General features: G+C 58.4%; 53 protein-coding genes and 1 pseudogene (1 of these 54 only partly in view). 24 read left to right on the top strand and 30 right to left on the bottom strand.

The features are described from left to right. Positions 1-69 precede the first annotated feature (69 nt). From QSV77_RS16795 to QSV77_RS16785, 3 genes are read left to right on the top strand one after another with little or no spacing between them, the layout of a single operon-like run. Positions 70-1,179, top strand: coding sequence for a 2Fe-2S iron-sulfur cluster-binding protein (locus tag QSV77_RS16795; protein WP_302734359.1), 1,110 nt, complete (start codon positions 70-72; stop codon positions 1,177-1,179). Between the two features lie 42 nt (positions 1,180-1,221). Then, the gene (gene hisC / locus QSV77_RS16790; protein ID WP_302734358.1) at positions 1,222-2,343 is read left to right on the top strand and encodes a histidinol-phosphate transaminase; all 1,122 of its coding nucleotides are present in this window, start codon (positions 1,222-1,224) and stop codon (positions 2,341-2,343) included. Continuing rightward, positions 2,340-3,761: an FAD-binding oxidoreductase gene (locus QSV77_RS16785; protein ID WP_302734357.1), complete on the top strand. Its 1,422-nt coding sequence runs from the start codon at positions 2,340-2,342 to the stop codon at positions 3,759-3,761. The genes hisC and QSV77_RS16785 overlap by 4 nt, the downstream gene beginning before the upstream one ends. A 91-nt stretch (positions 3,762-3,852) precedes the next feature. Here the strand turns inward: QSV77_RS16785 and gfa are convergent, their stop codons facing one another. The 7 genes from gfa to QSV77_RS16750 form a co-directional block, all read right to left on the bottom strand. Continuing rightward, on the bottom strand, positions 3,853-4,392 hold the full coding sequence (gene gfa, locus QSV77_RS16780; RefSeq protein WP_302734356.1) for an S-(hydroxymethyl)glutathione synthase: 540 nt from the start codon (positions 4,390-4,392) through the stop codon (positions 3,853-3,855). Positions 4,393-4,456: 64 nt separating this feature from the next. Next, a complete protein-coding gene (locus tag QSV77_RS16775; protein ID WP_302734355.1) occupies positions 4,457-5,584 on the bottom strand; it encodes an S-(hydroxymethyl)glutathione dehydrogenase/class III alcohol dehydrogenase in 1,128 nt (375 codons plus the stop codon). 135 nt (positions 5,585-5,719) lie between these two features. Beyond that, positions 5,720-6,406, bottom strand: coding sequence for an ABC transporter permease (locus tag QSV77_RS16770; protein WP_269699360.1), 687 nt, complete (start codon positions 6,404-6,406; stop codon positions 5,720-5,722). Positions 6,407-6,410: 4 nt separating this feature from the next. After that, positions 6,411-7,118, bottom strand: a complete 708-nt coding sequence (locus QSV77_RS16765) for an ABC transporter permease (RefSeq protein ID WP_269699359.1) — start codon at positions 7,116-7,118, stop codon at positions 6,411-6,413. A 138-nt stretch (positions 7,119-7,256) separates the two neighbouring features. After that, positions 7,257-8,051, bottom strand: a complete 795-nt coding sequence (locus QSV77_RS16760) for a transporter substrate-binding domain-containing protein (protein WP_302734354.1) — start codon at positions 8,049-8,051, stop codon at positions 7,257-7,259. 74 nt (positions 8,052-8,125) lie between these two features. After that, positions 8,126-10,099 (bottom strand): DUF2817 domain-containing protein, encoded by a 1,974-nt coding sequence (locus QSV77_RS16755; RefSeq protein ID WP_302734353.1) that lies wholly within the window; start codon positions 10,097-10,099, stop codon positions 8,126-8,128. 136 nt (positions 10,100-10,235) lie between these two features. After that, positions 10,236-11,276 (bottom strand): aromatic ring-hydroxylating dioxygenase subunit alpha, encoded by a 1,041-nt coding sequence (locus QSV77_RS16750; RefSeq protein ID WP_302734352.1) that lies wholly within the window; start codon positions 11,274-11,276, stop codon positions 10,236-10,238. A gap of 132 nt (positions 11,277-11,408) precedes the next feature. Here QSV77_RS16750 and QSV77_RS16745 point away from each other — a divergent pair, with 132 nt between their 5' ends. After that, a complete protein-coding gene (locus tag QSV77_RS16745) occupies positions 11,409-12,329 on the top strand; it encodes a LysR family transcriptional regulator (RefSeq protein WP_302735263.1) in 921 nt (306 codons plus the stop codon). A gap of 27 nt (positions 12,330-12,356) precedes the next feature. Here the strand turns inward: QSV77_RS16745 and QSV77_RS16740 are convergent, their stop codons facing one another. From QSV77_RS16740 to QSV77_RS16720, 5 genes are all read right to left on the bottom strand, one after another. Continuing rightward, a complete protein-coding gene (locus QSV77_RS16740) occupies positions 12,357-13,286 on the bottom strand; it encodes a homocysteine S-methyltransferase family protein (RefSeq protein ID WP_302734351.1) in 930 nt (309 codons plus the stop codon). 78 nt (positions 13,287-13,364) lie between these two features. Further along, positions 13,365-14,054, bottom strand: a complete 690-nt coding sequence (locus QSV77_RS16735; protein ID WP_302734350.1) for an ABC transporter permease — start codon at positions 14,052-14,054, stop codon at positions 13,365-13,367. A gap of 12 nt (positions 14,055-14,066) precedes the next feature. Continuing rightward, positions 14,067-14,792: an ABC transporter permease gene (locus QSV77_RS16730; protein WP_302734349.1), complete on the bottom strand. Its 726-nt coding sequence runs from the start codon at positions 14,790-14,792 to the stop codon at positions 14,067-14,069. An 11-nt stretch (positions 14,793-14,803) separates the two neighbouring features. After that, complete coding sequence (locus tag QSV77_RS16725) at positions 14,804-15,577, bottom strand: transporter substrate-binding domain-containing protein (protein WP_302734348.1); 774 nt, start codon at positions 15,575-15,577, stop codon at positions 14,804-14,806. A gap of 48 nt (positions 15,578-15,625) precedes the next feature. Further along, positions 15,626-16,405 carry an ABC transporter ATP-binding protein gene (locus QSV77_RS16720; protein WP_302734347.1) on the bottom strand — a complete coding sequence of 260 codons (780 nt, stop codon included), beginning with the start codon at positions 16,403-16,405 and terminating at the stop codon, positions 15,626-15,628. A gap of 167 nt (positions 16,406-16,572) precedes the next feature. Here QSV77_RS16720 and QSV77_RS16715 point away from each other — a divergent pair, with 167 nt between their 5' ends. Further along, positions 16,573-17,037, top strand: coding sequence for an Lrp/AsnC family transcriptional regulator (locus QSV77_RS16715; RefSeq protein ID WP_269699353.1), 465 nt, complete (start codon positions 16,573-16,575; stop codon positions 17,035-17,037). Between the two features lie 74 nt (positions 17,038-17,111). On the opposite strand, the gene QSV77_RS16710 is transcribed toward QSV77_RS16715, so the two are convergent. Beyond that, positions 17,112-17,474, bottom strand: coding sequence for a MerR family transcriptional regulator (locus QSV77_RS16710; RefSeq protein WP_142843555.1), 363 nt, complete (start codon positions 17,472-17,474; stop codon positions 17,112-17,114). Between the two features lie 78 nt (positions 17,475-17,552). Here QSV77_RS16710 and QSV77_RS16705 point away from each other — a divergent pair, with 78 nt between their 5' ends. After that, positions 17,553-18,365: an aminotransferase class IV family protein gene (locus tag QSV77_RS16705; protein WP_302734346.1), complete on the top strand. Its 813-nt coding sequence runs from the start codon at positions 17,553-17,555 to the stop codon at positions 18,363-18,365. Between the two features lie 152 nt (positions 18,366-18,517). On the opposite strand, the gene QSV77_RS16700 is transcribed toward QSV77_RS16705, so the two are convergent. Genes QSV77_RS16700 through QSV77_RS16690 form a run of 3 tightly spaced genes read right to left on the bottom strand, consistent with a single transcriptional unit; the run spans position 18,518 to position 21,448 of the window. Further along, positions 18,518-19,555 (bottom strand): sensor histidine kinase, encoded by a 1,038-nt coding sequence (locus QSV77_RS16700; protein WP_271361527.1) that lies wholly within the window; start codon positions 19,553-19,555, stop codon positions 18,518-18,520. Between the two features lie 4 nt (positions 19,556-19,559). Further along, the gene (locus QSV77_RS16695; RefSeq protein ID WP_142843558.1) at positions 19,560-19,997 is read right to left on the bottom strand and encodes a response regulator; all 438 of its coding nucleotides are present in this window, start codon (positions 19,995-19,997) and stop codon (positions 19,560-19,562) included. Next, a complete protein-coding gene (locus QSV77_RS16690; RefSeq protein ID WP_271361528.1) occupies positions 19,994-21,448 on the bottom strand; it encodes a CHASE3 domain-containing protein in 1,455 nt (484 codons plus the stop codon). The genes QSV77_RS16695 and QSV77_RS16690 overlap by 4 nt, the downstream gene beginning before the upstream one ends. Positions 21,449-21,659: 211 nt before the next feature. Here QSV77_RS16690 and QSV77_RS16685 point away from each other — a divergent pair, with 211 nt between their 5' ends. Further along, positions 21,660-22,034 carry a response regulator gene (locus QSV77_RS16685; protein ID WP_269699347.1) on the top strand — a complete coding sequence of 125 codons (375 nt, stop codon included), beginning with the start codon at positions 21,660-21,662 and terminating at the stop codon, positions 22,032-22,034. Between the two features lie 57 nt (positions 22,035-22,091). On the opposite strand, the gene QSV77_RS16680 is transcribed toward QSV77_RS16685, so the two are convergent. The 5 genes from QSV77_RS16680 to QSV77_RS16660 form a co-directional block, all read right to left on the bottom strand. Continuing rightward, positions 22,092-23,108: a sensor histidine kinase gene (locus QSV77_RS16680; protein WP_302734345.1), complete on the bottom strand. Its 1,017-nt coding sequence runs from the start codon at positions 23,106-23,108 to the stop codon at positions 22,092-22,094. Next, positions 23,098-23,553, bottom strand: a complete 456-nt coding sequence (locus QSV77_RS16675) for a response regulator (protein WP_142843561.1) — start codon at positions 23,551-23,553, stop codon at positions 23,098-23,100. The genes QSV77_RS16680 and QSV77_RS16675 overlap by 11 nt, the downstream gene beginning before the upstream one ends. Further along, a complete protein-coding gene (locus tag QSV77_RS16670) occupies positions 23,546-25,756 on the bottom strand; it encodes an ATP-binding protein (protein WP_302734344.1) in 2,211 nt (736 codons plus the stop codon). The genes QSV77_RS16675 and QSV77_RS16670 overlap by 8 nt, the downstream gene beginning before the upstream one ends. A 150-nt stretch (positions 25,757-25,906) precedes the next feature. Further along, complete coding sequence (locus tag QSV77_RS16665; protein WP_302734343.1) at positions 25,907-26,938, bottom strand: cyclopropane-fatty-acyl-phospholipid synthase family protein; 1,032 nt, start codon at positions 26,936-26,938, stop codon at positions 25,907-25,909. Beyond that, entirely contained in the window at positions 26,935-27,723 is a 789-nt protein-coding gene (locus QSV77_RS16660) for a DUF1295 domain-containing protein (RefSeq protein WP_302734342.1), read from the bottom strand. Before QSV77_RS16660 ends, QSV77_RS16665 begins: the two co-directional genes overlap by 4 nt. A 191-nt stretch (positions 27,724-27,914) precedes the next feature. Between QSV77_RS16660 and QSV77_RS16655 the strand changes: the two genes are divergently transcribed. The 7 genes from QSV77_RS16655 (at position 27,915) to QSV77_RS16625 (ending at position 33,632) form a co-directional block, all read left to right on the top strand. Next, complete coding sequence (locus tag QSV77_RS16655; RefSeq protein ID WP_302734341.1) at positions 27,915-29,288, top strand: NAD(P)/FAD-dependent oxidoreductase; 1,374 nt, start codon at positions 27,915-27,917, stop codon at positions 29,286-29,288. After that, on the top strand, positions 29,285-30,106 hold the full coding sequence (locus tag QSV77_RS16650) for a DUF1365 domain-containing protein (protein WP_302734339.1): 822 nt from the start codon (positions 29,285-29,287) through the stop codon (positions 30,104-30,106). Before QSV77_RS16655 ends, QSV77_RS16650 begins: the two co-directional genes overlap by 4 nt. Then, entirely contained in the window at positions 30,093-31,325 is a 1,233-nt protein-coding gene (locus QSV77_RS16645; protein WP_302734337.1) for a cyclopropane-fatty-acyl-phospholipid synthase family protein, read from the top strand. Before QSV77_RS16650 ends, QSV77_RS16645 begins: the two co-directional genes overlap by 14 nt. A 27-nt stretch (positions 31,326-31,352) precedes the next feature. Next, positions 31,353-31,730, top strand: a complete 378-nt coding sequence (locus QSV77_RS16640; protein ID WP_302734336.1) for a DUF2147 domain-containing protein — start codon at positions 31,353-31,355, stop codon at positions 31,728-31,730. Positions 31,731-31,819: 89 nt separating this feature from the next. Next, positions 31,820-32,251, top strand: coding sequence for a DUF2177 family protein (locus QSV77_RS16635; RefSeq protein WP_302734335.1), 432 nt, complete (start codon positions 31,820-31,822; stop codon positions 32,249-32,251). A 131-nt stretch (positions 32,252-32,382) separates the two neighbouring features. Further along, the gene (locus tag QSV77_RS16630; protein WP_269699331.1) at positions 32,383-32,925 is read left to right on the top strand and encodes a sigma-70 family RNA polymerase sigma factor; all 543 of its coding nucleotides are present in this window, start codon (positions 32,383-32,385) and stop codon (positions 32,923-32,925) included. Then, the gene (locus tag QSV77_RS16625) at positions 32,922-33,632 is read left to right on the top strand and encodes an anti-sigma factor (RefSeq protein ID WP_302734334.1); all 711 of its coding nucleotides are present in this window, start codon (positions 32,922-32,924) and stop codon (positions 33,630-33,632) included. Before QSV77_RS16630 ends, QSV77_RS16625 begins: the two co-directional genes overlap by 4 nt. 88 nt (positions 33,633-33,720) lie before the next feature. Here the strand turns inward: QSV77_RS16625 and QSV77_RS16620 are convergent, their stop codons facing one another. Then, on the bottom strand, positions 33,721-34,494 hold the full coding sequence (locus QSV77_RS16620; RefSeq protein WP_302734333.1) for an SDR family oxidoreductase: 774 nt from the start codon (positions 34,492-34,494) through the stop codon (positions 33,721-33,723). 88 nt (positions 34,495-34,582) lie between these two features. Between QSV77_RS16620 and QSV77_RS16615 the strand changes: the two genes are divergently transcribed. Next, positions 34,583-35,227, top strand: a complete 645-nt coding sequence (locus QSV77_RS16615; protein ID WP_302734332.1) for a TetR/AcrR family transcriptional regulator — start codon at positions 34,583-34,585, stop codon at positions 35,225-35,227. A gap of 85 nt (positions 35,228-35,312) precedes the next feature. Here QSV77_RS16615 and QSV77_RS16610 read toward each other — a convergent pair whose 3' ends face one another. After that, positions 35,313-36,803: a PLP-dependent aminotransferase family protein gene (locus QSV77_RS16610; RefSeq protein WP_302734330.1), complete on the bottom strand. Its 1,491-nt coding sequence runs from the start codon at positions 36,801-36,803 to the stop codon at positions 35,313-35,315. Between the two features lie 110 nt (positions 36,804-36,913). On the opposite strand from QSV77_RS16610, the gene QSV77_RS16605 reads away from it, so the two are divergent. After that, positions 36,914-38,146: a benzoate/H(+) symporter BenE family transporter gene (locus QSV77_RS16605; protein WP_302735262.1), complete on the top strand. Its 1,233-nt coding sequence runs from the start codon at positions 36,914-36,916 to the stop codon at positions 38,144-38,146. A gap of 167 nt (positions 38,147-38,313) precedes the next feature. Here the strand turns inward: QSV77_RS16605 and uxuA are convergent, their stop codons facing one another. Beyond that, the gene (gene uxuA, locus QSV77_RS16600) at positions 38,314-39,504 is read right to left on the bottom strand and encodes a mannonate dehydratase (RefSeq protein ID WP_302735261.1); all 1,191 of its coding nucleotides are present in this window, start codon (positions 39,502-39,504) and stop codon (positions 38,314-38,316) included. A gap of 201 nt (positions 39,505-39,705) precedes the next feature. On the opposite strand from uxuA, the gene QSV77_RS16595 reads away from it, so the two are divergent. The 8 genes from QSV77_RS16595 to QSV77_RS16560 all read left to right on the top strand — a co-directional run bounded on the left by QSV77_RS16595 (position 39,706) and on the right by QSV77_RS16560 (position 48,071). After that, positions 39,706-40,446, top strand: coding sequence for a FadR/GntR family transcriptional regulator (locus tag QSV77_RS16595; RefSeq protein ID WP_271361546.1), 741 nt, complete (start codon positions 39,706-39,708; stop codon positions 40,444-40,446). A 120-nt stretch (positions 40,447-40,566) separates the two neighbouring features. Next, complete coding sequence (locus QSV77_RS16590) at positions 40,567-41,526, top strand: substrate-binding domain-containing protein (RefSeq protein WP_269699323.1); 960 nt, start codon at positions 40,567-40,569, stop codon at positions 41,524-41,526. Positions 41,527-41,594: 68 nt separating this feature from the next. Then, complete coding sequence (locus QSV77_RS16585) at positions 41,595-43,139, top strand: sugar ABC transporter ATP-binding protein (protein WP_302734329.1); 1,545 nt, start codon at positions 41,595-41,597, stop codon at positions 43,137-43,139. Continuing rightward, entirely contained in the window at positions 43,136-44,128 is a 993-nt protein-coding gene (locus tag QSV77_RS16580; protein ID WP_302734328.1) for an ABC transporter permease, read from the top strand. Before QSV77_RS16585 ends, QSV77_RS16580 begins: the two co-directional genes overlap by 4 nt. A gap of 100 nt (positions 44,129-44,228) precedes the next feature. Continuing rightward, positions 44,229-45,014, top strand: a complete 786-nt coding sequence (locus tag QSV77_RS16575; protein ID WP_302734326.1) for an SDR family NAD(P)-dependent oxidoreductase — start codon at positions 44,229-44,231, stop codon at positions 45,012-45,014. A 19-nt stretch (positions 45,015-45,033) separates the two neighbouring features. Next, a complete protein-coding gene (locus QSV77_RS16570) occupies positions 45,034-46,146 on the top strand; it encodes a mannonate dehydratase (protein WP_302734325.1) in 1,113 nt (370 codons plus the stop codon). Between the two features lie 9 nt (positions 46,147-46,155). After that, positions 46,156-47,049 (top strand): SMP-30/gluconolactonase/LRE family protein, encoded by an 894-nt coding sequence (locus QSV77_RS16565; RefSeq protein WP_302734324.1) that lies wholly within the window; start codon positions 46,156-46,158, stop codon positions 47,047-47,049. Then, positions 47,046-48,071, top strand: a complete 1,026-nt coding sequence (locus QSV77_RS16560) for a hypothetical protein (RefSeq protein ID WP_302734323.1) — start codon at positions 47,046-47,048, stop codon at positions 48,069-48,071. Before QSV77_RS16565 ends, QSV77_RS16560 begins: the two co-directional genes overlap by 4 nt. Before the next feature lie 249 nt (positions 48,072-48,320). Here the strand turns inward: QSV77_RS16560 and QSV77_RS16555 are convergent, their stop codons facing one another. From QSV77_RS16555 to QSV77_RS16530, 6 genes and pseudogenes are all read right to left on the bottom strand, one after another. Then, a complete protein-coding gene (locus QSV77_RS16555; RefSeq protein ID WP_302734322.1) occupies positions 48,321-49,016 on the bottom strand; it encodes a superoxide dismutase in 696 nt (231 codons plus the stop codon). 183 nt (positions 49,017-49,199) lie between these two features. Continuing rightward, on the bottom strand, positions 49,200-51,212 hold the full coding sequence (locus QSV77_RS16550; RefSeq protein WP_302735260.1) for a PAS domain-containing sensor histidine kinase: 2,013 nt from the start codon (positions 51,210-51,212) through the stop codon (positions 49,200-49,202). Further along, positions 51,205-52,560, bottom strand: a pseudogene (locus QSV77_RS16545) (ATPase domain-containing protein); the annotation flags it as partial. The gene QSV77_RS16550 and the pseudogene QSV77_RS16545, both read right to left, overlap by 8 nt. 530 nt (positions 52,561-53,090) lie before the next feature. Further along, positions 53,091-53,624 carry an invasion associated locus B family protein gene (locus tag QSV77_RS16540; protein ID WP_302734321.1) on the bottom strand — a complete coding sequence of 178 codons (534 nt, stop codon included), beginning with the start codon at positions 53,622-53,624 and terminating at the stop codon, positions 53,091-53,093. Between the two features lie 81 nt (positions 53,625-53,705). Continuing rightward, positions 53,706-54,275 carry an invasion associated locus B family protein gene (locus QSV77_RS16535; protein ID WP_302734320.1) on the bottom strand — a complete coding sequence of 190 codons (570 nt, stop codon included), beginning with the start codon at positions 54,273-54,275 and terminating at the stop codon, positions 53,706-53,708. Between the two features lie 11 nt (positions 54,276-54,286). Continuing rightward, a protein-coding gene (locus QSV77_RS16530) for a YadA-like family protein (protein WP_302734319.1) crosses the window boundary here: on the bottom strand, positions 54,287-56,983 show its 3' portion. 2,544 nt of this gene lie beyond the right edge of the window; the window shows 2,697 of its 5,241 coding nt (coding positions 2,545-5,241); its start codon lies beyond the right edge, outside the window — the gene reads right to left on this strand; its stop codon occupies positions 54,287-54,289.

Here is a 56,983-nt window from a genome sequence, read left to right as displayed (position 1 = left end):
GTCTCGTGGGCAGTCCCCAGGGTGACGCCTGCGGATCGCCGACACGGCAATCATGAGGACAAGCACATTATGGCGAATACCCTAGATACGCGCTTTCGGCCGTTCAAGGTAAAGATGAAAAAGCAAGAGAGCACCACGATCTCGTCTTTTTACCTCGCACCCGTCAACCCCGAGGATTGGCGTCCTTTCGAAGCGGGCCAGTTTCTCACGATCCAGATACCCAATCCCGAAGGTGGTGAACCGCTTATCCGGAACTACACCGTGTCGTCGGGACCGGGTGACGTCGGGATTTATCGCATCACCGTCAAACGGGAGGCGGCCCTGACGCCGGATATGGCCGATGGTATCGCGTCGTGCTGGCTGCATGACACGGTCGAAGAAGGCATGGTGGTGCATATCGACAGGCCACGCGGCGCCTTCAAGCTCGACAGGGCCAGTCGGCGTCCGGTCATTCTGCTATCCGGTGGCGTCGGGCTGACGCCGACCGTTTCGATGTTGAAGGTACTGGTTGCGGAAAGCGACCGGCCCGTCTGGTTCGTGCATGCCTGCGACGGGGCCGCCACCCACGCGCTACGCGATGAAATACGGGCGCTCGCCGAACAGCGCGACAATGTTCATGTGCACACCTGTTATCGCTTTGCGACCGATGAAGACGCGAAGGCGGGGCTGTTCCATTCCACCGGCTTCATCACACGTCAGACCTTGCAGTCTTTTCTGCCGCTGGACGACTATGAGGTCTATATGTGCGGCCCGCCGCCTTTCATGCAGGCGATGTACGATCTGCTTCTTTCCCTCGGGTTGGAAAAAAGCAGGATCGCCTATGAGTTTTTCGGGCCTGCATCGTTGCTTTCGCCATCGCCGCCGAAGACGGATGCAAATCCCAGCCCAAATAGCGCTGCCGCTCCGCAAGCAGCCAAAAGCACTGGCATCGAGATCGTCCTTGGAAAGTCAAATGCCAGGTTCGAGTGGGATGCAGCCTCGGAATCCATCCTGAGTTTTCTGGAAAATCAGGGTGTCGAACCTGCATTTTCATGCAGGGCTGGCGTTTGTGGAAGCTGCGTTCAGGGCCTCGTTTCCGGCGACGTGGAATATGTGGAAGAGCCGCTGGATGACGTGCCGGCCGGCCAGGTTCTCCTCTGTTGTACCAAACCCGTCAATTCGGTCGTGCTCGACCTCTGAAAGCCAGTTTCCAGCATCCATCCAAAATCAGCGAGACAAGCCATGGTCGAACCACTCAGACTCAATCCGTACGTTGCGGAACTCCCGCCCTATAATGCCGGGATGAACATTGCGGTGGCGCGCAGCAAGACGGGTTTGACCGATATTGCAGCGCTTGCCAGCAACGAGAACCCCTATGGCTGTTCGCCAAAGGTGGCCGCGGCGCTGGCCGACCTTGATCCATCCCGTTATGCGGACCCCGCCTGTGTGATCCTGCGGGACGCGCTGAGTAAAAAGCTTGGTGTTGACGGCGACCGAATTGTCATCGGAAACGGCTCCGAAGAGATGATCGCCGCGGTTTGCCGCGCGGTTCTGCGTCCGTTTGCCACCGTGGTGGCAATGACGCCGGGCTTCGGTCTCCATGAAATCGAGCCCCGAGCAAACGGCGCGCAAATCGTCAGGATACCGATGACGAAAGATCTGCGGTTCGATCTTGAGGCGATGACGATTGCCCTGCGAGACAAACCGTCAATATTCTTCATCTCTTCGCCTTCAAACCCGGTCGGGCCGGCGCTGGAGCGGGATCAGCTCTCACGCCTCATCGCGGCTGTTCCGAAGAAGACATTGCTTGTTTTTGATGAGGCGTATTTCGAATTCTGTGACGAGAATATGCCCGACGGGCTCGAGCTCCTGGCGAAGAGCGCGATTTCCTATGTCGTGCTGCGAACATTTTCCAAGGCCTACGGGCTGGCTGGATTGCGCGTGGGCTACGCCGTCGCCTCCGATGCACGGCTGGCGCAGGCCATGTCATCGGCAAAGACACCGTTCAACGTCAATGCCGCCGCACAATTGGCGGCGGTTGCCGCCCTTGAAGACGAGGGCTGGATGCGCGGTTCGGTGGCGAAGGTTATTGGGGAACGCAGACGCATGGCTGAAGCAATGACATCGCTTGGCCTGTTCGTTCCGCAATCCCGGACCAATTTTCTGTTCATCGACATTGGGTGTGACAGCACGATCGCTTTCGATCATTTTCTGTCGCATGGCGTTATCGTCAAGCCCTGGAAAGAACCGGGATTTACAAGCTTTATCCGTGTGACCGTTGGACTGCCTGCACAAAACGATCGTTTTCTCGACGCATTGCGCTTGCTGAAAGAAAAGCTGCTTGAGGCGGACGTCCCGTCATGATCGAGCAAAATGCCCATGCGACAGGGGATTTGCCCGTGGCCTTCCTCAGGGATATAGAAGCGGTCATCGGCCTTTCCCACCTGAAACAGGGGGATGCCATCGCCAATCTCGATTATGGCATAACCCCCGCAAATTTCGGCGCGGACGCCGTGGCTTTCCCCTCATCGACACAGGAGGTCGCCTCCATCATCAGAAGCGCCGCTGCGCATGGCGTTCCCGTTGTGCCGCAGGGCGGTCGAACCGGGCTTGTCGGCGGCGGTGTTTCCAGTCCCGGTCAGATCGTCGTCTCCACCACCCGGCTCAATCGGATCGTTGAGATTTATCCCGATGAGCGGGTTGCTGTCGTTGAAGCGGGCGTGACGCTACAAGCATTGCAGGCGGCCGCGTCGGAATATCAGCTGGAGCCGGGCATCGACCTGCCGTCGCGTGGTTCCGCCACGATCGGCGGCATGGTTTCGACGAATGCCGGCGGGATTTCGGCTTTTCGTTATGGGGTGATGCGCCATCGCGTCCTCGGTCTGGAGGCCGTCCTGCCGGATGGCTCGATTTATTCCGACCTGACACGGGTGGTGAAAAACGCTGCCGGCTACGATCTCAAGCATCTCTTCATCGGGGCTGAGGGAACGCTTGGCATCGTCACCAGGGCGGCGATCAAGCTGGAACCCGTTCCCGCAGCGACGGCCACGGCGCTTTTCGGGCTCCCCTCGGTGGAAGCGGCTCTTCAGGCCACCAAACTCGGATTAAGCGTCGAGTACGGCCATATGCGTGCGGCAGAAGCCATCTGGAACTCGTTTTTTTCCCTGACATCGGGCGAGCATCTCTGGTCAGCGACCGACTACTCCCCCGACTATCCCGTCAATCTCATCATGTCACTTGGCGGAGGTGATGAGGAACAGCTGCAGACGCAGCTTGGCCGGATATATGAGGAATTGTATGAGGCCTATCCCGAGATGTCTGCCGTCGTTGCAACATCGCAGGCGCAGGAAGCGGAGTTGTGGCGTCTCAGGGAAGATACGGACCTCATCTATCGCAGATATCCGGCCGCGCCGTCTTTTGACGTCTCCGTCCCACTGTCGCGCATCGAAGCGTATGTGACCCGTTGCATACCGGAACTCCGGTCAATCGATCCAACCTTCGATCCCTACCTTTTCGGGCATATTGCCGACGGCAATCTTCATATCGTCCTGAACGCGGCAGGTGCGGATCTGACGCCTGAAAAGGCCGCCGCCGTCGAAGCTGTTCTCTACCGTGACCTGACGCAATCGGGCGGTTCGTTCTCGGCAGAACACGGCATCGGCTCCAAACGCGTTCATGCGCTGCGTGCGACAGCCGACCCCGTAAAATTTGCCCTGATGACCCGGATCAAGGCCGCCATGGACGCAGGACACACCCTGAACCCCGGCAAGGTCACCGGCTGACATGGCAACGCCGCGCTTTCTGGAAGCGCGGCGCCGAGAAATGTGGACCGATTACGTGTCAGTTCGCCAGAACGCCGTTCTTTTTGGCCGTCTAGGTCGCGATGTAGTCCATCAGGGCGGGAGACAGGCAGTCGTAGGGTTCAAGGCCGCTATCCTTCAGCTTGGCCCGTACTCCGGGCATCTTGTCTGGTGAAAAACCCGCCTCAATGATGGATGACACGAAGGCGGCGAAGCCCGGTGCTGCCCAACCCTTTTCCTCAAACCGCTCAGGGTGAATGAATGCCAGTCCCTTGAAGGGATGATCACGCTCCACAGGGCCGTACATGTGGACGCCGCATTGAGTGCATGCATGCCGCTGGATCAGCGCGGATGGATCGACAACAGCCAGTTTGTCGCCGTTTTCCAACACCTCCACACTCTCGGTCGGGGCAACCGCGACCACGGAGAACAGCGATCCCTCCGGTTTCCAGCATTTGGTGCAACCACAGGCGTGGTTGTGGGCAATGTCACCTTTAACCCGGAGTTTGACCGGCCGGGATGTACATGCACACACCAGTGTTCCGCCTGAGAAGGCTGTATCGGTTGCCCGATAGCCCGAGTCGACGGTCGGATGAATGGCAATCATCGTCATGATAAGGTTCCTCCCTTTTTCGCCGGCGCGGAGTGCGCCGGCTATCTTGCATGGGGCATCACGCCTAGTAGACCACAACACCACGAATGCTTTCGCCCCTGTGCATCAGGTCGAAGCCCTTGTTGATGTCTTCGAGCGGCATCACGTGTGTGATCATCGGGTCGATCTGGATCTTGCCTTCCATGTACCAGTCGACGATCTTCGGCACGTCGGTGCGGCCGCGCGCGCCGCCAAAGGCGGTGCCCATCCAGTTGCGGCCGGTGACCAACTGGAACGGACGGGTCGAGATTTCCTGGCCGGCGCCGGCAACGCCGATGATGACCGACTTGCCCCAGCCGCGATGCGAGGCCTCCAGCGCCTGACGCATGACCTTCGTGTTGCCGGTGCAGTCGAAGGTGTAGTCAGCGCCGCCGATCAGGTCGCCATTGCGCTTCGTCATGTTGACGAGATAGGGCACGATGTCGTCACCGACGTCCTTCGGATTGACGAAGTGGGTCATGCCGAACTTCTCGCCCCAGGCCTTGCGGTCGTTATTGATATCGACGCCGATGATCATGTCGGCGCCGGCAAGGCGCAGGCCCTGCAGCACGTTGAGGCCGATGCCGCCGAGACCGAAGACGATGGCGGTCGCGCCAATCTCGACCTTGGCGGTGTTGATGACCGCACCGATGCCGGTGGTGACGCCGCAGCCGATGTAACAGACCTTGTCGAAGGGCGCGTCGGGATTGATCTTGGCAAGCGCGATTTCCGGCAGGACGGTGTAGTTCGAGAAGGTCGAGCAGCCCATGTAGTGGTGGATCTTGTCCTTGCCGATCGAGAAGCGCGAGGTACCGTCAGGCATCACGCCCTGACCCTGGGTGGCGCGGATGGAGGTGCACAGATTGGTCTTGCGCGAGGTGCAGGAATAACACTCGCGGCATTCCGGCGTGTAGAGCGGAATGACATGGTCACCCTTTTTGACCGAGGTGACGCCGGGGCCGACATCAACGACGATACCGGCACCCTCATGGCCGAGGATGGCCGGAAACAGACCTTCCGGATCGGCACCGGAAAGCGTGAAATCATCGGTGTGGCAGATGCCGGTCGCCTTGACCTCAACAAGCACTTCGCCGGCGCGCGGACCTTCCAGCTGAACGGTCATGACCTCAAGCGGTTTTCCTGCCTGAATGGCAACAGCGGCGCGTACGTCCATCTCAATTTCCTTTTCATGTTTGTTCGAGGTTCGGCAATCAAGCGACAGGGTTCGCCTGGCAATTCCGGCGAAACACCATGGTCAGCTTATCGGCAATCAGACGATGCATGCCGTTGTCTCTCCGGCATCATACTCTCAGCGCGCCGCATGCCGCATCATATGTCGCTCGGCCACGCGAATGAGCATCACAAGGGTGAGATTGATGACGAGGTAGATCGCGCCAGCCAGGGCGAAGACTTCAAAAATCGCGAAGGTCTGGCTCATCAGACGTTTTGCATATCCAGTGATCTCGAGAACCGTGATTGTCGAGGCAAGGCTTGTCCCCTTGACGACGAGGATAAGCTCATTGCCGTAAGCTGGCAGCGCCTGACGAATGGCGAGCGGGAATTCGATCCGGCGGAAGCGCAGAAATGGTGACATTCCGGTGGCTTTGGCCGCTTCCTTGAGACCCACGGGAACGGAGAGCAACCCGCCACGCAGAATTTCGGATGTGTAGGCCGCCGTGTTCAGAGCCATGGCCATGACCGCACAGCGCGTGCCGTCACTGACGATCCACCAGGTGATCGCATTGTTTTTGATGAAGCCGAGCTGGCCGAGCCCGTAATAAAACAGGAACAGCTGCACCAGAAGCGGCGTCCCACGAAAAACCATGCTGTAATATTTCGCAAACCCCGAAACGAAGCGGTTTTCGGACAGTCTCATCAAGGCAAGGCCAAGACCGAGGTTGAAACCGATCGCGACGGATATCACGGTTATCGCCGCCGTTGTCGAAAGACCTCTTAAAAGGAACGGCAACGATGTTTCCCAAAATTCGATATCCATCGCGTTATGTCCTTGCCCTAAGTCTCACCATACGCTCCACCCTGTCAAAGCCGGCCTGGCTGATCAGGGTGATCGCGAAGTACACGGAAGCTGCGATAAGGAAAAAAATCAGCGGATTGCGTGTGCTGCCAGCACCAACGGAGGCGGTACGCATCAATTCCTGCAATCCGACGACCGAGACCAGCGCCGTGTCCTTGATGGTTGTTTGCCAGACATTATTCATGCCGGGAATGGCGATGCGCAGCATTTGCGGCAGGATGATGCGCCTGAAGATGCGGCGTCCGGGAATTCCCAAGGCCCGCGCCGCCTCGATATGTCCTGCCGGGATGGAGGCCAGTGCGCCCCTGATGACCTCGGTCGAATAGGCGCCCGAGATCGTTCCGACGGCAACCACGGCGATGATGAAGGCGTATCCGCTGTCGGCAAGAGCCGCATATCCGAACGCCGTGGCAACCTGCGTGACGAATTCCACCGAGGAAAAGAACAGCAGATAGATGATCAGCAGTTCAGGCACGCCGCGCACGAGCGAAGTATAGGCGTCCACCACAAGTGTCAGCGGAAATATCCGCGCCCACTTGATAACCCCGCACAAGGTCCCGATCAGCGCACCGACAACGATGCTCACCGTGCCGACGGCAATGGTTATCGCCGCGCCCTGCAGAATGGCCCTTATCCACCCACCCTGCCAAACCAGCATCAGACTAGACTCCATGAGACCTGCCCCCAAGTTTTGCTGGCTCTTCCAGCACCTTGCCGGCACCGGACATCTTCAGCATTTTCGACCGTGCAAACCCTTAGAGCTTGCGATGGAACGATCGCCCCGCTCTCCGGTGGAGAGCGGGGCAGACACTTAGTTGCAAGGGCGCGAGATATCCATTTTGAACCATTTCTGGCTCGACTTTCCAATCGATCCATCAGCAACGAGGTCGCAGAGGGCCTTGTCGATCTTTGTTTTCAGTTCAACGTTATCTTTGGCGATGCCGACACCGATGCCTTCCCCAAGGGTGGAATCGAATTTGCTCTGAACCTTCACGTCGACAAACTGAAAGTCCTTGCCTTCAGGCTTGGCCAGAAAATCCTGCAGCGCGGAGGCATCGGCAAATGCCGCCTCGATGCGGCCGCTTGCGAGATCGATCTGCATGTTGTCGAGCGTGTCGTAAGTCTTGAGATTGGCTCCGGGGATCCGCTTTTCGACAAAGTGGGCGTGTGTCGTGCCAGTCTGAACCCCGATGGTTTTCCCATCGAGCCCCTTCAGCAAGGCATCGATGTCCTTGATGCCGGCGAGATCCGAGGTCTTGGGGACCAGGAACATGTTCGCCAGTTCGGCATAGCCGACCGAAAAATTGATTTCCTTTTTCCGATCCTGGGTAATCGACATCCCGGAAATGATGATGTCGAAGCGTTTCGCCTTGAGGGCCGGTATCAGCCCATCGAAGGCCTGCACGACGAACCGACATTTCATGGCGAGTTTCGTGCATAGCAGATTGCCGACATCCGCATCAAAACCGGTCACCTTGCCGGCGGAATCGGCCATGCTCCACGGCGGATAGGCGCCTTCGGTGCCGATCGACAGTTCACCTTCCGCGGCATGGGCCGTGCTGACGCCGGCAAGAAGCAGGGCAAGTGACAAAACTTTCAAATTCATAACGCGAGTTCCCCTATTGGTTATTTGTTGCGTTTTAGGTGCCGGACGCCGTCCGACAGAAAATCGGCGGCAGCTCATAAAGTCCGCGACAGGAACTGACGCAGTCGTTCCGATCGCGGATTGCTGAACAATTCCGCAGGCGTACTCTCTTCCTCCACCTTTCCCTGGTGCAGGAACAGAATCTTGTGCGATACCTCGCGCGCAAACTGCATTTCATGCGTGACGAGGATCATGGTGTTGCCCTCTTCCGCCAGCTGGCGGATCACCCGCAGGACTTCGCCCACGAGTTCCGGGTCGAGAGCCGAGGTCGGCTCATCGCAGAGGATGACTTTCGGCCGCATGGCAAGCGTTCTGGCAATGGCGGCGCGTTGCTGCTGGCCGCCGGAGAGCTGACCGGGATACTGGGCATGTTTTTCCGAAAGCCCGACCTTCTTCAGCAACTGATGGGCGTGTTCAATCGCATCCTGACGACGTTCACCCAGCACATGCACGGGCGCCTCGATGATGTTTTCAAGCACGGACATATGGGGCCAGAGATTGAAGTTCTGAAACACCATACCGACGCGGGCGCGAATACGCTCGACCTGGCGCATGTCGGCCGGATGAGAGCGGCCGTTCCCTGCGCTCTTCATCCGTATTTCCTCACCATCAATGACGATCGTGCCGCTGCTGGGCTGCTCCAGCAGGTTTATGCAGCGCAAAAACGTGCTCTTGCCGGAGCCGGACGATCCGATCATCGAGACGACTTCGCCGGGGTCGGCGCTCAGCCCCACACCTGACAGCACCTCGTGCGTGCCGAAGCTTTTATGCAGATCGCGAACTTCAACGGCTGGTCGGTCATGACGCTTGATGTTGACCGGGATCGCCGGTGGCCAGTTGATGACGGACGCAGGAGCGGCCGCTGTTGTGATTTCTCTCTCCCTATCCGGCCCGGCGACCGAGGCGAGCGCCGTCAGTGCGCGGTCGAAATATCGCAGGCTTGTCCCAAGACAGTTCTGCTGCCATTCGGGATCAACCGGAATGAAGGCTGTGCGCAGCGTCGTCTTGATTTTCCGGCCAAGCGGAGATTCGATATTTCCGAACAGATGCAGCCAGTTATCCGCCTGCACGGCATCCATCACAACAGGGCCTTCAAGGGTTCCGCATTCGATCACGAGCGGCAGCACACGGCTGTTCGGCAGGGATTTGCGCACAGCTGCCGAGACATAACCCGTGGCGGTCGCGGCAATGCCGGTATCTGTCGTTGCACCCTTGCCGGTCATCACGACCGCCAGCGCATGCCCATAGGTTTTCCTGCCCCATTCCAGCCCGTCATGGTCCTCTTCGGCGACGCTGAGCAAAGCGGGATATCCGTAAGGTCCGGCACCGGTATGCAGATCGAAGACGATGACATCGGACGCACCGCTGACGAAGGTATTCAAAACATCCCTGAGAGTGTGGTTCGACCATGTCGGACCGCTGCCGCCGTAAAACAGCCCGTCCGGACAGTCATATTGGCCTGCTTCAACGATTGCGGCGATGCCGGCATGACCACCGGCTGCGGCTTTGGCGTCTTTCAGTCTTTGATCGGCACGGTCACGATCAGGCCCATCCCACTCGGCGCAGACAAAGGCCTCGTGAAGCGCCACATATCGCTCGTTTCGCGGAACGGCGGCTTCCCAGTCAATAAAATTGCGGTTGAGATCGACATTGTCTTCGTTGACCCGACGGCTCCATGCCGTCCCCCAGGGATTGATCAGGTGAATGATCACGACAGCCGTATCGGCGGCGAGGGGCAAAGGATTGTTCGCAGAGAGCCATTCGGCCTGGCATGCCGATCCGAATTGCCCCTCCACCCCGTGGGTGCCGGACAGGATGACAAGCTTTTTCGACGCATCGCGTTCACCAAGATAGGCGACATCGGTGAAAAGAGGCTCACCACCAGGGCCATGCAATGGATGCTTATATTCGAACAGGGCAGCGCCGGACCGGCGTGCCGCGGAGAGAAAACGCTGTCGCAGCACAGTATAGTCCACAGAATAAAGTTCAGGCTGCCTGATGTGGCGCATCAAGGATACTCCCGATTGATTGCAGAGGTCGGCTTTTGCCGTTCACCCGCTATGTTCCCGATTATTTTTTGTGATCTTCGCCTGGCTCCACGGGCCAAGCGAAGAACGTGTTGCTAAAGCATGCCGGCGCTGGCGATTATTCTGCGGCAGCGACCATGCTCACAGTCTCGCTTTCGATCATCTGCGAAAGTTTACGCCGGAACCGCAGGGGGCCAACGTCGATCTTCAGATCAAGGTTGGGGGTCTGCTTGTTGGCAATACCGTGATGAACCGCTTCCAGCACGATACGGTCCTCTTCAAACGCACCGCGAACGGAGGTTGCAAAACGCGCCGAAACATCCGGGTCGTTGGGCGCGAAATTGCGCATCTGGAACCAGTAATATTTCGTGCGGTTTTCATCCACCGGCGTCATGAAGTTGTAGCTGTCCATCAGGAACGTATTGTCCGGCAACTCCCGGCCCTCGCCACCGGAGCCGGACGGTGCAAAGATCGCCTTGATGATGGCGTTGCTGGGATAGCGAACCTCGTAATGCTGTTTGCGGTCGCACGTCCCTTCGAACTGCAGAAAGGGAGCGTAGAAAGGCGCGGGTTCCGAATCCAGCATCCACCGCCAGACCACCACGCCATCGCTTTTCACCGTCGTTTCCAGCGGCGTTTCTTCGCAGGCCGAACTGGCGAACGAACTCTGATGCACCCAGGCGACGTGGGACGGATCAAGCAGATTATCCGTCATGTAGAGGTAATTGCAGTTGATCGTCATGGACTCGCCGCGATTGACGCCCCAGGACGGATCACCGAAATGCTCGACATGGAAAATCTCGGCGGGATCGGCTTTCGCAGCATCACCCATCCAGATCCAAACAAGACCGTAACGTTCTTCGACCGGATAGGACCGCACGCAGGCCACATGTGGAATACGCTCTGCGCCCGGCACGCGGGTGCAGGCGCCCGAACAGTCGAAGGTCAGGCCATGATAACCACATTCAACATCATCGCCCTTGATGCGCCCCATGGATAAGGGCAGCTTGCGATGGGGACAGGCATCTTCAAGGGCTGCCAGCTTTCCACTCTGCAGGCGATAAAGGACGATATTTTCGCCGAGCATCGTAACGGGCGTCAGGTCGCGGCCGATTTCATGATCCCATGTCGCGACGTACCAGGCATTCCTGAGAAACATTTTTCTTCCCCTTATTCCAGCTTCCAGTGAGAGAAGTATTTTCTTTGTGGCGCTGGCCGACAAGCGGATTTCCATTGCGTTCTTGTTTAGAAAAACTTAACAAAAGACAGAATCGGAGATACCGTCTTGGCCATGCCTCCCCTCCATGCCCTGCAAGCTTTTGAAGCCGTTGGAAGGTGCGGTACGATGAGGACCGCTGCAAAGGAGCTTGGCGTGACACCCAGCGCCATCAGCCAACAGGTGCGCAAGCTTGAGGATCATCTCGGCGTCACGCTTCTTGAGCGCGTGGGACGCCGTGTGGAGTTGACGTCATGGGGCATCCTTCTTCACAAGGAAGTCGCCAAGGGTTTCAACCAGCTTCATCATTCCGTCGATGTGCTTGAGCGGGCGCGGAGCCAGACCGGCATTGTGCTCACTGCTCTCAGTTCGGTCGTCAACAAATGGATCGGCCGCAAGATCTTCGATTGGCAGGCTCTCTACCCCGAAGCCAATGTTCGCATCATCGGCAAGGACGACGAACCCAGCCTCACAGCCGGGCAGAGCGATTTCCGCATAACCTATGGAAAGCGCGCAGAAGTGCACGCCCATTTCGCTCCTCTCTACACGGACTGGGTAGTTCCCGCCTGCTCGCCCCGTCTGCTGGGCGACCGAACTCTGGCGACCGCAGCGGACGTTCTCAAATTCCCTTTGCTCAACATCGAGTGGGAATCCCATTACAGCCGGCCGCCACAGTGGAGCGAATGGGCGCAGCTCGTTGGTGCGACCGTGAATGAACGACTCTCAAGTCTGTTTTTCGCACTTTCGAGCAACGCAATCGACGCCGCCGTCAACGGCCACGGATTCGTTCTGGCTCAGCTTTCTATGATCGAGGACGAGTTGGAGGCAGGCACTCTTATCGTGCCGTTTGATATTCGCCTTCCACTTCCCGAGAGTTATTATCTGGCCTGGGATCGCTCCGCATTTGAGAAACCCTATGGAAGAGAATTTCATATGTGGGTGATGGGGATTGCGAAAAAGCAATCCGTCATCTCATCTCCAGCGGGCAGCGCCTGATCGGGGAAACTTCGCAGATCGCGATCGCTATTGCGGCCTTTCTGTTTGCCCATTTGGAAGTGTCATCCTCAAGCGGTGAATATGGGCAGCCCCGATGCCGCAGCAGCCGCCGATGATCGTCGCGCCGGCCTCTGCCCAGGAGCAGGCATAACGCGAATAGACATCGTCATTCAAATCCTTGCGCGTGTCGTGCAGGCCCTCATTGGCGGCCGCTTCACCCTGTTCGCCTTCGAAGGCATTGGCGTAGACACCGATTTCGAGGCGGACATTCTTCTCCCGGAAGACACGCGCTGCCACCTCTACGGCCCCCTGCATGACCTCGGGCTTGCTGCAATTGAACAAAATGGCTTCGGCACCGGATGAGGCCAGCCAGGATGCGGCATTTTCTACAGTTTCGGTTGACCGGAGTTTCGGTTCGTCGCCGCTTATCGCTGCCTCGCCATCCTCCAGTGTAAACGAAATCCAGAGCGGTTTGCCGGTTGCCGCCACCGCTTCGCGGACGGCGTCCGCCTCGGCGATCAGGCTCAGCGTCTCGCCGAGCCATACGTCGACGAAGGGCGCAAGGTTTTCGACAAGCACTTTCAGATAGTCCTGCACTCGCGAAGGCTGAAAATTCTGCGGCTCGTAGGAGCCGAAGATCGGCGGCAGCGAACCGGCAACCAGCACTTTGCGATCCGTGACCGCATCGGCTGCTTCCCGCGCCAGACGGCCTGCGAGGCGGATCAGCGCTGGCCCCTCGTTCCGAAACCTTTCCTCGCCGATGTGGAAGGGGACGAGCGCGTAGCTGTTCGTGGTGATGATCTGCGTACCCGCGGCGATGAATTCCCTGTGTACCTCGCGCACAATGTCAGGTGAATTCATCAAGGCCAGTGCCGACCATTCAGGCTGCTTAAGCTCGGCGCCCAGCCGCAGCAGCTCGCGGCTCATACCGCCGTCGAGAATTCGTATTGTGCTCATGAGTTCATCTCCATTCAGGCTATCGCGCCGTCACCGGCAGCGGAATTTTCAAAACAATGTGGTGGATTGTCCGTCCAGCTAGCGGCGAACCGGCACCTGTGCTTCCAGACCTCGAAAGACACGGGCGATCACGGCCGTCAGGGCAAGATAGAAGCAGGTAACAACGAGCAGCGGCTCATAGACCAGCAGGGTGTCCTGGCGAACCTTGTTGGCCACCGCATAGAGATCCATCACGGTGACGGTGAAGGCGAGCGGCGTCGCCTTTAGCTGCATGATGATTTCTCCCGCAATCGTCGGCAGGGCGATGCGAATGGCGCGTGGCAGCCAGATGCGGCGGGTCAGCTTCCAGGGTGAAAGGCCAAAGGCCCGACCGGCTTCGAGTTCGCCTTTGGGAACGGCAAGCAGCGCTCCGCGCAAGACCTCGGCCTCATAAGCCGCATAATTCAGCGTGAAGCTGACGGCGGCGAAAAAGAAGCCCTCGCGCAAAATCGGCCAGAACAGGCTCTGGCGAAGCCCGGGAACCATGGGCAGCAGCGAACCGACCCCGTAATAAAGCAGCCAGAGCTGGATCAGCAGCGGCGTGCCGCGAAAGAAGGTGCAGTAGCCGCGAGCCAAAAGCCGCGTCAGCCTGCCTCCGCTGACCTGCGCGAAAGCAAGCCCGATGGCGAGGATGAAGCCGAACACCACCGAGATCACCAGCAGCGCGACCGTCTGCCACGCACCCGTCAGAAGCAGCGGCCAATAGTTCGGTATCCAGTCAAAACTCATGGGGTGCTTTCCTCAGGCAAGGCGCGGATGTCCGCGCCGCACCCGTCCTTCGATCATTTTGACGACGACGTTGGAAACGAGCGTGATGGCGAGGTAAAGAAATGCCGACGCCAGGAAGAACAGGAAGTAATGTTTGGTGCTTGCCCCGGCGAGACGGGTGGCGAGCGCCAGTTCCTGATAGCCAACCACCGCGACCAGCGCGCTATCCTTGGTGACCGACATCCATAGATTGGCAAGGCCCGGCAGCGCATTGGGCAGAAGTGCCGGCAGCAGGACGCGGCGGAACCTCAGGACCGGCCCCATGCCAAAGGCCTTGGCGGCGTCGATCTGCCCGGCGGGGATGGCGAGGATTGCGCCGCGCAGCACTTCCGTCATGTAGGCGCCCTGAACGAAACCCAATACGGCGACGGCCGCGATGAAACCGTTGACCTCGACAGGCGGCAGGTTGAGAGCCGCCAGCAGTCGATTGAGACCATCGGTGCCCGCATAATAGAGCCCGACGATCAGGATCAATTCCGGAACGGAGCGGATCACCGTCGTATAGAGATCAAGCGGAAGCCGGAGCCAAGGATGACCCGAAAGCTTTCCAAGCGCACCGGCCGTGCCGAGCAACAGCCCGATCGCGAAGGCGCAGGCCGAGATGGCGACCGTGGCGACGGCACCTGCCAAAAGCACGCCGCCCCATCCCGGAGGATAGGGAGACAGCAGTTCCAGAATACCCTGTTGCGCGTTCGCCATCTGCTGACTGTTTACTTCGCGCCGTAGATGTCGAAATCGAAGTATTTCTTCGTGATCGCTTCATACTGGCCATTGGTGTGAACCGCAGCTATCGCCTTGTTCAGCTTGGCTTTCAGTTCGGTATCTTCCTTGCGCAGGCCACCCGAAACGCCGGCTCCAAGTATTTCCTTGTCATCGGCAACGTCGCCCATTTTCACGCAGCAATCCTTGCCACCATCGCTTTTCAGGAAGGCGTCGAGTGCCAGTGAATCACCGAAGACATAGTCGATGCGGCCAGCAGCCAGATCCTGGAATGCCTCATCGAGCGTCTGATAGGTCTTTTCGTCGGCGACGCCGGCAAAATACTTTTTGTAGTACTCAGACTGGATGGTCGACACCTGAATGCCGATCGTCTTGCCCTTCACGTCTTCAGCCGTGGCGCCGGGCTTCTGGTCTTTGGGGCCGATCAGCGTGCTTGGCGTGTTGTAATATTTGTCGGTGAAGTCGATCACCTTCGAGCGCTCCGCCGTGTTCGACATGGACGACCAGATCACATCGAACTTTTTGCTCTGCAGGGCCGGAATGAGGCCGTCCCAGGAAATATCCACGATGGAGCATTTTTCCTTCATCTCTTCGCAGACCGCGTTCATAAGGTCGATTTCCCATCCGTGCCATGTGCCCGAGGCGTCCTTGGCGAAGAAGGGCGGATAGGATTCGTTCATGATGCCAAAGCGGACTTCGGCCTGTGCCGTGAAGGCAGACAGCGCAAACGCCGCGCCGGCGAAAAACATGGGAAGCAGTTTCATTCGCAAGGTTTCTCCTGATGGGTGTTGTCGATGATGGCGGGTTGTGCGTCAGTGGGCGATGAAGCCGGTGAATTCCCGGCATCGGGCACTGACGGGTGCACCGAATATTTGTTCCGGCGGGCCTTCCTCCTCGACCTGTCCCTGATGAAGGAAGAGAACGCGGTTCGAGACATCGCGGGCAAAGCGCATTTCATGCGTGACGATCAGCATGGTTCTGCCCTCTTCCGCGAGATCGCGGATGACTTTGAGAACCTCGCCGACCAGTTCCGGATCTAGCGCCGATGTCGGCTCATCGAACAGCATGACATCAGGGTCGACGCAAAGCGCTCTGGCGATCGCCGCACGCTGCTGCTGCCCCCCGGAAAGGAAGGCCGGATAGGTGTCGCGCTTTTCGAAAAGTCCGACCTTGTGAAGCAGGGCCTCGGCTTTTTCGATCGCCTCACGCCGCGGCATGCCCATGACATGAACAGGCGCCTCGATGACGTTCTCCAGCACTGTGCGATGCGCCCAGAGATTGAAGCTTTGAAAGACCATGCCGAGCCCGGTGCGCAGCCGTTCAACCTGTCGCCAGCTGCGCGGCTGCAACCGCCCGTCGCGACCGGCCTTCAGCGCTATCTCCTCGCCGTTCACAGCAATGCGGCCGCGATCGGGCGTTTCCAGAAAATTGATGCATCTGAGGAAGGTGCTTTTGCCGGAACCCGAGGAGCCAATAATGGAAATCACATCAGACTTGTGGGCCTGCACCGAAATCCCTTTGAGAACCTGATGCGGGCCGAAGCTTTTGTGGAGATCTTCGACGCGAAGAGCAGGAAAGGACTGGTCTGGCATACATGGTTCCGGCTAATTTGAATTTGCGGAGAATAATGACAAAATAACGCGGTTTTTTCGCGCAATTTCTATCTATTTTGCTTTTTTCATGCAAAATAATCTTCTTCATGCGGCAAGTGCGGCGAAATACCTGAAGGGCCGTAACTGAAACCGAACTGGATCAGACAATGGAACAACTGGATCGTTTTGACCGTGACATTCTGGATATCATTCAGCGAGACTGCCAGTTGAGGGCCGAAACGATCGCGGAACGGGTGGGCCTGTCCGCCTCGGCCGTACAAAGACGGTTGAAGCGTCTGCGCGAAGAAGGGATTATCAGAGCGGAAGTCGCCGTCATCGATCGAAAAGCAACGGCAACATCGATGGTGTTTATCGTCGGAATGGAGATCGAGCGGGACAATTATGACGCGCTGGCGAAGTTTCGCGTCTGGGTGGAGAAGCAGGATCATATCCAGCAGGTCTATTACGTTACCGGCGCGGTCGATCTTATTGCGATCGTCACCGCCCGCGACGTCGAACACTATGACGACATCGCCGCGTTGATCATGGCGGAAAATCCGCAGATCCGCCGAATGCACACGAATGTAGTGCTGCGCGACGTCAAACTCGGCCTGTTCGTGCCGCCGGAGTAATGCTCACGCCCACTACGGCGGATCTCAGATGCACCGACCATTTGGCGTTGCCGGCCGTGTGTCTTCGAGTGAGTTTACGTGGGTGTCGATTCCTCAAACGCTTTTAACAGCCCGGCCAAAAGGTTCCGGCTTTCTGATAGTTTGCGGCTCTTCTCGTCAATCGAACTTATTTGCGTATGCAATTGTGACTTCAATTCGTCGCAGGGTTCGAAAGCGTGCCGTCGGTCAAGGGAACACGGTAGGAACTGCCGGATGACTGCCAATGTCATGCCTGCATCTGAAAGCAATCCGATACGTCCAACGGTCTCCACGTCGGCATGACTGTAATCACGATATCCCGATTGAGTACGAACCGGTGAGAGAAGACCCTCTGTTTCGTAATAACGCAGCATTCTTATGCTGATGCCGGTCCTTCGAGACAATTCGCCGATCTTCATGTTAGCCCTTGACTCTGACAGTACTGTCAGACTGTAGGGAGAAGGCTCCAGAATGTAAATTGCAAAAGGAGCATTAGAATGACTAATCAGTTTGATTTTAGGACGGAGATCGACGGCCGTGAGGCTACAGTCGAAGCTCTCTCTTCTCTGGCTTTCGCAGGCTTCGCGCACTTTACGGCCATGCAAGTTCGCGATGGCGCAGTAAGGGGATTGGACCTTCACTTATCTCGGCTGCATCGTGCATCGGTTGAGTTTTTTGGGCAAGCACTGTCCGACGATCTGGTGCGGGAACGTATTCGGAACGTCTTACAGGATGCGCCTTCGGCAGTTTCGGTAACGGCAACGATGTACTCTCGGAGCGGCGAGTTTACGCCGACCGGAGTTGACAACGATCCGGCCGTTTTAGTGCGCACAGCACCCTCGTTCGATGGCCCTGAAGGACCTCTGCGCTTGACCGTCGTCCAGCACGAGAGGCCATTTCCAACGATCAAACATGTCGGCGAGGCATCAAAAACGCAGTATCTCCGACGCGCTGTCGAAAATGGTTTTGACGATGCGGTATTCGTCGATCGTCATGGACATGTAAGCGAAGCCACTATCTGGAACATAGTGTTCTGGGACGGAAAAGCCGTTGTCTGGCCCAAGGCAGCGCTTCTGCCAGGCGTCACGATGGGGATCATCCGCCGTCAACTTGCAATCCTTGGAATTACCCAGCGGGAAGAGCAGATCACACTCGCGCGGCTGGCTGATATGAAAGGCGCAGCACTCATGAATTCGTGGACGCCGGGTGTTGCCGTCAACGGCTTTGATGCTGTTTCTGTACCCTCGTCAGCGACCCTAATAGAAATCCTCAAAGAGGCCTATGCGCGAGAGCCGTTGGTCGCCATCTAAAAGGCATGATGTCCGCTTTCGGCAAAGGTAACCGTTTGAGAGAGCGTTCAATCAGGAACTCACCGATTTTCCTGTCGAACCAAGAAGAGTGCGACGAGCTTGAGCGTCGCCTCAAATGCAGAAATACATGTCAGGAAGGCAATAGGCAGCCGCTACTTTTCATTCCACGTCATCGTGTAACGCGTTCCCGCGTTCCGTTCCGGATGAGTATACGTCTGATTGACGCGGGCATTGATGTTCTTCGCCATTGCCATGATCAGTTTTGTGCCTAACCCGGTGCCCTTCGGCGATGCATCAGGCCCCGATCCTATTCCGTCATCTTCCACGACAAGAACGAACTGTCCGTCCTGCTCTGACAGATTGACCCGCACGGTCCCGGTTTGATCGGGATAGGCATATTTCAGCGCATTGGTCAGCAGTTCGGTAATGATGACACCGAGAGCAACGGCGTGGTCTGCGTTCAGATCAACCTCGCATAGTGACGTTTCAACCGTGATGGAGGAGGAGCCGGGTACGGCTTGAAACAGATCGCTGATGATGGAGGTCAGGTACGAACCGAGGGATACAAGTCCCACATTGGCTGTATTATAAAGGCTGCGATGAACGCCAGCGATAGCTGAAATCCTGCTTTGCGTTTCCAGCAACGCGGTTTCCGCTTCCTGCGACTTCAGGGTATTTATTTGCAGGCGGATCATGGCCGAGACCAGCGAAAGGCTGTTTGCGACACGATGGTTCATCTCTTTCACCATCATTTCCGCATGCTCCTTGGCCTTTACCAGCAGACGGTCAGCCTCCTCCTTCGTCTGGCGCAGGCGATGGTTTTCCAGGGCCTGGTTAATGGCGGTGAGCAAGAGCGGAAAAAAGTCGTCCCCGACGTTTTTGATGACGTAGTCCGCAGCGCCCGCCTTGATGGCATCTATGGCGATCTGGGCCTCGTTTGACCCCGTCACATAGAGAACCGGAACGCGCGCCGGTATCGTCTGGATCGCGGCGAGAAATTCCATGCCTGTCGCCGTCTGGAAATAGTGGTCGAGAACCACGACATCGAACTGCCCGTTTTGAAAAAGCTCGAGTCCAGACGCTACGGAGGCGGCATGAACCACCTCCATTCCGTGACGACCAAGAACGCGGCTCGAAAGCCGCGCCAGAGCTGGATCGTCATCAACATACAAAATGCGCAGAGCCATCATGCTTTCAGGGTATCTGGATTACGGAAAAGAACAGGCCGAGGTTTTTGATGGCATTCGCAAAGCCCTCATAATCGACCGGCTTGGTTATATAAACATTCGCACCGAGATCATAACATTTCTGAATTTCAGTCTCATCATCGGTTGTCGTCAAAACCACCACAGGCAAACGGCGTGTATATTCATTGCTCTTGATCTGCTCAAGGATGTTGATGCCCGACATATCTGGAAGATTGAGGTCGAGCAGTACGAGAAGATAACGATCTTTGCTGACAAGCCCATCCCGACTTTCGCCCAAGATGTAATCCAGCGCCTTCGCACCGAGCGTAAAGGGCACAATCTCGTTGTTCACGCCGGCGCGCCGCACGTTTTTTTCGATCAGGCGCGCATGGCCCTCGTCGTCTTCGATCATCACGATCGTTACTTCCTGACCGGTCGCTTTCATTTGTCGCCTTCCTTCGTCACTCTTCTGAGGTCACTCGGCAGCAGCAGGAAAAACGTGCTGCCCTCACCGAGTTTGGACTCCACCCTAATGTCCCCGCCTAAATTTCTTATTAGCGAACGAACATGTGCGAGACCTATTCCCTCTCCCGGCTGATCCTGACTGCCTGCCCGACGAAAAAGCTCGAAGACCCGTTCAAGATCCTGCTCGCCGATACCGCGCCCATTGTCGCCAACCTCGATACAAATCGCTCCGCGCCCGGCCGGGTAGGCACGCGCGGTCAACCGCAACGGACGACCCGACATCTGGTATTTCACCGCATTGTCAAAGAGATTTCCAAGAATCTGATCGAGAGATATGCGATCGGTAACAATCGTGAGCTTTGGCGTATCAACATCGATCTCGCCGCCATTGGCGGTGATCTGATGACGCACCGTCTCGGATAGTGACGAGAGCAATGTTTCTATATCGACCTTCTCCGGCTGCAGCTTCCGCTGACCATCGCGAGATATTTTCAGGATGGCGTTGATCAGTTGATCCATTTTTCGCGTCGATGAACGGATAAAGCCAATGGCCTCGGGAATATCCTCCTGAACCGCCAGCCGTGCTTCCCGGACCACCTCTTCCGGTGGGGTTTTACCGTCAGCCAGGACATAACTGGTCACCGGCTTGAGCGAGGTATCGAATTCGGAGAGGAAACCCATGATATTGACGAGCGGCGCGCGCAGGTCATGGGTGACAATGTAGGCAAAGCGCTGAATTTCCTGATTGGCGCGGCGAAGATCACGCGTCCTTTCCTCGACACGTTCTTCCAGATGGCGATTGAGCTCATCAACATCCTCCCGAGACCTGGTCAAAGCGCGGATATAGGTGAAAACGAGAAAGATCGAACCGCCGACGACAAGGAGAATTGCAAGGGCGCCGCCCACCGTCACCCATCGAAGCGTATTGGCTGCACCGAGCTGATCGCCAACGATGACGCGCAACCGATCATCAGTGTCTGTTTGCAAGCGCGACAGAACATCCCTGATTTCGGTCATGAAGCGTTTGCCGTCATTGTTGCGGACGACATCCACCGCCTCGGTCATGCGGCCGGCCTTTTGCAAATCGATCGTTTCGCGGGTCTCGGCCAGTTTCGCATTGATCGCTTCGGTCAGCTGCGACAAGGCCTGTTTATATCGGTCCTCGTCCTTCAGAAGATCGAGAATTCTGGACTGGCGCTGTGGCAGGCCGCGCAACGCCTCTTCATAGGGCACCAGATAATCGACATTGTTGCTAAGCAGATATCCTCTCTGGCCCGTTTCAATGTCCTGCATTGTTGTCAGCACATCGAGAACCGCTGCACGCACACGTCGCAATTCCGCGGTTTCCTGAGAGTACCGGTTGTTCACCTGAACAAGCCATAATGACATGGAGACCATGCCAATCAAAATTGCGACACCCACAGCAAGCATCAAAAGGCTTCGCTGGGCAAACGGTGAAAAACCAGTCACAGCAATAACATTCCCGGTAAGCAGCTAATAAGTGCGACAAACTAGATGACGGTTGCGGCAGATGCGAATGATTTCTTTTTACGCAACCGTGGAACCCCGTCAGATTTCAGGAGTTCAGCAATGTTGGTGAAAACAGCCCCCGACACGGCTGAAACGATGTGAATGCGGTGACATGAGATATAATTTTCAGGGAAAACAGATCCTTGTTTTGGAAGACGACGCACTTCTGGCGATGGATATGGAAGACTTTCTGTCGGATCTGGGTGTCAACGTTGTCGGACCCGTCTCCCACATAGAAGCGGCGCTGGAAAAAATAAACGCAACCGAGCTGGATGGTGCCGTCATCGATCTCAATCTGAGGGGTGAATTGTCCTTTCCGGTTATCGAGGAACTGAGGGCCGCAAAGGTGCCTTTCGTCGTTTGCAGCGGATATGCGGAAATACCCGGAGTGCGAGCGCAGCTGGCCGGGCTGACAGTGGTTTCAAAACCCTGCAACTTTGACGATCTTTCACATGTTCTGGCGAATGAATTCTCACCCAATCAGTGAGGCGAGAATTCCGGGCTTAATACGCCACCCCGTACGCAGGTCCCTTTATCTTCCACATCAATCCAGTGGGAAAGCTACTTGGTATTGCAGACCGGCCTGATCATAGTGGATTTCGCTTTCCGCCTGCAGTTCGTATCTGGCGCCTTTTGTTATCAGGGTCGTTCCAAAACCGGTTTCCTGGGGAACAGAAACGGGGGGGCCACCGCTTTCTTGCCACCGGAGATCGACATGACCACGCCCCTGACTGTCACGCTGCGTCTTCCAGAAAACCTCCACCTTCCCGTGCGCTCCGGAAAGAGATCCGTATTTCTGAGCATTCGTCAGCAGCTCATGCAGGATCATCCCGAGCGCCAGTGCGGATTTTGGTGACACCTGAACGCCTTCAGGACCCTCAAGTTCGACCCGGCTTGCGAAACTGTTATGGGGCTCAATCGCCCGCTTCACAACATCCTTCAGATCTGTCTCGCCCCAGTTGCTTTGAAAAAGCAGGGCGTGGCTTTCGGCAAGGGCCGTCACGCGGGCCACAAGCCTCTCCTGATAATCGTCGACGGAGGTGCTGCCCTTTGCCGTTCTGCGGATGATGGAAATGACCATCGCCATGGTGTTCTTGACGCGGTGGCTAAGCTCACGGACAAGCAATTCCTTGTGGATCTCCGCCCGCTTCCGCTCCTGTTTCTCCCGCGCTTCCGCAAGCGCCCGTTCGACAGCAGACGGCAATCTTGCCAATCGTTGTTTGAGGACGTAATCGGTCGCACCGCGCCTGAATGCATCGATTGCTGCGTCTTCACCCAAAATGCCCGACACAAAAATGAACGGTGTGTCTGGAAACCTTTGCATGGTGACATCGAGCGCAGACATGCCATCGAAATCCGGCAGAGAAAAATCAGCAAGGATGATATCGAACTGCTGGTTTTCCAATGCCTCCATGAACGATGCCTTGCCTACCGCCCTTGTCACCGCAGGCGGCGGCGAAATTCGCGAAAGCTGCTCTTCGATCAGTTCCGCATCAACAGAGCTGTCCTCAAGGAGAAGAAGCCTGCTTGCTTCCATTTGCAGCATTGCCTCATTCACCATTGCGACGCGCACCCGGTGGTGGCTCGTTCAAGAGCGCCCAGAAAACCCCGAGATCCTTGATGGCCTTGAAAAACTCGTTGAACTCGACGGGCTTGACGACAAAGGCGTTCACGCCGAGTTCGTAGCTCTTCACAAGATCCTGTTCTTCGCGGGACGAGGTCAGCATGACAACGGGGATATGCCGCAGGTGATCGCTGCCCTTGACCATCTGCAAAACCTCAAGCCCGTCTACTTTTGGTAATTTGAGGTCAAGAAGAACGACCGTAGGATCACCCGTTGGGCGGTTGTGATAGGCACCCGTGACATTGAGATAATCAAGTGCTTCGGCACCATCCCGCGCAACAACAACCTCGTTTGCAAGTTGACATTTCTCAAGTGCGGTCAGCGTTAGTTCCAGATCGCGTGGATTATCTTCCACCAGCAAAATAGGTCTGAGTTCAGGCAATTTCTTCCTCTTCAATTTTCATAACCGGCAATGTGAAGGAGAACGAGGCTCCCTCGCCTACGGTTCCCTGTGCACTGACCGAACCGTGATGGCGCTCAACAATGCGCCTGACGAGAGCAAGCCCGATACCTGTTCCCTCAAAATCCTCGACACGTTGCAGCCTCTGGAACACACCAAAGAGCTTGCTGTAATAGGCCATATCGAAGCCGACGCCATTATCGTCCACCGAATAAGTGACGTCATCTTCGGTTTCGACCGCACCGATAGTGATGATCGAGACCGGTTCCTGGCGGGAATATTTGATCGCGTTGTCGATGAGATTGTACCAGACCTGCCGCAACAGGGTCGGATCGCCGCGCGTAACCGGCAGACGACCAATACGCCACTCGATCTGACGATCAGTCATGGAAGGGGCCAGGGAGCGGCGAACCTCGCTCACCACCTTTTCCATGTCCACAGATTTCATGGCGATTTGCGTGCGGCCAAGTTGCGAGAACTTCAGAAGATCGTCCACCAGCCTGCCTGCCCCTAGAGCCGCCTCGGAGATCATTTGCAGATAATGCACTGATTTGTCGTCCATGGTGTCGCTGCGCTCGCGCAGCAACTGCGCAAAGCCGACAATATGGCGGAAAGGCGCGCGCAGGTCGTGCGAAACGGAATAGGAAAAAGCTTCCAGCTCCTTATTGGTTCGCTGCAATTCTCGCGTCAGATCTGCCATTTCCTCGGCCTTGCGCAGGACAATGCCGATAATCGCACTTCGAAGCTCCCGTGCCGCCGAAAGCTCCGGTTCAGACCACGGCAAAGCCGTGTTACGCACCTGCTCCTTCCAGATTTCGAAGGACTTGCGCGGATGAATGCGCCCGCTTTCCTGCACGGTCTTATGCGGATCTCCTCCCCAGCGTACGGTTTTTACGACTTCCGGCCGAAACCAGATAAGCCAGCTGCCGTGCAGTTCCGAGATGCGCATCGCGATAATCCCGCTTGCCGTGCCGGCATAAGACGCAGCTGCAGGATAATCATTCACAAGGTTCTCAGCCGCAAAGACATCCGTGATCGCCTGCTCGCCGAGCCACAGGACCAGCTCTTCAACCTGCTGCCGTGACGGCGTCTTGCCAACCAGCTCATATTCATTGCCCCGGAGGAGCGCAGCGCCATCCGCTCCCACCTGTTTCAGCAGGTCTTCTCTTTGATCATCGCCTTCTAGAAGGCCATCAGCCCATTTTTCGGCCGTTGCCATCCCCTTCAGCAGGCGCGCCTGAATATGGCCAAGCTCCACGCGGCGGGACGCATCCTGGGAACTCTGCTCCATGGCTATCCGCATCGACAGGAGCTGTGCGGCAAAATCACAGGCTTCACGCACGGCAAGGGACACCGAATGAGACGTGGCGTGATGACAGGCAATCAGACCCCACAGGGTGCCGTTGACGATAATCGACACCGACATGGAAGCAGCCGTACCCATGTTGCGCATATATTCGAGATGGACCGGCGATACGCTGCGAAGCTGCGAAAAGCTCATATCAAGCACCGCCCCCGTTGCCGCATTCAGCTGCGGTGTGACCGGGACAGGTCGATAATCGACATCGGGGATCATCCGCAGGCGGTTGATCGTGTAGAGCTGCCGCGCCTGCGGCGGAATATCGGCCGCCGGAAAGCGAAGTCCAAGATAAGACGGCAAATTGCCACTTCCGGCTTCCGCAACGACATGGCCGCTCCAGTCCGGCCCGAAGTCATAGATCAAGGTACGGTCATAACCGCTGATAGAGGACACCAGTTGGGTTGTCCGCAAAAGCGCGTCTTCCAGCGAGGGTGCGCTGTTCAGATATTGCGCCAAACCGGTGAGTTCGCCCATCAACTTTTCAGCCGATTCGCCGTGCCTCGTTTTTTCGAATTCGATTATGATCAAGGCGCCGGATCGATACGCAGAAACATCGAGTGCCTTTTCGGTCCAGACATATCTGAAATTGTTTTCGTCACCGGAATACCATTCGGATAAGGCGGCTATGAACGGCAGGACCGTGACATTTGCAGCCGCACCAATCGGCAGGGACGCCTTAATATAATCATTGAGGTTATCACTCGCCTGCACGACGAAAAATTCGCTGGCAGCCAGGACCAGAAGCGCACCATGTTCCTGAATAGCGCCGGGGATGTGGATGGGCTCGGCGCCGCAACTATCCAGTTTCGGCGTAACTGAACTCATGACTTTCTCCAGCCGCTCTTTGTAGAAGAACGATCGACCTGCTCAAAAGATGCCGCTAACCTATTGATTATTGCGGCGATGTAAACGCTCGTTTTCAGCAAATCGTGTCAGGACGACCACCAGAATTTCCGGAGATCGTCGCTCCAGTCGCTATGACCCAACGCTTGTCATGAGATAATGACCCACCCCCCAGACGTCACCGCCATCATGGCCAAAAAGCCCGGCGGTTGCCAGAAAGAACAGTCGCCAGCGCCGTTCCCACAAGCGCGCATCAACCCCATAAACCCGTTGCAGGATCGGTCGTATATGCTCGATCTCCCGGTCGAAATTCGCCAGCCAGTCGAGCGCTGTCCGACGATAATGCGATCCCGACCAGCGCCATTCCCGTTCGACGGTGAAAAGCGTGTCGAAACGATGGGGAAGATCGAAGGCAGGCATGATGCCGCCGGTGAAGAAATGCTGCGCGATCCAGTCCGCCGGATTATTGTGGTCAAAACGGTAGGATCGGTCACGGTGATTAAAGACGTGCAGGAAAAAGCGGCCTTCCGGCTTCAGCCATGCATGAACACGCTCAAACAATGCGCGCCAGTTGGACATGTGCTCGAACATTTCCACCGAGACGACGCGATCAAAACGCGCGCCGGCGGTGAAATCATTCATATCGGCGGTCACTACCGACAGATTGGAAAAGCCGCGCTCCCGGGCGCAGCCGATTATATATTCGCGTTGCGATGCGGAATTCGAAACGGACGTGATCCGCGCGTTGGGAAAACGCCCCGCCATATAAAGGGAAAGCGAGCCCCAGCCGCAGCCGAGTTCGAGAATGTCCATACCATCCTGCAACCCGGCATGGGCCACGGTCTCGGCCAGCGCAGCAGTTTCCGCCTCATCGAGGGTCGTCGCGGCATCGGGATAATAACAGCAGGAATATTTGCGCTGGGCCCCAAGAACGAGCGCGAAAAATTCCGCGGGAACTTCATAGTGCTGCCTGTTCGCCTCGTCGGTATGGCTGGCAATGGGGAATTTTGCCATATCGGCCGCAAAAACCAATTCGGCATCAGCCGGGATTTTTGCAAGCCGCCGTTTCGTTCTTGCGCAGAGCATATCTATCCCGGCGAGAGTGACGCTGTCGTTAAGCGGCGTACGTTCCGCGGCATTGATGGCGAAGGAGAGCATGTTCATGGCGTTTCCTCGTTCTTGCGCGGCCCCGGAAAGAAGGCGTTGACGCGGCGTTGCAGGGCGCGGAATTTTTCCCCGCGCGATTTCAGCATGTGCTCTTCAAGCGGCGGAATGCCGGAGACGTGAACGAGCAGCCAGTACATCATGACCGGTGCGGCGAGCGAGGCCCATGACAAGGCGTGGGCCTGAACGGCCAGCAACGGCAGGCTGCACCAGAAGAGCCATTCGAAGAAATAATTGGGATGGCGGGAGTAACGCCAGAAACCGGTTTCACACACACCGATTTTTGCTTCAGCGGTTTTCCTGAATTTCGAAAGCTGTGCGTCCGAGAGCGCTTCGCCCGCCAGCGCTGCACCGGCAATCATGGTGGCAAGAAGGTCGAGAACACGCGGGAAACTCTGGCCATTACCGGCCGCAAGATAGACTGCCAGAACAAGCACGAAGGCGGCAACGGCCTGTATCTGGAGGAAGATGAAAAGCCGCAGGGAGGCAGCACTGCCCCATTTTTCGATGAGCTTCGCATAACGGGGATCTTCCCCGCCGCCCCGCGTGCGCAGGCCGATATGGCCGGCAAGCCGCAGGGACCAGACGGCAATAAGCAAAAATACGATAGCGCGTCGCCCGCCGTCTCCTTCCGCCAGTAAAACAGCCAAGACGCCTCCGAGCCCCACGCTCGCGGACCAGACGGTGTCGATCCAGCCGCTAGAGCCGGTTGCTCTCTGTAATGCCCACGCTCCGGCCATGAGCAGCGACATGAGAATGGCAAGCATCAGGATCACAGAAAACATCACTACTTCGCTCACCGTTTTGAACAGATCGAGGCCGGGTGTCCGTGATGGCAAATACGAGCGAACCGGCAAAAGAGTTTCAGCATTCGGAAAAAAATCAAAAAAACTGCCGGCCGCTGAAACTTATCATGCGCCGGCCTCGTATCTGCGCTGTCCCAAGGCAAATTTTTGTAATGCGATAGCGAGGATAGATGACCGACACCGAAGCAACACGAGGACATAGCCGGCGCCGCATCGCCATAGTGGGAACAGGAATTTCCGGCCTGTCGGCGGCCTGGCTTTTGTCGCAACGGCACGATGTCACGGTCTTCGAGGCGGCGGATCGCATCGGCGGCCACACCAACACGGTAACATTCGACACGGATAATGGGCCGGTTCACGTCGATACCGGCTTCATCGTTTATAACGAATCGACCTATCCCAATCTCACCGCGCTTTTTCAGACACTGGACGTGCCGACGGCAGCCTCCAACATGTCTTTCGCCGTTTCCCTGAACAATGGCGGCTTTGAATATTCCGGCGGAACGGGTCTTGGCCTGCTGGCACAAAAGAGAAATGCGCTACGACCCCGTTTCTGGTCGATGCTCGCGGACCTGCTGCGGTTCTACCGCAACGCTCCGCGAGACCTGCATGTGATGGGTGACGTGTCTCTCGACGACTATCTCACACACAATCGCTACGGGGCGGCCTTCCGCGACGATCATCTTTACCCCATGGCCGCGGCCATATGGTCCACGCCGGCGATGGAGGTCGGTCGTTATCCAGCGGCGCATTTCATCAAATTCTGCCGCAATCACGGTCTGCTGCTGCTACGCAATCGGCCGGTCTGGCGCACCGTCGTCGGTGGCGCACACGAATATGTAAAACGCATCACCGCACCGTTTGCGGATCGAATTCGCCTCTCGACGCCGGTGACGCGCATCCACCGCCTGCCTGATGGCATCGAAATCATCACTGCGGAGGGCGAAACCGCTCGCTTCGATGACGTGGTGATCGCAACCCATGCGGATCAGGCGCTCGATATGCTCGTGGATGCAACGCGCGCCGAACGGCGCATTCTCGGCGCCTTTACCTACACCCGAAACCGCGCCGTGCTTCACACCGACAGCAGCTTCATGCCGCGCCGGCGCGCTGCCTGGTCAAGCTGGAACTATGTGGCCGACAAGAGCATTGAAGCTCGTCAGCCGAGCATCACCTACTGGATGAACAGGCTGCAGCCGCTGGGCAAAACCCCTGATACTTTTGTAACGCTGAACCCGGCGCGAGAACCGGATCAAGGAAAAATCATCGCCGAGGAAACCTATCACCACCCGGTTTTTGACGCTGGCACCGAACAGATGCGCCAGGAATTATGGGCCTTGCAGGGCCTGCGAAACACCTGGTTCTGCGGCGCCTATTTCGGCTCTGGTTTTCATGAAGACGGCCTTCAGGCGGGCCTTGCGGTTGCCGAAGATCTTGGCGGCGTATCCCGCCCATGGAAGGTTGCGGACGACAGCGGCCGGATCATTCGCCTGGATTTGGCGGCGATTGCGACGGACACACAACTCATGGAGGCAACGTCATGACGCCTCCCCTCACATCAGCGCTTTTCCCGGGCCACGTGACCCATGCGCGTTTCAAGCCAAAAACCCACAAACTGGACTACCGGATTTATTCGCTGCTTCTCGATCTCGATGAGCTGGAGACGCTCGACCGGAAATTACGGTTTTTCTCTGTCGACCGTTTCAACCTGTTTTCGTTTCATCGCAAGGATCGCGGCAACGGTGACAACACGATCGGACTGCGCCAGCAGATAGAAACGGCCATGGCGGCGGCGGGCATGGCCGTCGATGGCGGGCCCATCCGCCTGCTTACCATGCCGCGCCTGCTTGGCTGGGCCTTCAACCCGCTCAGCGTGTTCTTCTGCCACGGGCGCGACATGTCACTTAAAGCCATCCTCTGGCAGGTCGACAACACCTTCGGCCAAAGACACTCCTATCTGATCCCGGTCGAGGCCGGCACGGGGACAGAGATCGTCCAGCGATGCGACAAGGCCTTTTATGTCTCGCCCTTCATGGACATGAACCTCCGCTATGTTTTCCGCGTCGTCCCGCCCGGTGACAGGCTGAAGATCGTCATTGAAACTTTCGACGATGAAGGCGCCGTGCTGACAGCCCGCCATCTCGCCCGAAGGGTCGAGCTGACCGATGGCGCGCTGCTGAAAGCCTTCGTCACCATCCCCTTTCTCACGCTGAAAGTCGTTGTCGGCATTCACTGGGAAGCCCTGAAAATCTGGCTGAAGGGCGTGCGGCTGAGAAAACGTCCGCTGCCACCCGTCGAGCCCATCTCCTTCGTTTCCCCTTCATCGTCGCAAATCGAGGCCAGAATTCATGACCCCGTTTGAAAATCTCTCCGAGTTACCGGCGCAAAATACCCGCCTCAAGGGCCGCACAGGCATGGGCATATGGCTCATCAATCGGCTGCTGAACAATATCGACCGGGGACGGCTGCGCGTCGCCCTTCCTGGCGGCGGAACCGTCGAAAAATCAGGAAAATCGGAGGGTAGCGACGCCGTTATCGTGCTGCATAACTGGCGGGCAATCCGCAGGCTGCTCGTCAACGGCGATATCGGCTTCGCGGAAGGTTTTATCGAGAATGACTGGTCTACGCCTGACCTGACGGCGCTCATCCGTTTCGCCGCTCAAAATCGCGAGGCATTTGCAAGGTCTATGCGCGGCAGCCTGCCCATGCGCCTCATCAACCGGCTTGCACACGGGCTGAATGCCAATACCCGACGCGGAAGCCGCCGCAATATCGAGGCGCATTACGATCTCGGCAACGAGTTTTACCGGCAATGGCTGGATCCCTCGATGCTCTATTCGTCGGCGATTTTCGACGGCACGACACCCAGCCTTGAGGCCGCGCAACGCAAGAAGCTCGAGCGCATTGCGGAAAAACTTCAGCTAACCGGCAACAAGAGCATATTGGAAATCGGCTGCGGCTGGGGTGCGCTCGCCATCCACCTCGCCACGCAGCACAATGCCAGCGTGACCGGCATCACCCTGTCCCCGTCCCAATTGAACTGGGCGAAAAATGCGGCGGAAAAAGAAGGCAAGGCCAGCCGGATCGATCTCAGATTGCAGGACTACCGCGACGCGACCGGCCAATTCGACAATATCGTCTCCGTGGAAATGTTTGAAGCGGTCGGTGAAGCCTACTGGCCAAGTTATTTCGAAACGCTGAAACGCTGCCTGAAACCCGGCGGCCGTGCGGTGCTGCAAATCATCTCCATCGAGGAAAACCGCTTCGATACCTATCGGCGCAAGGCGGATTTCATCCAGAAACACATCTTTCCCGGCGGTTTCCTGCCCTCCGATTCAGCGCTCGAAAAAGCCGTCGGGCAAGCCGGCCTGAAGCTCACGGAGACAGAACTTTTCGGCCAGTCCTATGCGCTCACGCTTTCGGAGTGGCGTCAGCGTTTCCATGCCCGGTGGCAGACGATTTCCCTGCTTGGATTCGACGACCGCTTCCGGCGGCTCTGGGATTATTACCTCTGCTATTGCGAAGCAGGTTTTGCCGAAGGGACGATAAATGTCGGCCTGTACACGATAGAGCAAGGATGAGGCGGGGCCAACCGGTGGAGAAAGACAATGAAAATCATTAGATTGGCAATTGTATCTGCCCTGTCCCCGATGCTGGTCGGCTTCGGCGCGACAGCGGCGGAGATCGACGGCAACTGGGCGCGTGGCGACGGCAAGGCAAAAGTGCTGATCGCGCCCTGCGGTGAAAAAATATGCGCCACAAACACCTGGATCAAACCCGGCACGCCGAAGGAGAAGACCGGCGACCGCCTGATCATGGACATCAAAGAGAGCGAGGCGGGCATCTATTCCGGCACCGCCTTCGATCCTCAGCGGGACAAATCCTACAGGATAACAGTCACCCTTGCCGGCAATAACATGACCACGAAGGGCTGTATCGTCGCCGGCCTTCTGTGCAAGGGCATAAGCTGGACCCGGATCGACTAGCGCAGATCACGCGCCGTTCCATCCATTAATTGCATTGTCGTTCGAAAAAACCTCGCCGCCTTCTCAATGCCCGGCAAAGGAAAACACCGATGAAGACCTATTTCGCAGCCTATTTTTTCACGCTCGTCGCGTTTCTGGTGATCGATTTCATCTGGCTGAGCACCATGGCGTCACGTCTTTACCGCCCGGCTATCGGCGATCTCCTGGCGGAAAATTTCCGGCTCGCTCCAGCGGTCGTCTTCTACCTCATCTACGCCGGCGGACTGACCTTTCTTGCCGTGCGCCCGGCCCTGCTTTCCGGTGAATGGACAACGGCGCTGCTTTACGGCGCGATTGTCGGTTTCATGGCCTACGCCACCTATGATCTGACCAATCAGGCGACGTTGAAGAACTGGCCAACCACCCTCACCATCGCCGATCTTCTTTGGGGAACCTTCGTTTCCGCCGCAGCGGCGATCATCAGTTACCTCGTCACGGTGCGCCTCTTCGGCCCGCTGGAAAATTCGACGGGCATATCATGACGACGCTTCCTCTCGGCTACGGCGCAAGTGCGGCCCTCCTGTGGGCCCCCCATCAAGAACTTCCTCTTCCTCGTCCCTTGTCTTCATGTGAAAGACGACCTTATAAAGGAAGCGCAGCAAGGAAGGTTCGAATGCAGGGCACAGAGATAGCAAGCCTAATCAACCGTGTCGGCATGGGTGATCGTTCAGCATTCGTCTCGCTCTACCAGGCAACCAGTCCGAAGCTTTTCGCGATCTGCCTGAAGATCCTGCGGGACAGAACCGAAGCCGAAGAGGCGCTGCAGGAAATCTATATCAAGGTGTGGCAGCGCGCCCGCACATTTGCCGCAAGCGCCGGCAAGCCGGCCACATGGCTTGCCGCCATCGCCCGCAACCACGCGATCGACACGATCCGCGCCCGTAAACCCATAAGCGATGATATTGACGAGGCCTATGAGCTGGCCGACGATGGCATTCGCGATCCTGAACAGCAGGTCGTTCTGGCGGACGAAGGCCGCAGGATCGAGGATTGCATGCGTGAACTTGAAACTGTTCACGCAAAGGCGGTACGCCGAGCCTATGTTGAGGGTTTAAGCTATCTCGAACTGGCAGATGAATTGCGCGTGCCACTGAACACGGTCAGAACGTGGCTGCGGCGCAGTCTTCTCAAACTCAGAGAGTGCATGCAGCGATGACAACGGGCGACCAGAGCGGCGGAATGCACTCGCGCGACGAAATCCTCGCCGGCGAATATGTGCTGGGCGTCCTGCCGCTGGAAAAGCGCCGCGAACTGGAGCGGCGTATTGAGGACGACAGGGTCTTCGCGCAACTGGTGCAGCGTTGGGAGCAGGAATTTTCCGACTTCAATGCCGATTATGAAGAGCAGGTACCGAATGCGACTGTTCTTGCTCGCATCGAAGAGCGCCTGTTCGGCAGCAGGGATATCAACGCCAACGGCAGCCTGTGGAATTCCGCGTCCTTCTGGCGCTGGATATCGGTTGCCACCAGCGCGACCGCCGTGGCCGCCGTGGTCTACGCGGCCTTACCCGAAAAACGGCAGGGCGTCACCCCGCTGGTGGCGGAACTTGCGACAACCGATAGCCAGGTCAATCTTCTTGCCTCCTACGACGCGGAATCCGGACGGATGCGCATCATCCCCGTCGCAACCGGCAAGACGGACGAAAAATCACTGGAATTGTGGCTGGTCATGGATGGTGGCAAGACGCGCTCGCTGGGCGTGTTCCAGCCCGGCACGTCTGGCGACCTCATCATCCCCGCCGATATGCGCAGCACAATCACGGAAGGCACGACCTTCGCAATCAGCGTGGAGCCCTTCGGCGGATCGCCAACCGGTCAGGCAACCGGCCCCGTTATCGCCGTCGGCAGCGCGCGGCTGTTATAGAAGGCGCGTGCAGCAGCATCCCACGGACCCGGGATTGCTGCGCCGTTGAGGAGGCATAGGCTCTCCTTGCAAAGGAGAGCCCGACCGATCAGATCCGGGCGCCACCGGTTGCATCGATCATCTGGCCCGTCGTCCAACGCGCATCGCTCGATGCGAGGAAGGCAATGACGTCGGCAATATCTTCCGCTCGTCCGACACGCGAGAAGACCGAGAGGGCTTCCGCACCGGCGCGCGCTTCAGGCGATGCCAGCCACTCGGCATTCATATCCGTTTCCGTCACACCCGGTAGCACGGCATTGACCGTAATGCCGCGTGCTGCAAATTCAGGTGCCAGTGCAAGTGTCAATGTCTCAAGCGCACCTTTGGAAGCAGCATAGGCGGGATGCGTCGGCGCCGCGATCCGTGTAAACCCGGTCGAGACATTGATGATCCGGCCGTTCTCGCGAATATGGTCGGCGACCGCCTGGATCAGGAAGAACGGCGCCTTGTAGTTAATCGTCATCACCTCGTCGAAAACAGACTCGCTCGTCTGCTTCAACGGCAATGCAGGCGCGATGCCGGCATTGTTCACCAGTATGTCGAAACCGGACGAACCCGTCTCGTTACGCGCCGCTTCACTGAACTGAGCCCACAGGCTGTCGGCCGCCTCCTTACCCTGTCTAAGGTCGGCCTTCACCGCGATGGCCTTGACGCCAAGCGCCTCGATGTCGCGTACCGTTGCATTGGCCGCATCCAAATTGGCGGTGTAGTGGACGCCAATCAAGGCAGCGCCCTCCCTGGCAAAAGCGAGGCCAACTGCCCGGCCGATACCGCGTGAACTTCCAGTAATAAGGGCTATTTTGCCTGCAAGACGCTTGGACATGGATCACTCCGTTGCTAAAATAAATAGTGATCCCTACAATAAGAGCTGAAATACGCCTGTCAACAATTTAATAGGGATCGCTATTTTAATGGAGAAGCCAGTCCGCAAACGCGGCAGACCCCGCATGTTCGACCGCGATATTGGCCTCGACATCGCGGCCCGGCTGTTCTGGGAACATGGCTACGAAGGGACATCGATCGCCGATCTTACGAGGTCGATGGGTATCAATCCGCCAACTCTCTATTCGACCTTCGGCTCAAAGGAAGAATTGTACCGTCAGGCGCTCGACTTCAGCATTGCCCGTGAAAACAGCCGCCGGTCGAACATCCTGCAATCGGATCTTCCGGTTTATGAAGCTCTGAGGCTCTATCTTTACGATATCGCTGACGGAGACACCCAGCCGGACAAACCGCCCGGCTGCATGGTCTCGACGGCCGTCCTGCAACATGCGCAAGAAAATACATCCGTGGCGCGGATGACGGCATCCTTGCGCGAAACGTCAATGCAGACACTCAAAGCCCGTTTCGACCGCGCCGTCGAGGAAGGGGCGCTGTCTGCAAACACTGATACCGACACGCTCGCACGCTTTTATGGCGCGATCATCCAGGGCATGTCCGCCCAGGCTTGCGACGGCGCCTGCAATGCCTTGCTGAAACGGCTGATCGACCTTGCACTTGCGGCCTGGCCTGGAAAACGTCAGACCTCCGCAGAGACGCAGATTAGGGGCACTTAACCACGCAATCTCCAATCCGCGACTGACAATTGGACCGCGCTTACGTCTGCGTTTATGACCGTTCAGGAAAGTGGGACAGGTGAAATTATGGTTTTGCCACCGCCCGAAGCGCCTTCGCCAGTTTCTTGATGGCCTCTTCTATCTCGAGAGGTGTGTATGCAGCAAAACCCATCAGGAAACCGGCCTTCGGGTCACCGGCAGCGTATAGACCTGATAACCCTAGAAGCTCGATACCCACGCGCCGTGCCGCATCAATGGCAGCGCGTTCCGAAAGGTCGCCAGTCAATACACAGGACATTTGCAGCCCACCAACGGGAACATGCGGCTCGATGAAATCCGACAGATGCTTGCTGGCGAGACGAGCCAGCACGTCGAGCCGTTCGGCGTAGATGCCGCGCATGGCGCGAACATGCGCTCCGAAATGCCCGCCTTCCATAAAGCGGGCGAGCGTCAGCTGCGCCATCGGCGCCGTATGACCGTCCAGCAATGTGCGCGCGATGGTCATCGGCTTGACGAGCTGGGACGGCAACACGACATAGCCGATCCGCAAACCCGGAAAGAGCGATTTGGTGAAGGTGCCGATGTAGATAGTCCGGTCGTGGGGATCCAGACCTTGCACACAGGCAGTTGGCTTGCCGGCGTAATGAAATTCACTGTCATAGTCGTCTTCGATGATCCACATCTGATGCCGGGCCGCCCATTCAATCAGCGCCAGCCGACGGTCCAGAGCCAGCGTCGCCCCGGTCGGAAATTGATGGGATGGGGTCAGGAAAATCGCCTTGGCCCGGCGCGGGTGAGCCATGATCTGCTCGATGACGACGCCCTGCCGGTCGACAGGGATAGAAACACATTCCAGTCCCGCTGCATCGAACGCCTTGCGCGCGCCGTAATAGGCGGGATCTTCGATGAAGATCCGATCGCCGGGATCAAGCAGCATGTTGGCGCACAACGACATAGCCTGCTGCGAACTGGTCAATACCAGCACCCTGTCGGCAGTCGCGCGTGCGCCCCGCTCAAGGTTGACATAATCGGCGATGGCGCGCCGAAGCGGTTCTGCTCCCTGCGGGTCACCGTGAAGCAGAGTTTGTGCGCCAACCTCCTTGCGAACCTGCCGTTCGAGACGCTCCCAGATCTGAAGCGGGAAGGTGCGCGTCTCCGGTATCCCGTGAGCGAATGGCCGCGGTGACAGCATCTCGCGAACGCCGCCGCTGCGAAACATGGCCGCCCCCCGCCTGCTGAGACTGGGAGCCTGACTGCGCAGGAGCATGGCCTGCCGGGAAAGACGGGGGCCGGGCGTGAACTCCGTCATCTCCGCGACGAAGCTGCCGCTGCCAACACGCCGGTCGATGAAACCTTCGGCGTGAAGCTGGGTATAGGCCGCTTCGATCGTATCACGCGATACCTCCAGCGATTTGGCAAGCGCGCGTGAGGCGGGCAAAGGCCTGCCCGGACCCAATGCACCACCGACAATCAATTGGCGGATCGCCCTTTGAATCCGCACGTGAAGCGGCATAGCGGCATGGGCCGGATCGGCAATCCAAGCCTTTACGGTTTCGAGTTGGGAATGCTTGAACAAATGGTCTGCTCGCAGTGTCAAAATTGGCTGGGTTAATCAGTCCATTAATGGACTAAATGTCAATGCGCCTTGTTCACGGCCTGCTCAAACTCCAGGAGATTTCCCAGACTATGCCACCGCATTTCTCGCCTTCATCCGTCCGCCTTGACGACCTTCCCCATCCCGTTGTTGCGGGATTGATCTCCGTCATCGTCAACTATGGCGGCACGTTCATTCTGGTCTTTCAGGCAGCGAAGATTGCAGGCCTGAGCCCACAACTCACGGCATCCTGGGTGTGGTCGATCTCGATCGGCGTCGGATTGACTGGACTTTTCCTCAGCCTGCGCTATCGCGAACCGATCATCACGGCATGGTCGACACCGGCTGCGGCATTTCTCGTCACCGCGCTGGCGACAACACCATATGCCGAGGCAATTGGCGCTTACATGATCTCGGCGGCGGCCTTCGTCGTGCTCGGCATATCCGGCTACTTCGAGAAAGTCATTCGCCTGATCCCACCCGGTATCGCTTCCGGTTTGCTTGCCGGCATTCTGCTGCAATTCGGCATCGGAGCCTTCGCTGGCGCAAGTGTCGATCCGCTATTGGTCGGCTCGCTAATCTTCGCCTACGTGGCATTGAAAAGGCTCTCCGCTCGCTACGCAGTGGTCGGTATTCTGGTTCTGGGGCTTGTTTTCCTTGTGGCGCAAGGTCGCGTCGATCTGTCCGGCCTCACCCTGAAGTTTGCAGCGCCGGTCTTCACCATGCCGGAATTCTCGTTGAATGCGCTGCTGTCGGTCGCGCTTCCGCTATTCCTGATTACGCTGTCCGGCCAATATATGCCGGGAATGCTGGTCTTGCGGAATGACGGCTTCAAGACAAGCGCCAATCCCATCGTGACCGTGACCGGACTTGGTTCGCTCGCCATGGCTCCGTTCGGCTCCCATGCCTTCAATATCGCAGCGATCACGGCGGCGATCGCCACGGGCAAGGAAGCGCATGACGATCCTTCCAAACGTTGGATTGCCGGAGTTGCCGCTGGTTGTTTCTATATTCTGGTCGGCGTGTTCGGCGTAACGCTGGCCGCCCTCTTCATGGCGTTTCCAGCAACCTTCATCACCACGCTCGCCGGTCTTGCACTTCTTGGTACCATCGGCGGCAGTCTTGCCGCAGCGATGGCAGACCCGACTTCCCGCGAGGCAGCGCTGATTACCTTCCTCGCATCTGCCGCCAATATCAAATTGCTCGGCATTGGTGGGGCGTTCTGGGGCCTGCTAATCGGCCTCGCCGCCGCCATTGTCCTCAACGGGCACCCGCCGCGGCGCGTACGCCAACCAAAGACAGCAAGCGAAGGAATCTCCAAATGAGCCGCAGACCGCCACCATTTCTCTATCCAGAGCCAAGTCGTGCACAGGCTCGGGGCAATAGCGCGGCTCTGCCACGCCTGCCCACGTGCCGATCGATACCAGCCGTCACATTGGTCCGACTATCGCGAGTTTCGTGGAAACGCAGCTTTGTGGCACGGGAAAATTCGTCATTCACTGTGCGCGAGAGCTATTGCGATACCTTGCATCACGCCTCGGATTTCGGCGAGGCCCTTCAAGCGTCCGATCAGGGAATAGCCGGGATTGATCCGATCCTTGCCGATATCGTCGGCTAACAGGTGCCCGTGATCCGGACGAAGCGGGATTTGCCAGTCGGTGCGGCCCTCGCCTACGCGCCGCTCCTGCTCCTGCATCAGCGCAAGGATTACCGCCGGCATGTCGCTCGATCCGCCGAGATGATCGGCTTCGTAGAACGAGCCATCATCCTCGCGCTGGACATTGCGGAGGTGGGCGAAGTGAATGCGCGGGCCGAACTCGCGAACCATGGCCGGCAGGTCGTTGTTGGCGCGTGTGCCATATGAGCCGGTGCAAAAAGTGATACCGTTGGCGGGACTATCGACAGCGGAGAGTATGCGTCTGACATCGGCGGCCGTCGAGACGATGCGCGGCAGACCATAGAGCGAAAAGGCCGGATCATCGGGGTGGATGCAAAGCCGTATACCGACCTCTTCGGCAACGGGCACGATCTCCCTGAGGAAGCGCGCGAGATTCGCATGCAGGACATCGGCAGCCACACCGTCATATTCGGCGAGCGCGGCGAGAAAGCTCGCTCGGTTGAACTGGCGCTCGGTTGCCGGCAGGCCGGCAATGAGATTGCGCTCGATCCGGTCGATCTTTGCCTGATCCATGCCATCGAGACGCTGACGCGCCGTGAATATCTGCTCTTTGGAGTAACTTTCTTCGACACGCGGCCGCTTCAGCACGAAAAGATCGTAGGCGGCAAAATCAACCGCGTCAAAGCGCAGCGCATAACCGCCGTTAGCCAGGGGCTGCATCAACTCGGTGCGTGTCCAGTCCACCACCGGCATGAAATTGTAGCAGACGATCTCAATGCCAGAGCGCGCCAATGCCCGCAGCGTGTCCTTGTACCAGCCGATATAGCGCGCGCTGTCTGATGTTCCTAGCTTGATCGAGTTGTGAACCGGGATGCTCTCGACGACGCTCCAGCGCATTCCAGCAGCTTCGATCTGCGCCTTCTGCGCCAGGATTGCTTCGTCAGACCAGGGCGAACCATCATAGATGTGGTGCAGCGCCGAAACGATCCCCGTAGCGCCTGCCTGCCGGATATGGCTGAGCGGCACCGGATCGTTTGGCCCGTACCAGCGAAAGCACTCTTCCATCAGTCTCATGCAGAACTCCTACCGCTTCAGGTGGCTATTGTTGGACCACAAAGACCGATAATGTCCAATTGGCCCAACAATTCAAGCCTGACATTATGTAATTTTGCGATTTAAGCCCTGATAAGAAAATATTTTGAGAGGTTCTCTTGACTGATGCTTAAATCTGGACCAACAAATAAGCCATTGCACGGAGGATGATCGGTGAGCAGTTCTGCAAGGGAAGATGCGCTGTCGAGCATGGAGATTGTCGAACCCGGCAAGACCTCGGCGGTCGATCGGCTGGTTGATCAGATCCGCGAGATGATCTCGGAACGCGGCCTTGGGATAGGCGACGCGCTGCCAACCGAGCGCGATCTCGGCGAGCAGTTTCAGACCGGCCGCAACACCGTGCGCGAGGCACTGCAGGTGCTTCGCGCCTATGGCATGGTCGAGACCCGGCCAAAGGTCGGTGCCGTCATCAGCGGTGGCCATGGCGAGGCAATCCGCCGCCTTTTCGCCTTTCACAACGGTATTTCGCCGGACTCCTTCCGAGATCTGCAGGGCTTCCGCCGCATCATTGAAACCGGCATCGGTGAACACATCATCCTCACCGCAAGCGAAGCGGATTTCGACAGGCTCGACACGATCAATGCGCGAATTCTGGAGGCCGAAAGCGTCGAGGCGGCAGCGCGCTGCGACTACGAATTCCATTCGGCGATCGTCGAACTCTCCGGCAACCGCACGACCCTTGCCGCCTATCACATGCTGCGCTCGGTGATCGAGGAGGTCATGCGGCTCGGCAAGACGGAACGTCCGGTGCATGCGGCAACCTTCGAAACGCATGCGGAGATCGTCCGTGCATTGAGGGCTCGCGATCGTATCGCCTATGTTTACCTGATGAGCCGTCACTTGGAGTTCGGCATCCGTTTCGTCGATGCAGCACCTCGGGGTCAACCGTTGTGATGAGCATATGAGATTTTAGCTGAACCGTTCCCATTGTGGGCGGTGCAGGCAGCCGTTTTCCGGATCCACTCGCCCGTTGGTCCGGCGGTACGAACAGGGCACTTTGGGAGGAGAACCAATATGAGCAACATGAAACGTCTGGCGCTTGCCGCGCTGCTTGCCACCGTAAGCTTTGCGCCGAATGCTGCATTTGCCGGTGGCAAGGCAATCGCCGGCATCGTTTTTCAGCAGGACCAATATTTCCGTGGCATCCAAATCGGCATGGAAAAGGCGGCGAAAGCTGCCGGTGACGAGCTCCTGGCGGGTAACAGCGATAGCAAGCTCGAGAAGGAAGCCCAGCTGATCGACACCTATATCGCCCGTGGCGTGAACTCGATCGTCGTCGCGCCACTCTCGGCCGACGCCTCGGTGCCTGCACTGAAGAAGGCACGTGACGCCGGTATTACGGTCGTTACCTACGGCACCTCGGCCAATGGCGACGTCGCACAGGCGACAGTGACGAGCTCCGACCGCGATATCGGCATCGGCACCGGCAAGGCCGCGACTGATTTCCTGAAGACACTCGGCAACGGCGAGAAGGTCAAGATCGGCATGCTCGCCTTCAAGGCGCTGCTGCCCGAACAGTCCAATGCCCGCGTCGAGGGTTTCCTGAGCGTCGTTAGTGATCAGGTCGATATCGTTGCCCAGCAGGACGCCTGGCTTGCCGAAAAGGCGCTCGCCGTCGCCAGTGACATGCTGACGGCCAATCCGGGTATCCGCGTCATATATGCCGCCAACGAAGGCGGTACGATTGGCGCCGTCCAGGCCGTGAAGAAGGCCGGCCTGGAAGGCAAGGTCTTCGTCTTCGGCACAGACGGTTCCGAGCAGCTCGCCAACATGCTCCTGAATTCCGACAACGTGCTGCAGGCGACAACGGCACAGCAGCCACTCGAAGTCGGCAAGCAGGCGATCGAGGCGGCGCAGAACCTGCTCGACGGCAAGAAGATCGAGACCAAGGTCAACGTGCCGGTGCTGCCTCTGACACGCGCCAACGCCGAAGGCATCGCTGCCTACAAGGAAGGCCTGAAGGCCCTGAAATAGGGCCAGGACGTGAGCCGCGTGGCGGGTTTTGCCCGCCGCGCCTTCGCACCCGACAGCAGGAAATCCGTATGAGCAATCCGCAATTGAGGTCAGCCACGTTGGAAGGGGCGCGGGGACGGCTGGACTTTCAGGCCGTGACCAAGCGTTATGGCCCGACGGTCGCCCTTTCCGAGTTCACCCACAGTTTCGCGCCGGGCCAGGTGCATGCCCTGATGGGCAAGAACGGCTCCGGTAAGTCGACGCTTGTCAAACTTCTTGCCGGTGTCACCGAACCGACATCCGGCACGATCAGCGTCAATGGCGAGGATCGCCGCTTCACGTCGCCGCATGACGCTTTCGCAGCCGGCATCGTCACCGTGCACCAGGAGCTTTCGCTGGTGCCGGAGCTTTCGGTCGGCGAAAACATCTTTCTCGGACGCCTGCCTCATCGCCGCCGCGCCGGTTTCAGCGTCGTGGACTGGGAGGGGCTCCATCGCCGCGCCGGCGAACTGCTCGCCGACATGGGGCTCACGATCGATTCCCGTCAGCCGGTGTCCGCGCTCAGCGTCGGTCAGCAGCAGGTGGTGGAGATCGTCAAGGCGATGTCCTTCAATCCGTCGATCCTGCTTCTGGACGAGCCGACTTCGGCGCTTGCTTCCCGCGAGGTCAAACAGCTCTTCGCACTCATCGAACGCCTGCGCGCCCGCGGCGTAACGATGATTTACATCACCCACCGGATGAGTGAGCTTTTCGAAATCGCCGATACCTGCACGGTGATCCGCGATGGCCATTACATCGGCGCGGTTGCGATGAAGGAGACGACGCCATCGGCCATCGTCGGCATGATGTTCGGTGATGCCGCACGCGCCACACGCCCGCCACGGCGAACGCTCGATCGCGCCGAGCCGGTGCTTGAGGTCCGCAACCTCAGTCGATCCGGGCATTTCCAGGGTGTCTCCTTTGATCTTTACCCCGGCGAAATCCTCGGCATTGCGGGCCTGCTCGGCGCCGGCCGCACCGAGCTGATGCGGGCAATCTTCGGTGCTGACCCGGTCGACGGCGGTTCAGTGATGTTCAACGGCCGTGATATGACCGGTGCCAGCCCACGCGACATGCGCAAGGCCGGTCTCGGCTACACCCCGGAAAACCGCAAGGAAGTCGGCCTCGTGCAATCGCTCTCGACGGCCGACAATCTCTGCATGGCGAGCCTTGGTCCGATCTCCAGCGGAGGTTTCATTTCCCGTCGGCGCGAACAGCCGTTTGTCCGCCGCCAGATCACGGCGCTCCACATCAAGTGTGATGACCCCGAACTGCCCGTGTCGTCGCTGTCAGGCGGCAACCAGCAGAAAGTGGTGATCGGCAAGTGGCTAAACCGGCAGCCTTCGGTGATGTTCTTTGATGAACCGAGCCGCGGTGTCGACGTTCAGGCGAAGAGCCAGATCTTCGATATCATCTGGCAGAAGGCAGCTGACGGTCTTGCCAGCATTTTTGTCTCGACGGAACTCGAGGAAGTCCTCGAAGTGGCTGACCGCATCCTCGTCATGCACCACGGCGAAGTCGTTGCCGAGGTGGACCCGGCAAAAACCGACCTTACCGAACTTTACGGCCTATGCATGGAAGGGGCCAGACAATGACGCTTGTAAACCCGACAACGGAAGCCCGTGGCCAGAATACGCTGCTCAAGCTTCTCAAGACCTACCCGATGGAGATCATCCTCGCGGCACTGGTGATTTTCCTCATCGTGGTTGCGCCCGGCTTTGCCTCGACTGCCAATATGCTCAATGTGCTTCGTACCGTCTCCATGCTTGGCATCATCGCCTTCGGCATGACGGCCGTGATCATTAGCGGCGAGATCGACTTGTCTGTCGGTGCCGGCGCCGCCCTCGCCGGCTGCATCGTCGCCTGGTTCGCGGACCGCTTTGCCGGCGTCCTCGGCGATTGGGGCGCAGTCGCGGTCGGCTTTGCCGTGGCGCTCCTGCTCGGCTTCACGCTCGGCTATCTCACCGGCCGTTTCCGCCAATGGTTTAACGTGCCGACCTTCATCACCACGCTCGCCCTGTTTGCGGCGCTGCGCGGCGTTGCCAACCTCATCACCGGTGGCTTTCCACTGTCGTCCTTCCCGCTCGGCTTCGATTTCCTCGGCGGCGGATACCTCTTCGGCATTCCGTTTCCGGTCTATATTTTCGCGCTCACATTTGCCGTCATGCACTTCCTGATGAAGTACACGAGCTTCGGCCGCGAGGTTTATGCCGTTGGTGGCAATATGGAAGCTGCCCGCCTTTCCGGTATCGACATCTGGAAGGTGAAGGCGCTGACACTGGGCCTTACCGGCGCACTGACGGCCCTCTCAGGCACGTTGATCGCCTCGCAGATCGGCGCTGGAACCGGGACCACGGCCACCGGCATGGAGCTCGACGTCATCGCAGCCGTGATCATCGGTGGCACCTCGCTCTTCGGCGGCAAGGGCCGCATCTGGGGCACTCTCATTGGCGTCCTGTTCCTCGGCTGCATCTCTAATGGCATGACACTGATGAATGTCAGTGAATATTGGCAGTACGTCGTGCGCGGCGGCATCATCCTCGGCGCCGTGCTTCTCAACCAAGTTCTGGAACGGGTGCGTTGAGGCAGACGCCTTGCATATCGCTCCCTTATGAAACTTGATCGTGCTTATGGTTTCGGGCCTGTCCAGACTGAAACCATGACGATCTGTCGCGGAGACAATCATGACTGAATTCAAGGGAAAAATCGCGCTCGTCACCGGCACCTCCGGGATCGGTCTTGCCTCGGCGATCCGCCTGGCGTCATCAGGCGCGACCGTGCTTGCATGCGGTAACGACGCCGCCACCAACGAGATCTTCGACCGCATCGCCAAGGAGCGCGACCTGCCGATGTCGGCACGGTTCACCGATGTCGCCGTGGAGGCAGAGGTCGAGGCGGCCGTGCGCGAAACAGTCCTGCGTCATGGCGGGCTCGATATCATCGTCAACGCCGCAGCCGTCCACCCCTTTGGCACGGTGCTCGATACCAGCGCCGAGACCTTTGCCCGCTGCCTCGCCGTCAATGTCGGCTCCATCTACCTCTCCGGTCGCTTCGGCATTCCGGAGATGGCGAAGCGCGGCGGCGGCGCGATCGTCAACATCTCCTCGGTACAGGGCCATGCCTGCCAGCAGAACGTTGCAGCCTATGTCGCCTCCAAGGGCGCCATCCATGCACTGACCCGCGCCATGGCGCTTGACCATGCGGCAGCGAAAGTCCGGGTGAATTCAGTAAGCCCCGGATCGGTGCGCACGCCGCTGCTTGCGCTTGCGGCCCGCACCTATGGCGGTGAGGGTGTCAGCGAAGCGGAAGCCTTCGCCCGCTTCGGCGCCGCGCACCCCATCGGCCGCATCGGTGAACCGGAGGAAGTGGCGGAACTCGTGGCCTATCTCGCCTCCGACCGCGCAGCCTTCGTCACCGGCTCGGACTTCCGCATAGACGGTGGTCTTACCGCCGGCATTGGCGTCAAATAATCAGACAGGAAACGACAACATGAAGATCGGCCTTGGACTTTACCGGGAGCAGCTCACCCCCGACAATTATCAGTTTGCGCAGCAAGCGGGTGCAACCCATGTCGTTGCGCACCTGACCAACTATTTTGCCGGCAAGGATCCCAAGATCGACAGCGGTGACACAGGTGGCTGGGGCGATTGTTCCGGCGACCGGCTGTGGTCTTATGAGGAACTGTCGGCTCTGGTGAAGGACGTGCGCGCCGGCGGTCTGGAGATTGCAGCGATCGAGAACTTCTCGCCGCGCTTCTGGCATGACGTGCTGCTCGACGGACCGGAGCGGGCTCAACAGATAGAGGGGCTGAAACAACTCATCAGAGACGCCGGACGCGCCGGCATTCCCTGCATCGGCTACAATTTTTCGCTTGCCGGTGTCTATGGGTGGACGCGCGGTCCCTATGCCCGCGGCGGCGCGGAATCCGTTGGCTTCGGCGTCGAAAACAGTATTGCGCCCAGTCCGGACGCACCGATCCCGGATGGTATGGTCTGGAACATGCGCTATCGCCGCGCGGTCGCCGACGCGGCCTCCGTCTCGGTCAGTTCGGCTGAACTTTGGGACCGCCTTGGCCGTTTCCTGAAGGAGATCGTGCCCGTTGCCGAAGAGGCGGGCGTCGTGCTCGGCGCTCACCCGGACGATCCGCCGGCAGAGGAACTGCGCGGCACGGCACGGCTGGTCAACCGCCCGGAAAAGTACGACCGGCTGATGGCGATCGTGGATTCGCCCTCGAACGGTTTGGAACTCTGCCTCGGGTCGCTGCAGGAAATGCCGGGCGGCGACATCTATGAGCACGTTCGTCGCTTCGCCCGCTCCGGCCGCATCGGTTACATCCATTTCCGCAACGTGCGCGGAAAGATGCCGCGCTATGTTGAAACCTTCGTCGATGAGGGCGATATCGACATGGCCGAAATTATCCGCATCCTGCGTGACGAGAATTACCGGGGCGTGCTGATCCCCGACCATACGCCGGCCATGACCTGCGGTGCTTCCTGGCATGCGGGCAAGGCTTTCGCGCTTGGATACATGAAGGCGCTTGTGCAGAACGCCGAAGCTCTCGGACCGTCGCGGTCGATCACCGCAAGCATGGCGGCGGAATAGGAGGCGCGGATGGCACGCGAACCTGTCTGTGTCGCGCCCGTGGGCGACCGCTGCGGTGAAGGTGCGGTCTGGTCCGCGCCGGAAGTGGCACTCTACTGGACCGACATCAACCGTTTTCTCATTCATCGCTACGACGAGGAGACGCTCGCGGTCAGGACGTGGCTCTTCGAGGAGCCGGTGGTCGCTATCTCGCTCACAGACGAAGATGGCCGACTGCTTGTCGCCCTCGGCTCGAAGCTGATCTGGTGGTGGCCACAGACCGACCGGCGCAAGGATCACGGCTTTGTCCTGCCCGGTGCCCCACGCGTCCGCTTGAACGACGGACGCACCGATCCGGCTGGAAACTTCTGGGTCGGTTCCATGAAGAACAACGTCCTTCCCGATGGTCAACTGGGCGATGTGGCGCCCGGCGAAGGCATCCTCTATCGGATCGCGCCGGACGGCGCTGTCAGCGAATGGCGGGCTGGCCTTGGAATTTCCAATACGCTTTGCTGGAGCCCGGACCGAAGCACCTTCTATTTTGGCGATACGCTCGCGAACGAAATTTACGCTTTCGACTACGATGTATCGAAGGGTGCCATATCGGCAGAGCGGCACTTCTTCACCGGCTTCGAGTGCGGTTCGCCCGACGGCTCGGCGATCGACAGCCGAGGCTTCCTCTGGAACTGCCGTTATGGCGGCCGTTGTCTGGCCCGCATCGCGCCTGACGGCAGCCTGGCGGAGGTGATTGATATGCCGGTCACCAACATCACCACCTGCGCCTTCGGTGGCGTGGATCTGAAAACGCTCTACATCACAACGGCAGGCGGGGGACCCGCCGAGCGCCTCGCGGGCAGTCTCTATGCCATCCGGGTAGACATCGCCGGCCTTCCGGAAAACCGCTACGGAGCAGCGACACCATGAGCGGAATGACCACACGACGTGCACTTGCCTGGGCGCATGGATGCGTCGCGGTGCAGTCGCTCGGCGGTATGCTTGGTCCGGTATTGTTCCTGCTGCCTGACGGGCGGCAGGTCAGCCCGCTGCATGTCGCCCCCTGGGGCAATGAGGCTGAGCGCGAGAAACTGCCGGAAATCCTGCAGGAGCTTCGCGGCGAATGGCCTTGCGTTCCCTTCGGCAGCGACGCGGGCCGAAAGCTCCCACCAAGCTGGCCCGCAATGGGCGAGAGTTTCGACGGCGCGGGCGTGCCGCATGGTTACAGCTCGAATGCCCATTGGACCTGGAACAATTGCGAAGAGCGACAGATCGCAATGGAATGCCGCTATCCCGACCTTCATCCGATCCGCTTGCTTCGCCGGAGGATTATTCCGGATCAGAGCGCGGCTGCCATCGACATCATCCTGGAGATCGAGGTACGGCACCCTTGCCGCCTTCCGATTGGCCTGCACCCGACCTTCCGGCTGTCGCCGCGGCTAGGGTCCGTCATTATCGAGCCCGGCGCCTGCGATCAGGTCTGGAGTTTCCCCGGCGATGTCGAACCGGGTGCTGCGCTGTTTGCACCCCACCGGCAATGGCCCTCGCTCGGCACGGTCGAGACGCGCGGCGGTTCGACGGTCGATGCAGCGAAAGTACCCCTTGCCGAAAACACCGAGGACCTTCTACAGCTTTCCGGCATTGATGGCAGGCTGGCGCTTCACTATCGCGACGAGGGTTTTCGCGCACGGCTCACGTGGCAGAAGGAGCACTTTCCCAGCCTCCTCCTCTGGTACAGCAATCACGGACGCAAGGCCTATCCCTGGAACGGACGGCACGTGGCGCTCGGTGTCGAGCCGGTCGCTTCCGCCTTCGACCTCGGCCCTGCGGTATCAAACGCTGCCAACCCGCTGGCGTCATCCGGCATAGCGACTGCAATCGCATTCGAGCCAGACCGGACCTTCACCACCCGCTACCGGCTTGCAGTCGAACCTGCTTCGCAGACCAGCTAGGAAGCACGGGTATTCACCAGGAACGAACGGAAGAACTGCATGTCCTGATCGAAGCGCTGTGCAGAAAACATAGTGACAGAAAAATGATATCGAGGGCTATAATCGCCCGAAATCTCTGCTGCCCCATCTGCGGAAAGATGAATGTGTGCCCGGACAGTCGCCGCAGCCCCAGCTTGCCTGCATGCTAAATGAAATCGGCGCAGGAATTGCAGCGCCGAGTTTTCACCGTGGATTTCGCACCAGCGATCTTCAGGCGTTGATACGCTCTTCAACGACCTTCCAGTTGATCAACCTGTCGAGAACCGCGCGGATATGTTCGGCTTTGCGATTTTCATAATCCAGGTAATAGGCGTGTTCCCAGATATCGATGCCGAGATAGGCGGGACGGCCGACGGCGACGGGATTGTTGCCGTCTTCATATCCGATCAGGGCGAGCTTGTTGTCATCGTCGCGTGTAAGCCAGACCCAGCCGGTTCCAAACACCGTATCCGACACATCGACGGCGCGTTTGGTAAAGCCGTCATAGCCGCCGAAGGTCTCGTCAATAGAAGCTGCAAGATTGCCTGTCGGGCGGTTTGAGCCACCGGGAACGAACTGATCCCAATAAGCAACGTGGTTCCAGGCCTGCGCGGCGTTGTTGAAAATCTTGACATCATCCGCGCCTTTCGATTTAGCGGCTGCCTCGACGATCTCGATCAGGTCCATATCCGCATAACGGCTGCCAGCTGCCAATGTGTTGAGCTTGTCGAAATAGGCCTTGTGGTGTTTGCCGTAATGCAGGCCAACCGTTTTTGCTGAAATGACCGGTGCTAGATCAGCTTCCGCAAATGGAAGGGCCGGTTGCTTCAAAGGCAAGGCTGCGCGGGCGATGTGAGGGAGCGGAAAGACTGTTGCGGCAGCTGCCGCCGCGCCTGTTACGAGAATGGTGCGTCGGGTTATGGTCATGACGTCCTCCTTTAAATGTCTACCAGTGGATAATCCGCGAAAGCGGCGCTGGTTTCCTCCGGCTGACAGAAAACCGATGAAGAACGGCGGCGATGTAAAGAAGATGCAATGTCGCCATGACCCGGACGCCCGGGGAAATTCGCGAGATTGAGGCTGTGGCGCCGTAAAAGGGGGCGCTATAGTTCAGGAAAGAATTCTGGCGATCTCTCGCTCTAACTGTTCCTGCGTGTAGGGTTTTCCCAGTCTTGGAAGACCCATTTCGGTCCCTGCCGGCAAATCCGCATAACCCGTCGCAACCAGGATCGGCAGGGCTGGGCGCAATTCGCGTGCAGCCTTTGCGAGTTGAGCTCCATTCATGCCTGGCATCGAAAAGTCAGTAATCATCAGGTCAATGGCAGGCTCATTTTTGATGATATCCAGCGCCTGTTGCCCCGAATTTGCTTCGAGCACGCGATGTCCGAGATCTTCGAGCATGTCGACGGAACTCATGGCGATCAAGGCGTCATCGTCAACCAGCAGGATTATCGCTGGCCCGCGCGGCAGTTCATCCAAGGGGTCGGGCATCGATACCTGATGGCGAACTTCTGTGGTCACCGGAAGCCAGAGCTCGGCCAATGTGCCCTCGCCCAGTGTGCTGGTGAGTGTCAGCGCGCCATTGAGCTGGACAGCCAGACCATGGATCATCGACAAACCCAGCCCCGTCCCCTTGCCCAGTTCTTTGGTGGAGAAAAACGGATCTACGGCACGCCGAACGGTTTCTTCGTCCATCCCGGATCCGGTGTCCCTTACGCTGAGACATACATATGCACCCAGAGGAAGCCCCTCGGAAGGTACCACGCCTTCTTCAGCGCGAACGCTTATCGACAACTGGCCGCCCTCCGGCATAGCGTCGCGCGCATTGACGACAAGGTTGAGCAAAGCAAGCTCGACCTGGTTGCCGTCGACCAGGACCAATGGCAGGCCGCCGGCGATGGCAGTGGTAATCTGAATGGACGAGCCGACGGAGCGTGCCAGCAGTTCCTGCATGTTTGCCACAAGTTCGGAGAGATCTGTCGGCTCCACCTCAAGATCCTGACGGCGTGCAAACGCCAGCAGTCTCTGTGTCAGGGAGGCGCCGCGCCGCGCACCCTGAAGCGCGCCATCGATCAGACGTGTCAGTCTCGGATCATCGGCAGCATGCTTTCTGGCGAGATCGAGGTTGCCAAGCACGGCCATGAGCAGGTTGTTAAAGTCGTGGGCGACCCCACCCGTCAACTGGCCAATCGCCTCAAGTTTCTGCGATTGAAGCAACTTCTGCTCGGTATCCTGCCGCTGGGCTATTTCCGCCTTCAGCGCCTCGGTTCGTTCTTCCACCCGACGTTCCAGCGTTTCATTCATCGAGCGTAGCGCCGCCTCGGCATGCTTGCGGGATGTGATGTCGGAACCGACACCAATAAGACGCTGGGGCTTGCCACGCTGATCATGGACAAGACGGCCGCGAACCTCCGCCCAATGCAGGCTTTGGTCCGGCCAGATAACACGATATTCGGAGACGTAGTCTTCGCCTGCATCCACGCTGCGTCGAAGACCATCTTCACGGCCTTGCCTGTCATCGGGATGCACGGAGGCCGTAAGCTCGTCGTAAGTCAGCTCCTTGTCTGCACATCGGCCGAAAATCTGACGAAATTCGGGGGAGGAGCCAAGCTCCCAACTCGAGAGGTCTAGGCTCCATGTGCCTAGATGCCCTGCAAGCAATGCAGTCTTGAGGTTGAGCTCACTTTCACGCAATTCGACAATGCGGTTGCGAGCTTCAAGTTGCCGCCGACGGTTCTTGCGTGCCGACTCCGCGACGCTGACGAAAGTTGTCGGGTGGAACGGTCGTTCCAGAAAGGAGACGTTTCCAAGTGCCTGGGCAACCCTTGCGGCAGCAGGGTTTCTCTCCGGCCCCGCTCCTTTGTGCGTCAGGACGATGAAAGGGAGATCCGACCAGCTTGGCTGGGACGTCACCCAGGCGTTGATAGGCCCGAGATTGCTGGAGCGAAGGACCTCTTCCACGACGACGACAAAAAGAGCATTTTCTCCAAGGCACTCGGCCAGGGCCTCAAGGCTTGCCACCGGCTGCGATGAAATACCGCGCTCCTGCAGGATGGATGCTGCAACAACGCTGTCGCGACCGTTCGGGGCGTAAATGAGGGCGACACTGTCACGATCAGGAATCGGAATTCCCTCCAATGTCGAGCATGTTTTTCTGTTCGCCGACAAAATGGGGTATGCCGCGCAAGACACCCTTGAAGCCCGCGAGTGGATCGCCGAGTACCAGACCGCCCTCGCCGATATTGTATTCCCGAATTGTCGTTTCGTGTCTTCCAGTGCGCTTCTTGACGACCGACACGGCGCGGCGCACCTTTCCCATGGCCTCGAAGTAACGCAGCAGGATGACGCTGTCGGCGAGATAGGTGACGTCGACAGGCGATTTCATATCGCCGAAAAGGCCATGCTGGGAAACAGTGAGAAACGTGTTGGCGCCCTGCCTGTTGAGATATTGCAGCAATTCATGGATATGCAGAATGAGTGCATTTTCTTGCGGCATCGCGGCCTGGTAGCCGTTAATACTGTCGATTACGATCGTCTTGGCTTGGGCAATATCGACACGCTCCCGCACCCTATGGGCAAATTCCCCCGGCGACAGTTCTGCCGCATCGAGTTGCTCAACATGCAGCATGCCGCTTTCACGCATGGCGTCGATATCGATACCGATCCCGCGCATGCGATTTGACAGAAGCCCCAGCTCTTCGTCGAAGCCGAAAAACGCTGCCTTTTCTCCACGGGCGATCGCTGCTGCGACAAACTGCATGGTAAAGATCGTTTTACCGGTTCCGGCAGGTCCAAGCACAAGCGTGCTGGAGCCCTGCTCGATCCCATCACCCAGCAATGCATCGAGTTCCGCAATTCCGCTGCGGGCCTGATGACGGTCGTAGGTTGTGAAATGCTCATTGGCGCGCAACCGCGGAAACACTGCCACGCCGCCTGTCCTGATGGTGAAATCGTGATAGCCGCCTCTATAGGCCTGGCCGCGGTACTTGACGATCCTCAACCGACGGCGCTCTGCCCCATAGTCGGGAGCCAGTTCCTCAAGATGAATAACACCGTGAACAACGCTGTGAACGGTCTTGTCGAGAACATCGGCCGTCAGGTCGTCAAGCAGCAGGACCGTGGCCCCCTGACGCGCGAAGTAATGCTTCAGGGCGAGAATCTGCCGACGATAGCGCAGCGAACTCTGCGCCAACAGCCGTATTTCCGAAAGGCTGTCGAGCACGACACGCGCGGGTTTGACCCGTTCAAATGCTTCGAATATCAGCTTTGTCGTCTCGCCAAGCTCAAGATCAGCCGAGTAAAGAAGGCTCTGCTGGTGTTCCGCGTCGAGCAGGCTTTCCGGCGGCACAAGTTCAAAGACGTCGATTAAACCGGGGATTTCCATTCCATGCGAGTTCGCCCCTTCTCGCAGTTCTGTATCGGTCTCGGACAGGGTTATATAGAGACCCCGTTCTCCGTCCTCTGCGCCATCGCGCTAGGCCCATCCGGCAGTTGCCCGCAATTCAATTTGACACGTATATTCCCCTAAACGTCTTGGCCCCCCGGGTGGTTTCATTCTAATCATCACTCGCCTGTGTTGTCGACGTATCGATGACCGGGCATCCAGGACAAAGCTTGCATGTGCCGGCGGGCTCGCCGACCAGCCGACAATGCGACAGGCGAAGCCCTGACAGGTGACGGAACAGGTAAAGCCTGCTGAGTGCGGGGGCTTCGAGCTGCCGGTCAAGCCGGCTCCAAGCCATCTTGCGAGAATGTCGTGCGGGCTGGCGCGAAGGGTGTTCTGCTCCGTGAGCCAGCGCCATACGGATCTTACGTTCGAGGACTTCAGGCGAGAACCTGTTCGTTATCTTGCTCATATCGGCTCAGCCGGAGCGGCTAAAAACGAAACTCCATGCAAACCGTTTCCGCCGCTTATGAGGTACAGCAATTTCTCACAACACTTAGTGGAATATTCTGTCCACAAATGCACCAGAATTTATCCGGCGCGAAGCATTGCTATGCTCAAGAACGCATCAACAAAAGGGCTCTCTCGGATGCGGCGGAAAAGCCGCCCAGCGGGATCCGAAAAGGATGCTCCTTTGCGTCCGGTACCGTGCCCAGGATGTTGAGAGCCGCCCCGGCGCGCATTGCCTTAACAAGAGCCGCACTCAATGTGAACTCGACAATGCAACCTATAGGCTGGCAGGTGTGGAAGGGCAGTGGCACATCGCCTACCGCTCCCTCATCAATCTGGATTCTGACGCCCTGTGTCAAAATCAACCCAAATGGCAGGACCATCGTACCACTTACCGTGCCTTCATTCTGAGGCCGGATGTTGATCAGCAGCAGGCGTCGCCCGTCGCTTTGAGTCTGCTCCTGTGAAATTATGCAGTCACTGGCGTTCCCGATCACCTGGCACTCGACGATCCAGTCGCGAAAAACCTCACGGACGGAGGTCGCTCCTCCTGGTAACGTATGTGACGTCGGTGTCTGGGCGTGCGAAAAAGTGGCGCCCGCCAAGACAAGGAAAGCTCCGATGCTCGCGGTAATTTTCATGACTGTTTTCATATAAGCACAACGATCTCTGACAGGTTCAAATGGAAGATTGTGTCCGCAACGCGCTTCATCGGGGCGCGACTACTCGATAGCGGCCAAAGCGGCAACAAGCCCCGCCAATGGCGCCTTTAAACTGACATTGCCCATGGCGGCGGATGAATAGCTGACCTCTATCGTGGCCTTTTGGCGGATTTGCTCACGCATCATCGCCCCTACCGGCAAAAAGGCCGTACAGACGGATACATCGCAGGCTTGGATTTTGATGCTGACCGGCTTTTGGCGCCCGGGCACGTTTAAGACAATCATCCTGTCTCCGTCCGGATCGGGACGTGTCCGCAGTATCATGACAGGCTGGCCCCCGTCTGTGGCAGCCAGGGACCAGCTGAAGGCAACCTTTCCCTCCCCGTCCACGATAGACTGGGTCACATTGCAGATTTTTTTCATCGAAACGAGGTTTTCGTCACAGATCAGCTCCCAGTTCTCAAATGGGCGAACGACCCGCTGATAGTTGCCAAGTACGGATCCTGCCGGCACCACCACGTCGGAGGGCTTCAACCGAAACGGTTGCCGCGAACCGTCCTCCGCGGCAGCAATTGCGCCACCAAAGGCAGACACGATCGAAATCAACAGCATTGTGTAAAAGAGACGCATAGCTCAGCCAATTAGTTGAGAGTAAAACTCAGGCCGGCGCCCACACCGAAATTCCCTTCGGTCATGACACCGGAAACATTCATCCGCATGTTGCCGGTTTCGCTGGTGTAACCGAGACCGAAAGCTCCGGCACCGGCTCCGCGCCAGGCGCCTGCACCAACCGCGAGACTAAGTTTGCCGGGCCTGTCGTCAAACCTCAGCGAGGCCGCCGCCAGTCCGATTGCCGCAGCCTGCCTTGCCTCCCCACGCACCTCGTTTATGCTTGAGCTGAGCCTGTTGAAGCCTTCATTCATATCGCCCGCAAGCGAGCCGACATACTGGTCGGTGTATTGCATGGAGGTCGTCAGCGTGTTTGACCCGACCTCATCGGCATAAGACTTGCCGGCCACCAGGGTATCAACATTGGATTGATCAACATAGGCACGGGCCTCCGTCGCACGTTGACGATCTTGCGCTTCCAGCTCCTGCTGGGCCTGTTTTAACTGCCGGACATTCACCCCGTCCTGTTCATCGACACCCATCGCCACATTCCTGATCAAGACAGGGGCATTAGGGTCACCGCCAAGCAATGTTACCGAGTTTGCCCGGGAGCCGTTCGGTGTAGCGTCGTAGGTCAGGCTGGCTGCCTGCGCCTCTGCCAGATCGTCGACGCGGGTGTTGACTGTACCGATATTGTCGCCGAGGGCGGCAAGTGCGCTGCCCGTATTGTTATACAGCCTCTGGCCTTGGGTCGTGCCGTCCGCTCCGATCATGGCAATCTCATAGGCCGGCGTCGTTAATGTGCCATCGGAATTCGTGGTAACACCACCACCGAGCGCATTCGCGGCAGAGCGTCCAACTTCGGCGATGCGGGCAGCAACAGTTTCGTTGGGTCCGATCCCAACCAACTGGGACTGGGCGGCGGTAGCGGCAGCCATGGCGCCATCAGCCGTCCCCTGCGCAGCATTTGTGGCATCGCTGACGACATTCAGCTGCCCGACATTTACGGCATCGGTGTCGCGTGTACCGGCAGCGACATTGCCGACACGGTTGGTCTTGTCATCGCCATGGCTAGCGCTGAAAGCTCCCTCGCCTGCATCCCACCTAAGGCTTTCGTCAGCTAGATTATCAATGCGATTGTTGACGACTTCGACATTGCCACGGAGGCTTCCAAGTGCATCGCCAACATTGCTGAAGATTGTCGGGGACTGCACCGTACCGTCGGGGCTGATGGTCCCAACTCCGTATGCCGGTGCTGCAACACTTCCATCGGCATTCAGCACCGCGGCTCCACCAAGTGCTTGCACCAATGCCTCTTTAAGCCCGTCAACTTGTTGAGAGCTTTCCTCTGTCAGATCAAATGCATCACTCACCCGCTTATTGATCGCTTCCAGTTGCCCGAAATTGACGGCATCGGTGTCAGCGACACCCGCCGCCACGTTGGCAATCCTGTTCGTCTTTTCGTTGCCATGCGTGGCGCTGAAGGCGCCTTCGTCATCGCTCCACAGCAGGCTGTCGCCAGCCAGATCGTCGACACGGGTGTTAACCGTATCGATATTGCCGTCGAGTGCGGAGAGTGCGTCTCCGACATTATTATGCGCTGTCGGATCCTGCTTCGTACCGTCCGGCGTTATCGTGGCAATCCCGTAGGACGGGGCCGTCACCGTACCGTCGGAATTAACGGCCGCGCCGCCTCCAAGCGCATCGGCAGTCGACTGACCAAGGTCTGCGATACGGCCAACAACGGTTTCATCGGCGCCAACCCCCGCCAGCTGGGATGAGGCGTTCCCCGCAGCGGCCAGAGCGGCATTAGCCGTGTTTTGTGCAGTCGCCGCCGCATCCCGTGCGGTATCGGCCGTATTCTGTGCAGCCCCTGCCGCGGCCAGAGCGTTATCAGCCACGACCTGCGCCGCATTCGCAGAGGCCTGCGCGGCGCCAGCCGCGGTTTCTGCGCCCTGTGCCGCCTGCTGGGCAGTGCCCGCAGCCCTCAACGCAGTGTCGGCAGTGCCTTGTGCGGCAGTCGCCGCAATCTGCGCCGCATCTGCAGCGTTTCGAACGGTGTCCAGCTGCCCCAGATTCACGGCATCGGTCTCAACGACACCCGCCGTCACATTCGCGATGCGGCTTGTTTTCTCAAGGGCGTGGCTTGCGCTGAAAGCACCTTCCTCCTCGCTCCAAAGCAGGCTGTCATCGGCAAGATCATCCACGCGCGTGTTGACCGTGGCGATATTGCCGTCGAGTGCAGAAATTGCATCCCCGACATTGTGATGCACCGTCGGGTCCTGCGCCGTACCGTCCGCCCCTATCGTGGCAATCCCGTAGGCCGGCGCTGTCACCGTGCCATCCGAGTTCACCGACGAGCCGCCGCCCAGAGCATCGGCGGTCGATTGTCCAACGCCGGCAATGCGGCCAGCAACGGTTTCGTTGGCACCAATCCCTGCGAGCTGGGAACCGGCGGTGTCGGCCGCAGCCAAAGCAGCATCGGCGGTGCCTTGCGCAGCGTCGGCAGCGGCCCGGGCGCCATCGGCAGCGGTCTTCGCACCGTCGGCCGTCGTCTGGGCAGTACCCGCCGAAGCCAGGGCATTATCGGCTGTACCTTGCGCGGCATCAGCAGCGGTCTTAGCGCCATCGGCGGCGGCCCGGGCGCCGTCGGCGGTGGTCTTCGCACCGTCGGCCGTGGTCTGGGCGGTGCCCGCCGCAGTTAGGGCATTATCGGCGGTGCCTTGCGC

The organism is Agrobacterium sp. V1 (assembly GCF_030518355.1).
Lineage (GTDB): Bacteria > Pseudomonadota > Alphaproteobacteria > Rhizobiales > Rhizobiaceae > Agrobacterium > Agrobacterium cucumeris.
This window is presented reverse-complemented; position numbering and strand designations above follow the sequence as displayed.

Bases quoted from the DNA above. Each gene is read 5' to 3' on its own strand.
- QSV77_RS16795 (WP_302734359.1), top strand. From the start codon at position 70: ATGGCGAATACCCTAGATACGCGCTTTCGGCCGTTCAAGGTAAAGATG.
- hisC (WP_302734358.1), top strand. From the start codon at position 1,222: ATGGTCGAACCACTCAGACTCAATCCGTACGTTGCGGAACTCCCGCCC.
- QSV77_RS16785 (WP_302734357.1), top strand. From the start codon at position 2,340: ATGATCGAGCAAAATGCCCATGCGACAGGGGATTTGCCCGTGGCCTTC.
- gfa (WP_302734356.1), bottom strand. From the start codon at position 4,392: ATGACGATGATTGCCATTCATCCGACCGTCGACTCGGGCTATCGGGCA.
- QSV77_RS16775 (WP_302734355.1), bottom strand. From the start codon at position 5,584: ATGGACGTACGCGCCGCTGTTGCCATTCAGGCAGGAAAACCGCTTGAG.
- QSV77_RS16770 (WP_269699360.1), bottom strand. From the start codon at position 6,406: ATGGATATCGAATTTTGGGAAACATCGTTGCCGTTCCTTTTAAGAGGT.
- QSV77_RS16765 (WP_269699359.1), bottom strand. From the start codon at position 7,118: ATGGAGTCTAGTCTGATGCTGGTTTGGCAGGGTGGGTGGATAAGGGCC.
- QSV77_RS16760 (WP_302734354.1), bottom strand. From the start codon at position 8,051: ATGAATTTGAAAGTTTTGTCACTTGCCCTGCTTCTTGCCGGCGTCAGC.
- QSV77_RS16755 (WP_302734353.1), bottom strand. From the start codon at position 10,099: ATGCGCCACATCAGGCAGCCTGAACTTTATTCTGTGGACTATACTGTG.
- QSV77_RS16750 (WP_302734352.1), bottom strand. From the start codon at position 11,276: ATGTTTCTCAGGAATGCCTGGTACGTCGCGACATGGGATCATGAAATC.
- QSV77_RS16745 (WP_302735263.1), top strand. From the start codon at position 11,409: ATGCCTCCCCTCCATGCCCTGCAAGCTTTTGAAGCCGTTGGAAGGTGC.
- QSV77_RS16740 (WP_302734351.1), bottom strand. From the start codon at position 13,286: ATGAGCACAATACGAATTCTCGACGGCGGTATGAGCCGCGAGCTGCTG.
- QSV77_RS16735 (WP_302734350.1), bottom strand. From the start codon at position 14,054: ATGAGTTTTGACTGGATACCGAACTATTGGCCGCTGCTTCTGACGGGT.
- QSV77_RS16730 (WP_302734349.1), bottom strand. From the start codon at position 14,792: ATGGCGAACGCGCAACAGGGTATTCTGGAACTGCTGTCTCCCTATCCT.
- QSV77_RS16725 (WP_302734348.1), bottom strand. From the start codon at position 15,577: ATGAAACTGCTTCCCATGTTTTTCGCCGGCGCGGCGTTTGCGCTGTCT.
- QSV77_RS16720 (WP_302734347.1), bottom strand. From the start codon at position 16,405: ATGCCAGACCAGTCCTTTCCTGCTCTTCGCGTCGAAGATCTCCACAAA.
- QSV77_RS16715 (WP_269699353.1), top strand. From the start codon at position 16,573: ATGGAACAACTGGATCGTTTTGACCGTGACATTCTGGATATCATTCAG.
- QSV77_RS16710 (WP_142843555.1), bottom strand. From the start codon at position 17,474: ATGAAGATCGGCGAATTGTCTCGAAGGACCGGCATCAGCATAAGAATG.
- QSV77_RS16705 (WP_302734346.1), top strand. From the start codon at position 17,553: ATGACTAATCAGTTTGATTTTAGGACGGAGATCGACGGCCGTGAGGCT.
- QSV77_RS16700 (WP_271361527.1), bottom strand. From the start codon at position 19,555: ATGATGGCTCTGCGCATTTTGTATGTTGATGACGATCCAGCTCTGGCG.
- QSV77_RS16695 (WP_142843558.1), bottom strand. From the start codon at position 19,997: ATGAAAGCGACCGGTCAGGAAGTAACGATCGTGATGATCGAAGACGAC.
- QSV77_RS16690 (WP_271361528.1), bottom strand. From the start codon at position 21,448: ATGCTTGCTGTGGGTGTCGCAATTTTGATTGGCATGGTCTCCATGTCA.
- QSV77_RS16685 (WP_269699347.1), top strand. From the start codon at position 21,660: ATGAGATATAATTTTCAGGGAAAACAGATCCTTGTTTTGGAAGACGAC.
- QSV77_RS16680 (WP_302734345.1), bottom strand. From the start codon at position 23,108: ATGGTGAATGAGGCAATGCTGCAAATGGAAGCAAGCAGGCTTCTTCTC.
- QSV77_RS16670 (WP_302734344.1), bottom strand. From the start codon at position 25,756: ATGAGTTCAGTTACGCCGAAACTGGATAGTTGCGGCGCCGAGCCCATC.
- QSV77_RS16665 (WP_302734343.1), bottom strand. From the start codon at position 26,938: ATGAACATGCTCTCCTTCGCCATCAATGCCGCGGAACGTACGCCGCTT.
- QSV77_RS16660 (WP_302734342.1), bottom strand. From the start codon at position 27,723: ATGTTTTCTGTGATCCTGATGCTTGCCATTCTCATGTCGCTGCTCATG.
- QSV77_RS16655 (WP_302734341.1), top strand. From the start codon at position 27,915: ATGACCGACACCGAAGCAACACGAGGACATAGCCGGCGCCGCATCGCC.
- QSV77_RS16650 (WP_302734339.1), top strand. From the start codon at position 29,285: ATGACGCCTCCCCTCACATCAGCGCTTTTCCCGGGCCACGTGACCCAT.
- QSV77_RS16645 (WP_302734337.1), top strand. From the start codon at position 30,093: ATGACCCCGTTTGAAAATCTCTCCGAGTTACCGGCGCAAAATACCCGC.
- QSV77_RS16640 (WP_302734336.1), top strand. From the start codon at position 31,353: ATGAAAATCATTAGATTGGCAATTGTATCTGCCCTGTCCCCGATGCTG.
- QSV77_RS16635 (WP_302734335.1), top strand. From the start codon at position 31,820: ATGAAGACCTATTTCGCAGCCTATTTTTTCACGCTCGTCGCGTTTCTG.
- QSV77_RS16630 (WP_269699331.1), top strand. From the start codon at position 32,383: ATGCAGGGCACAGAGATAGCAAGCCTAATCAACCGTGTCGGCATGGGT.
- QSV77_RS16625 (WP_302734334.1), top strand. From the start codon at position 32,922: ATGACAACGGGCGACCAGAGCGGCGGAATGCACTCGCGCGACGAAATC.
- QSV77_RS16620 (WP_302734333.1), bottom strand. From the start codon at position 34,494: ATGTCCAAGCGTCTTGCAGGCAAAATAGCCCTTATTACTGGAAGTTCA.
- QSV77_RS16615 (WP_302734332.1), top strand. From the start codon at position 34,583: ATGGAGAAGCCAGTCCGCAAACGCGGCAGACCCCGCATGTTCGACCGC.
- QSV77_RS16605 (WP_302735262.1), top strand. From the start codon at position 36,914: ATGCCACCGCATTTCTCGCCTTCATCCGTCCGCCTTGACGACCTTCCC.
- uxuA (WP_302735261.1), bottom strand. From the start codon at position 39,504: ATGGAAGAGTGCTTTCGCTGGTACGGGCCAAACGATCCGGTGCCGCTC.
- QSV77_RS16590 (WP_269699323.1), top strand. From the start codon at position 40,567: ATGAGCAACATGAAACGTCTGGCGCTTGCCGCGCTGCTTGCCACCGTA.
- QSV77_RS16585 (WP_302734329.1), top strand. From the start codon at position 41,595: ATGAGCAATCCGCAATTGAGGTCAGCCACGTTGGAAGGGGCGCGGGGA.
- QSV77_RS16580 (WP_302734328.1), top strand. From the start codon at position 43,136: ATGACGCTTGTAAACCCGACAACGGAAGCCCGTGGCCAGAATACGCTG.
- QSV77_RS16575 (WP_302734326.1), top strand. From the start codon at position 44,229: ATGACTGAATTCAAGGGAAAAATCGCGCTCGTCACCGGCACCTCCGGG.
- QSV77_RS16570 (WP_302734325.1), top strand. From the start codon at position 45,034: ATGAAGATCGGCCTTGGACTTTACCGGGAGCAGCTCACCCCCGACAAT.
- QSV77_RS16565 (WP_302734324.1), top strand. From the start codon at position 46,156: ATGGCACGCGAACCTGTCTGTGTCGCGCCCGTGGGCGACCGCTGCGGT.
- QSV77_RS16560 (WP_302734323.1), top strand. From the start codon at position 47,046: ATGAGCGGAATGACCACACGACGTGCACTTGCCTGGGCGCATGGATGC.
- QSV77_RS16555 (WP_302734322.1), bottom strand. From the start codon at position 49,016: ATGACCATAACCCGACGCACCATTCTCGTAACAGGCGCGGCGGCAGCT.
- QSV77_RS16540 (WP_302734321.1), bottom strand. From the start codon at position 53,624: ATGAAAATTACCGCGAGCATCGGAGCTTTCCTTGTCTTGGCGGGCGCC.
- QSV77_RS16535 (WP_302734320.1), bottom strand. From the start codon at position 54,275: ATGCGTCTCTTTTACACAATGCTGTTGATTTCGATCGTGTCTGCCTTT.